Source organism: Streptomyces sp. MNU76 (assembly GCF_020982545.1).
Lineage (GTDB): Bacteria > Actinomycetota > Actinomycetes > Streptomycetales > Streptomycetaceae > Streptomyces.
This window is the reverse complement of the sequence record NZ_JAJKLK010000031.1, coordinates 341727-390714: the sequence shown is the minus strand read 5'-3', so window position 1 is coordinate 390714 and position 48988 is coordinate 341727. Positions and strand designations below refer to the sequence as shown.

The 48988-nt window shown below is 71.2% G+C and carries 39 protein-coding genes and 4 pseudogenes (1 of these 43 running past the window's edge); 20 read left to right on the top strand and 23 right to left on the bottom strand.

Going from position 1 to position 48988, the window contains the following annotated elements; all coding sequences use genetic code 11:
• Positions 1-211: 211 nt before the first annotated feature.
• A pseudogene (locus E4N62_RS47360) lies at positions 212-1777 on the top strand (IS1182 family transposase).
• 76 nt (positions 1778-1853) lie between these two features.
• Here E4N62_RS47360 and E4N62_RS47355 read toward each other — a convergent pair.
• The 7 genes from E4N62_RS47355 to E4N62_RS47325 form a co-directional block, all read right to left on the bottom strand.
• Positions 1854-2468: a transposase gene (locus E4N62_RS47355; protein ID WP_230224676.1), complete on the bottom strand. Its 615-nt coding sequence runs from the start codon at positions 2466-2468 to the stop codon at positions 1854-1856.
• Between the two features lie 50 nt (positions 2469-2518).
• On the bottom strand, positions 2519-2989 hold the full coding sequence (locus tag E4N62_RS47350) for a helix-turn-helix domain-containing protein (RefSeq protein WP_230211441.1): 471 nt from the start codon (positions 2987-2989) through the stop codon (positions 2519-2521).
• Between the two features lie 194 nt (positions 2990-3183).
• On the bottom strand, positions 3184-4458 hold the full coding sequence (locus tag E4N62_RS47345) for an IS701 family transposase (protein WP_230224674.1): 1275 nt from the start codon (positions 4456-4458) through the stop codon (positions 3184-3186).
• A gap of 240 nt (positions 4459-4698) precedes the next feature.
• Entirely contained in the window at positions 4699-6081 is a 1383-nt protein-coding gene (locus E4N62_RS47340) for a 2-oxo acid dehydrogenase subunit E2 (protein ID WP_230224672.1), read from the bottom strand.
• Positions 6078-7088, bottom strand: a complete 1011-nt coding sequence (locus E4N62_RS47335) for an alpha-ketoacid dehydrogenase subunit beta (RefSeq protein ID WP_230224671.1) — start codon at positions 7086-7088, stop codon at positions 6078-6080. The genes E4N62_RS47340 and E4N62_RS47335 overlap by 4 nt, the downstream gene beginning before the upstream one ends.
• 5 nt (positions 7089-7093) lie before the next feature.
• Positions 7094-8098 carry a thiamine pyrophosphate-dependent dehydrogenase E1 component subunit alpha gene (locus E4N62_RS47330; RefSeq protein WP_230224670.1) on the bottom strand — a complete coding sequence of 335 codons (1005 nt, stop codon included), beginning with the start codon at positions 8096-8098 and terminating at the stop codon, positions 7094-7096.
• A gap of 96 nt (positions 8099-8194) precedes the next feature.
• Entirely contained in the window at positions 8195-8650 is a 456-nt protein-coding gene (locus E4N62_RS47325) for a VOC family protein (RefSeq protein WP_230224669.1), read from the bottom strand.
• 155 nt (positions 8651-8805) lie between these two features.
• Here E4N62_RS47325 and E4N62_RS47320 point away from each other — a divergent pair, with 155 nt between their 5' ends.
• The 4 genes from E4N62_RS47320 to E4N62_RS47305 all read left to right on the top strand — a co-directional run bounded on the left by E4N62_RS47320 (position 8806) and on the right by E4N62_RS47305 (position 13128).
• Positions 8806-10128 (top strand): aromatic ring-hydroxylating dioxygenase subunit alpha, encoded by a 1323-nt coding sequence (locus E4N62_RS47320; protein ID WP_230224668.1) that lies wholly within the window; start codon positions 8806-8808, stop codon positions 10126-10128.
• Positions 10125-10949, top strand: coding sequence for an SDR family NAD(P)-dependent oxidoreductase (locus tag E4N62_RS47315; RefSeq protein WP_230224667.1), 825 nt, complete (start codon positions 10125-10127; stop codon positions 10947-10949). The genes E4N62_RS47320 and E4N62_RS47315 overlap by 4 nt, the downstream gene beginning before the upstream one ends.
• Positions 10950-11001: 52 nt before the next feature.
• Positions 11002-12738, top strand: coding sequence for a PEP-utilizing enzyme (locus tag E4N62_RS47310; protein ID WP_230224666.1), 1737 nt, complete (start codon positions 11002-11004; stop codon positions 12736-12738).
• Between the two features lie 75 nt (positions 12739-12813).
• Positions 12814-13128, top strand: a complete 315-nt coding sequence (locus E4N62_RS47305) for a putative quinol monooxygenase (protein ID WP_230224664.1) — start codon at positions 12814-12816, stop codon at positions 13126-13128.
• Positions 13129-13183: 55 nt separating this feature from the next.
• Here E4N62_RS47305 and E4N62_RS47300 read toward each other — a convergent pair whose 3' ends face one another.
• Genes E4N62_RS47300 through E4N62_RS47285 form a run of 4 tightly spaced genes read right to left on the bottom strand, consistent with a single transcriptional unit; the run spans position 13184 to position 16156 of the window.
• Positions 13184-14209, bottom strand: a complete 1026-nt coding sequence (locus E4N62_RS47300) for an NADP-dependent oxidoreductase (protein ID WP_230224662.1) — start codon at positions 14207-14209, stop codon at positions 13184-13186.
• Positions 14210-14212: 3 nt separating this feature from the next.
• Positions 14213-14428, bottom strand: a complete 216-nt coding sequence (locus E4N62_RS47295; RefSeq protein ID WP_184897032.1) for a transposase — start codon at positions 14426-14428, stop codon at positions 14213-14215.
• 7 nt (positions 14429-14435) lie between these two features.
• Complete coding sequence (locus tag E4N62_RS47290) at positions 14436-14762, bottom strand: 2Fe-2S iron-sulfur cluster-binding protein (protein ID WP_230224660.1); 327 nt, start codon at positions 14760-14762, stop codon at positions 14436-14438.
• Positions 14747-16156, bottom strand: coding sequence for an SRPBCC family protein (locus E4N62_RS47285; protein ID WP_230224658.1), 1410 nt, complete (start codon positions 16154-16156; stop codon positions 14747-14749). Before E4N62_RS47285 ends, E4N62_RS47290 begins: the two co-directional genes overlap by 16 nt.
• A gap of 369 nt (positions 16157-16525) precedes the next feature.
• Between E4N62_RS47285 and E4N62_RS47280 the strand changes: the two genes are divergently transcribed.
• The 7 genes and pseudogenes from E4N62_RS47280 (at position 16526) to E4N62_RS47250 (ending at position 22706) form a co-directional block, all read left to right on the top strand.
• Positions 16526-17668 carry a substrate-binding domain-containing protein gene (locus tag E4N62_RS47280; protein ID WP_230224656.1) on the top strand — a complete coding sequence of 381 codons (1143 nt, stop codon included), beginning with the start codon at positions 16526-16528 and terminating at the stop codon, positions 17666-17668.
• Complete coding sequence (locus E4N62_RS47275; RefSeq protein ID WP_230224653.1) at positions 17653-19176, top strand: sugar ABC transporter ATP-binding protein; 1524 nt, start codon at positions 17653-17655, stop codon at positions 19174-19176. The genes E4N62_RS47280 and E4N62_RS47275 overlap by 16 nt, the downstream gene beginning before the upstream one ends.
• Before the next feature lies 1 nt (position 19177).
• A complete protein-coding gene (locus tag E4N62_RS47270) occupies positions 19178-19903 on the top strand; it encodes an ABC transporter permease (RefSeq protein WP_230224651.1) in 726 nt (241 codons plus the stop codon).
• Positions 19888-20274 carry a hypothetical protein gene (locus E4N62_RS47265; RefSeq protein WP_230224649.1) on the top strand — a complete coding sequence of 129 codons (387 nt, stop codon included), beginning with the start codon at positions 19888-19890 and terminating at the stop codon, positions 20272-20274. The genes E4N62_RS47270 and E4N62_RS47265 overlap by 16 nt, the downstream gene beginning before the upstream one ends.
• Positions 20271-20528 (top strand): annotated as a pseudogene (locus E4N62_RS47260) (alcohol dehydrogenase catalytic domain-containing protein); the annotation flags it as partial. The gene E4N62_RS47265 and the pseudogene E4N62_RS47260, both read left to right, overlap by 4 nt.
• Positions 20529-20544: 16 nt before the next feature.
• Positions 20545-21645 (top strand): ABC transporter permease, encoded by a 1101-nt coding sequence (locus E4N62_RS47255; protein ID WP_230224647.1) that lies wholly within the window; start codon positions 20545-20547, stop codon positions 21643-21645.
• A complete protein-coding gene (locus E4N62_RS47250; protein ID WP_230224645.1) occupies positions 21642-22706 on the top strand; it encodes an NAD(P)-dependent alcohol dehydrogenase in 1065 nt (354 codons plus the stop codon). The genes E4N62_RS47255 and E4N62_RS47250 overlap by 4 nt, the downstream gene beginning before the upstream one ends.
• A 13-nt stretch (positions 22707-22719) precedes the next feature.
• Here the strand turns inward: E4N62_RS47250 and E4N62_RS47245 are convergent, their stop codons facing one another.
• The 3 genes from E4N62_RS47245 to E4N62_RS47235 form a co-directional block, all read right to left on the bottom strand.
• Positions 22720-23613: a ThuA domain-containing protein gene (locus tag E4N62_RS47245; protein WP_230224643.1), complete on the bottom strand. Its 894-nt coding sequence runs from the start codon at positions 23611-23613 to the stop codon at positions 22720-22722.
• Between the two features lie 3 nt (positions 23614-23616).
• On the bottom strand, positions 23617-24381 hold the full coding sequence (locus E4N62_RS47240; protein WP_230224641.1) for an SDR family NAD(P)-dependent oxidoreductase: 765 nt from the start codon (positions 24379-24381) through the stop codon (positions 23617-23619).
• An 81-nt stretch (positions 24382-24462) separates the two neighbouring features.
• Positions 24463-25701: an acyl-CoA dehydrogenase family protein gene (locus tag E4N62_RS47235; protein ID WP_230224640.1), complete on the bottom strand. Its 1239-nt coding sequence runs from the start codon at positions 25699-25701 to the stop codon at positions 24463-24465.
• 195 nt (positions 25702-25896) lie between these two features.
• Between E4N62_RS47235 and E4N62_RS47230 the strand changes: the two genes are divergently transcribed.
• The 6 genes from E4N62_RS47230 to E4N62_RS47205 all read left to right on the top strand — a co-directional run bounded on the left by E4N62_RS47230 (position 25897) and on the right by E4N62_RS47205 (position 34616).
• The gene (locus E4N62_RS47230; protein WP_230224639.1) at positions 25897-27435 is read left to right on the top strand and encodes an AMP-binding protein; all 1539 of its coding nucleotides are present in this window, start codon (positions 25897-25899) and stop codon (positions 27433-27435) included.
• 89 nt (positions 27436-27524) lie between these two features.
• On the top strand, positions 27525-28139 hold the full coding sequence (locus tag E4N62_RS47225) for a histidine phosphatase family protein (RefSeq protein ID WP_230224638.1): 615 nt from the start codon (positions 27525-27527) through the stop codon (positions 28137-28139).
• Positions 28140-28161: 22 nt separating this feature from the next.
• Positions 28162-29352 (top strand): acetyl-CoA C-acyltransferase, encoded by a 1191-nt coding sequence (locus E4N62_RS47220; RefSeq protein WP_230224637.1) that lies wholly within the window; start codon positions 28162-28164, stop codon positions 29350-29352.
• A gap of 17 nt (positions 29353-29369) precedes the next feature.
• Positions 29370-30386, top strand: a complete 1017-nt coding sequence (locus E4N62_RS47215) for a PDR/VanB family oxidoreductase (RefSeq protein WP_230224636.1) — start codon at positions 29370-29372, stop codon at positions 30384-30386.
• A gap of 94 nt (positions 30387-30480) precedes the next feature.
• Positions 30481-33711: a fused isobutyryl-CoA mutase/GTPase IcmF gene (gene icmF, locus E4N62_RS47210; RefSeq protein WP_230224635.1), complete on the top strand. Its 3231-nt coding sequence runs from the start codon at positions 30481-30483 to the stop codon at positions 33709-33711.
• Positions 33712-33755: 44 nt separating this feature from the next.
• Positions 33756-34616, top strand: a complete 861-nt coding sequence (locus E4N62_RS47205; protein WP_230224634.1) for a 3-hydroxybutyryl-CoA dehydrogenase — start codon at positions 33756-33758, stop codon at positions 34614-34616.
• Positions 34617-34674: 58 nt separating this feature from the next.
• Here E4N62_RS47205 and E4N62_RS47200 read toward each other — a convergent pair whose 3' ends face one another.
• The 6 genes from E4N62_RS47200 to E4N62_RS47175 all read right to left on the bottom strand — a co-directional run bounded on the left by E4N62_RS47200 (position 34675) and on the right by E4N62_RS47175 (position 41447).
• Positions 34675-37215 carry a tryptophanase gene (locus E4N62_RS47200; protein ID WP_230224633.1) on the bottom strand — a complete coding sequence of 847 codons (2541 nt, stop codon included), beginning with the start codon at positions 37213-37215 and terminating at the stop codon, positions 34675-34677.
• A 334-nt stretch (positions 37216-37549) separates the two neighbouring features.
• Positions 37550-38770, bottom strand: coding sequence for a cytochrome P450 (locus tag E4N62_RS47195; RefSeq protein ID WP_230224632.1), 1221 nt, complete (start codon positions 38768-38770; stop codon positions 37550-37552).
• 131 nt (positions 38771-38901) lie between these two features.
• A complete protein-coding gene (locus E4N62_RS47190) occupies positions 38902-39495 on the bottom strand; it encodes an ATP/GTP-binding protein (RefSeq protein WP_013005331.1) in 594 nt (197 codons plus the stop codon).
• Positions 39470-39847 carry a DUF742 domain-containing protein gene (locus E4N62_RS47185; RefSeq protein ID WP_184896998.1) on the bottom strand — a complete coding sequence of 126 codons (378 nt, stop codon included), beginning with the start codon at positions 39845-39847 and terminating at the stop codon, positions 39470-39472. The genes E4N62_RS47190 and E4N62_RS47185 overlap by 26 nt, the downstream gene beginning before the upstream one ends.
• Complete coding sequence (locus tag E4N62_RS47180) at positions 39844-40245, bottom strand: roadblock/LC7 domain-containing protein (RefSeq protein WP_086748649.1); 402 nt, start codon at positions 40243-40245, stop codon at positions 39844-39846. The genes E4N62_RS47185 and E4N62_RS47180 overlap by 4 nt, the downstream gene beginning before the upstream one ends.
• Positions 40242-41447 (bottom strand): sensor histidine kinase KdpD, encoded by a 1206-nt coding sequence (locus tag E4N62_RS47175; protein WP_230224631.1) that lies wholly within the window; start codon positions 41445-41447, stop codon positions 40242-40244. Before E4N62_RS47175 ends, E4N62_RS47180 begins: the two co-directional genes overlap by 4 nt.
• Before the next feature lie 530 nt (positions 41448-41977).
• Between E4N62_RS47175 and E4N62_RS47170 the strand changes: the two genes are divergently transcribed.
• Together E4N62_RS47170 and E4N62_RS47165 are read left to right on the top strand one after the other, a co-directional pair.
• Complete coding sequence (locus E4N62_RS47170) at positions 41978-43474, top strand: FAD-binding protein (RefSeq protein WP_230224630.1); 1497 nt, start codon at positions 41978-41980, stop codon at positions 43472-43474.
• 201 nt (positions 43475-43675) lie between these two features.
• Complete coding sequence (locus E4N62_RS47165) at positions 43676-44947, top strand: PP2C family protein-serine/threonine phosphatase (RefSeq protein ID WP_230224628.1); 1272 nt, start codon at positions 43676-43678, stop codon at positions 44945-44947.
• A 52-nt stretch (positions 44948-44999) separates the two neighbouring features.
• Here the strand turns inward: E4N62_RS47165 and E4N62_RS47160 are convergent, their stop codons facing one another.
• The 3 genes and pseudogenes from E4N62_RS47160 to E4N62_RS47150 all read right to left on the bottom strand — a co-directional run.
• Complete coding sequence (locus E4N62_RS47160) at positions 45000-46169, bottom strand: substrate-binding domain-containing protein (RefSeq protein WP_230224626.1); 1170 nt, start codon at positions 46167-46169, stop codon at positions 45000-45002.
• A 491-nt stretch (positions 46170-46660) separates the two neighbouring features.
• Positions 46661-47695: pseudogene (locus E4N62_RS47155) on the bottom strand (ABC transporter permease); the annotation flags it as partial.
• 45 nt (positions 47696-47740) lie between these two features.
• Positions 47741-48988, bottom strand: a pseudogene (locus E4N62_RS47150) (sugar ABC transporter ATP-binding protein) (it continues 313 nt past the right edge of the window).

The window sequence follows — 48988 nt, the reverse complement described above, 5'->3', positions numbered from 1 at the left end:
CACCCTCACGGCCTTCGTCGTGGTCACGCACCTTGGTCGGAGCACAGATCAGACGAAGGCCGCCCCACGTCCGGCGAACCCCAGGTGAGCGACCCAGTTCGAGACACCGTTGGAGACCGAAAGAAAGAACAAGCCTAGAAGGCTCATGAAGATCTTTGTTTTGGCCCTGCCGCGTCAGCGGCAGCCAGACCTGTCTTGTGGCGATGGGCGAGTGGGTCGGCGAGACCGTCGGGCCGGACGTGGGGAAACCTGCCGGGATCTGATCCCGGCCGGGAGCGTGTTCGCGTTCCTGGCCGAGCATCGCGGCGAGTTGTTCCCGGCTGAGATGTTCGCGGACATGTACCCGTCGGTGAACGGACGGCCGAGCATGCCGCCACAAATCCTGGCCGCCGCGATCACCTTGCAGGCCCTGCACGGGCTGTCGGACTTCGAGACGGTCCAGGAACTGCGGTGCGACCTGCGCTGGAAGGCCGCATGCGGCCTGGGACTTCACGACATGGCATTCGACCCGTCGCTGCTGGCCTACTTCGCCGCCGGCTGTCCCGCTCCGCCCGCCCGAACCGGATCTTCGACGCCGCGCGAGGTCGTGAAAGCCACCGGCGTCCTCAAGGGCAAGCACCGCCGGGCACTGGACTCCACCGTGCTGGACGACGCGGTCGCCACCCAGGACACCGTCACCCAGATCATCGCCGCCGTCCGCGCGGTGATCCGCGAGGTCCCCGGCGCCGACGCAGTCGCCGCTGCCCAGTGCACCGCGCACGACTACACCGACCCCGGCAAGCCCCGCATCGCCTGGAACGACGAGCAGGCCCGCGCCGAACTGGTCGACGCCCTGGTCACAGACGCGCTGCGGCTGCTGGGCCACCTGCCCGAACAGCAACTCGGAGAAAGCCGCGAACGCGGTGGGCATTCTGGCCCTGGTCGTTGGCCAGGACGTCGAGCCCGCCGAGGACTCCGACGGCCGCGACGGACGCTGGCGCATCACCGGGGCACCGCCCCCAACCGGATGGTCTCCACCACCGATCCAGAAGCCCGGCACGTCCACAAGACGCGCAGCCACCAGCAGGACGGCTTCAAGGCCCACCTGGCCATCGAGCCCGAGACCGGCTTATACACCGCGGTCGCCCTGCGGCCCGGCTCCGGAGCCGAACACCACGAGGCCGCCGTCGGTCTGGACCTGCTTGCCGACGAGGACAACCCGCTGGACGTCTTCGGCGACACCGCCTACTCCACCGGCGATGTCCGCCAGACCCTCCACGAGGCCGGGCACCAGCTGTTCCTCAAACCCGCCCCTGCTGCGGCCTGCCGTCCCCGGCGGCTTCCCTCGACGACTTCGCCATCGACACCGAAACGGCCGTCGTGACCTGCCCGGCCGGACACACCGTCGCCCTGTCCGACCCCGGCGGGCAGCACCACCAACGCAAAGCCTCTTTCGGGGACCTATGCGCCGGATGCCACCTGCGCGAGCGGTGCACCAAAGCCAGGGCCGGACGCATCCTGACCATCCGGCCCCACCACAACCTCCAGACAGCCGCTCGCCGCCAGGCCGCCACCGACCCCGGCTGGCAGGCCGACTACCGCCGCTGGCGGCCCCCCGGTCGAACGCGCCGTCGCCTGGCTCGTCCACCACGGCAACCGGCGCCTGCGCTACCGCGGCACCATCAAGAACGACACCTGGCTCCACACCCGAGCCGCCGCCCTCAACCTCCGCCGACTGATCAACCTCGGACTCACCCACACCAGTGGCACCTGGCACATCGCACCGGCCACTACATGACCACAGGGGTTGTCCGGCCTGGCGGCCGGACAACCCTCACCAAGATCTTCATCGAACTTCTAGTAGACTGTCGCGGCTAGTTTTTGGGATAGAGGTGGCGCAGTTTGATGCGTGCGTCGTGGGTGGTGAACTGCCAGTTCACCTGACGCTGGTCGGTGTTGGTGGCGTTCTGCCAGGCTGAGAGTTCGGTGTTGAGGGTGTCGAGGTCGCTGATCCGGCGGTCGAGGCATTGCCGGGTCAGTGCGGAGAGTTCGATCTCGGCGATGTTGAGCCATGACCCGTGCTTGGGCGTGTGGTGGATCTCGAGGCGTTGGGCCAGGGCGAATGCCTCTTCGGTTCGAACGCCTCGTACAACGAGGCGATGTTGTGGGTGTTGAGGTTGTCCATCACCAGCACCACGGTCTCGGCGTCGGGGTAGTCCACGCTCAGTAACTGTTTGACCTGGCCACCAGTCGATCCGGGTCCGCCGGGACAGTGCCTGAACGCGACGCCACCCGCGCAGGGTTCGACCCACACGAAGATCGAGGACGTGCCGCAGCGGATGTACTCGCTGTCCTGGCGGGCGTCGTGACCAGGGCGGGCGGGCCGGGTCGCGGGCATCGCCGAGGAGCTGGTAGGGCTTCTCGTCCATGCACACCACCGGACGTGCCGGGTCGTAGGGCCGGGCATAGACGGCCAGCACGTCTTCCATCCGGGCCGCGAACTCCGCGTTCGCCCGGGGTGGGATGGTCCAGCACTTTCTCAGGTGAGGGCGCAGTTCCGTTTTTTTAAGACCCGCCCGATGGTGGAGTGGTCCAGATCGGGGATGTCCTCGGCCAGCGCGACATGTTTCTCCAGCAGCCGCAGCGACCACCGGGTATGGCCCTGGGGTGGCTGTGAGCACGCCATCGCGATCAGCCGGGCTTCGACCTCGCCGGTCACCGGCGAGGGCACCGGTGGGAGGTCGCGCTTCTTCCGCGCGATCGTGGCGTGCACATCGCCACCGGTCTCGGCGAAACGCTTGGCGACCAGCCGTAACGTCTCACCGGAGACGCCGAGCCGGGCCGCGATCACCGCCTTGGGATCCACGTCTCCCACCGAGGTGTCCAGTGCTAGCAGTACACGCGCACGCATGATCATCGAGGCCCCACGAACACCCGTGGTGGTCACCCGGACCAACTCCTCACGATCCTGCGGTGTCAACCTGACCGGCCGCTTCTTCTGTGAACCCATGACGACAGTCCTGTCCGGCAAAAGGGAAGGAGGAACCCACCAGACACCAGCCTCCCAACCAGACACGCCACAACTAAGCAGCGACGCACTACTAGTAGGGCTCCGTTAGGTTGCTCTGGCTCTTGGGTTCTGGCTGGTGGTGGATGTTCTGGGCAGCGGGCGGTGGCAGGTGGTGCAGGTGCCGGTCCAGCAGTTCAGCAGGTCCTGGATGGCGTCGAGGATCTGGTAGAGGGTGAGTCCGCTGTATCGGCTTTTGGGGACAGGCGCTGTTCGGTGAGGAAGGCGTGGGCGGCGGTGACCAGGGTGACGTGGTGGTGCCAGCCGTTCCAGGAGCGGCCCTCGAAGTGGTCCAGGCCGAGGCCGTGCTTGAGTTCCCGGTAATCGTGCTCGATGCGCCAGCGGATCTTGGACAGGCGGACCAGTTCGGTGATCGGTGTGTCGGCGGGCAGGTTGGACAGCCAGTAGTCGGTGGGTGCTTCGGCGTCCTGGGGCCATTCGACCAGCAGCGTCACCTCGGGCAGGACACCGTCCCAGTGGCCGTGCTCGGCAGTGGCGGCGGCTTGGGCCAGACGGCGGGCCCTCACCCCCGGCCGCACCCGCAGCGCCAGAAAGCGTGAGTGCATCGGCCCGCGGGAGCCTTCACGCCAGGTCACCTCGGTGAACGCCTGCCGTCCGTGCTCCTGAGCCAGCGCTGCCACCGAGGACGGCTTGTCCCGGTAGCGGGGCTGCGGCCTGCGACCGTTCCCGGACCAGGCCGGGGCGGTGGGCCGCACGTCGTGCGGGTGGACCGTCACGTCCGAACGGACCGCCACGACATAGCCGATGCCCCGCTCGCTCAGACCGTCGCGGAAGTCGGCGTTCTGCCCGTAGCCGGCGTCGGCCACCACCACCGGCGGCACCAGACCCCACCCGGCCAGCTCATCGAGGATGTCCAGGGCCAGACGCCACTTCTCCCGGTGCCCGACCTCCTGCGGTATCCCGGTCTTCTGCCGCCGCACCGCATCGTCCGCCCACTCCTCGGGCACGAACATCCGCCACTGCAGCGGACAGGACGCCGTGTCGGAGACCGCGTGCACACTCACCGCGACCTGGCAGTTGGCCCGCTTGCCCAGCGCCCCGCAGTACTGGCGCGCGACCGCCACCGACATCTTCCCGTCCTTGGGGAACGACACGTCATCGACCGCCCACGCCTCCGGGCCGATTCTCGGCACCATCCGCTGGGCGATCCGCCGCCGCACCGGCACCGGATCCCACGTCGACTGGTTCACGAACTGCTGCAGGTTCTGCTCGTTGCCGTCCGGCAGCCGTTCCGCCATCGGCTGGATCGACTTCCGCCGTCCGTCCAGCATCAATCCCCGCAGGTAGCAGTCGCCCTTCGCCCGCTGATCCTTACGCGGCACCGACGCGAACACGTCAGCCACGAATAACGCCAACGTCGCCCGAGCCCGGTTCACTTCATGTGCGTCCACACCTTCAGCGTTCCCCCAAACAGGACCGACAGACAGACGTAACGGAGCCCTACTAGGGGATGTTTCGAAAGTCCCGCACAGCACCCACGGCGCCCGGCACGCACTCTCGCCGCACCGGCCGAAACCCCAAGTACGTCCAGTACGAGGGCTTTCGTCCGGCACGCCGAGAGCACGCACCGGACACCGCGGGCACCGCACAGGACTTTCGAAACACCCCCTAGGCGGCCTCTCGGCCTCGGATCACACCAGCAGGCGCAGGGGCCTGCGCAGCAACTCACCGACCGTGCGCAGGTACTCGGCGGCGGGTGCCCCGTCGACGGCACGGTGGTCGAAGGTCAGGCTCAGGGTGAGCACCCGTGTCCGCAGGGGCCGGTCGTCCGCCCACTCGACGCCGTCCCTGAGTCTGCCGACCCCGAGGATCGCGACATTGCCGGGGTTGATCACGGGGGTGAAGAAGTCGACGCCGTATCCGCCGAGCGAGGTGACGGTGAAGGTGGCTCCTTCCAGTTGTGCGGGAGAGATCCGGCCCTCGCGCGCGGCCTGGGCCAGGGATCTCGACCGGCGGGCGATCTCGGGCAGCGGCAGCGTCACCGCGTCCTCGATCACGGGGACCATCAGGCCGCCCGGGACGGCCACGGCGAAGCCCAGGTGGATGCCGTCGAGCAGATGGACGCCGTCCTCCCGCACCGTCGCGTTGAGCAGCGGGTGCTCGCGCAGGGCGAGGGCGGCGGCCTTCAGCAGGAAGTCGTTGACGCTGGGCACCGGCGGTTCGCTGTCGGTCCACTCCTGCTTGAGCTGGTCCCGCAGGGACACCACGGCGTCCATCCGCACCTCGTAGCCGTGCGTCAGTTGTGCCATCTCCTGGAGGCTGGCGTGCATCCTGCGGGCGATGGTGCCGCGCATTCCGGTGAGTGGGAGGACGTCGCCGGGGCGGGGAGCCGCGTCCCGGCGGCGGGGCGGCGGGGCGACGGCGTCGAGGTCGGCTCGGCGTACCCGGCCGCCGGGCCCGGTGCCGCTGACGTCGCAGAGGTCGATGCCCCGCTCCTTCGCCAGCTTGCGGACCAGCGGCGAGGAGGCGATGCCGTCCGCCGGGGCCGGGGTGACGAGGTCGTCGCCGGGGAGGGCGGCGAGGAGGTCCTCCACGTCCTCGGACACGATCCGGCCGCCCGGCCCGGTGCCGCGTACGGCGGAGAGGTCGACGCCGGCGGCCGCGGCGATCCGCCGGGCGTTCGGCGAGGCCGGCAGCCGGTCACCGGCACCGTCGGTGGAGGGCGACACGGCAGCGGGTCCGGCAGCGGGAGCGGCCACGGCGGCCGGCTCCGAGCCGGTCCCGGACCCGGCGGGCATCGGCGCACCCGCCGGGTCCGGTGGCTGCTCGCCCTCGGCCAGCAGCCAGCCGATGAGGGCCCCGGCCGGGACGGTGGCGCCCGCCGGGACCACCGGGTGGAACAGTCCCCCGGCTTCCGCCTCGACGTCCACGTCGACCTTGTCGGTGGCCAGCCGCAGCAGCGCCTCGCCCTCCGCGACGGCCGTGCCGGCGGGCACCAGCCATTCGTCGATCGTGCCCTCCTGCATGGTCAGGCCGATCTTCGGGAGCAGAACCTCGACCGCCACGTCGGTCACGACCTTTCGAGGAGGCGCCGGCAGCCCTGGGCGATGCGGGCGCGATCGGGCACGTACGCCTTCTCCAGGACCGGCGAGAAGGGCACCGGGGAGAAGGGGGCTCCGATGCGCAGGACCGGCGCGTCCAAGTGGTCGAAGACCACGTCCTGGATCTGGGCGGCGATCTCCGCACCGAGGCCGCCGAAAGTGACGGCCTCATGGACCACCAGGACGCGGTTGGTGCGGCGGACGGAGGCGAACATCGTCTCGGTGTCCAGCGGCTGCACGGTGCGGGGGTCGATCACTTCGATCTCCACGCCCTCGGTGGCGAGTTCGTCGGCGGCCGCGAGGGCCTCGCCCACCATGCGGCCGAGAGCGATCACGGTGACGTCGGAGCCCTGCCGCGCGGTGTGCGCCCGGCCCAGCGGGATGCCGTAGATCTCCTCGGGCACCTCGCTCGTGCTGCCGAGCAGGACCTTGTTGAGCATGACGACGACCGGGTTGTCGTCCCGGATGGCCGAGACGGTGAGGCCCTTGGCGGTGTACGCGTCGCACGGCATCACCACCTTGAGGCCGGGCACGTGGGCGAGCCAGGCCTCCAGGCTCTGGCTGTGCTGGGCCGCGGCGCCGAGGCCCGCCCCGGAGGCGGTGGTGATGGTGAGCGGTACGGACGGCGCGCCGCCGAACATGTACTTCATCTTGGCCGCCTGGTTGACGATCTGGTCGAGGCAGACACCGATGAAGTCCATGAACATCAGGTCGACGACGGGGCGCAGCCCCCGGGCGGCGGCTCCTACGCCGAGGCCGACCAGGGCGGCTTCGGAGATGGGGGTGTCGATCATGCGGCGGGGGCCGAACTCGTCGAGCAGGTTGTCGAACATGCGGAAGACTCCGCCGTATCCGGCCACGTCCTCGCCGGCGACGAAGACGTTGTCGTCCTCGCGCATGGCCTGTGCGAGACCTTCGTTGAAGGCCTTGACGTAGGTGAGTTTCCGCGTGGCGGGGGCCGGTGCTTCGGTGGTGGTCATGGCGGTCATCCCGAGTAGACGTTGAGCAGCAGGTCGGCGGGGTCGGGCAGCGGGCTCGCCTCGGCGTACGCGATGGCCTCGGCGATCTCCTCACGCGTGCGCCGCCGTACGTCGTCCAGCTCCGCTCGCGTCGCGGTGCCGTCGGCGACGGCCCGGGCCTCGATGAGGTCGATGGGGTCGCGGGCCTTCCACTCGGCGACCTCCTCGTCCGAGCGGTAGGGATGACGCAGGCCCTTGACGCCCTGGTGGTCGAAGTAGCGGTAGGTCTTGGCCTCGATCATCATCGGGCCCTCGCCGGCCCGGGCCCGTGCGACGGCCTCGGTCGCGGCGCGGTGCACGGCGACCGCGTCCATGCCGTCGACGATCACGCTGGGGATGCCGTAGGCGGCGGCCCGGTCGGCGACGTCGGTGAGGAGCATGTGCCCGGACTGGGGGGTGAATTCCGCGTAACCGTTGTTCTCGCAGACGAAGACCACGGGCAGGCCGAGGATCGCGGCCATGTTGGCGCCCTCGTGGAAGGCGCCGATGTTGGTGGCTCCGTCGCCGAAGAAGGTGACGGCGACGCTGTCCTCGCCCTTGTACCGGGCGGCGAAGGCGGCGCCCACGGCGATCGGGACGCCCGCCCCGACGATGCCGTTGGCGCCGAGCATGCCGCGGGCGAGGTCGTTGATGTGCATGCTCCCGCCGCGGCCGAGGCACGCGCCGGTGACCCGGCCGTACAGCTCGGCGTACATCTCGCGGAATCCGACGCCCTTGGCCACGGCGTGCCCGTGGCCCCGGTGGGTGGAGGTGATCTGGTCGTCGTCGCGCAGGGCCGCCATCACGCCGGCCGCCACGGCCTCCTGGCCGACATACAGGTGCAGGAAACCGGGCAGCTTGCCCGCTTCCATGAGCTTTCCCGCCTCGGTCTCGAAGAGCCTGATGCGCACCATGCGTTCGTGCAGATCCTTGATCACCTGCGCGCTGACCTGCGTGGATTTCTTCGATGCCGTTGATGCTCGTTGAGCCATCGTCCGCCCCTTCGCCCGAGGGAGGTTGCCAAGCAATCGGACTTACTTATGCCGGTCTACAGTAACCAGCACGGGGCACCTTACTGAACACCTTCTCTAATTACTATGGCCCTGCCCCGCGATGTCGGCCCGCTCGTCCACCACCTCCACGACGTTGCCCTCCGGATCCGCCCAGAAGCTGATCCGCCGACCCCGCGCCCGGACGACGACAGGGTCCGACAGCGGCCTGGCACCCGCGACCGGCAGAGCCGCCACCACGGCGTCCATGTCGTCGAGATGGAAGGTCAGGTACGACAGCCCCAGACGCCCGGCCGGCAGCACCTCCGCACCGGCCGAGACCGGCGCCGACCGGGGAAGGATCAACTTGACGCACCCCCCGGAGGGCACCCGCAGCCAGACGACAGCCAGCTCGCCGCCGAGCCCGGCCGGGACCCCGACGGACTCCGGCACACGGGAGCGGCGCTCGGCCCGACAGCCGAACACCTCGCCGTAGAAGCGCTCCATCAGCTCCAGGTCCCGCACCACCACGCCCACCTCGAACGGCAGGGTCATGACCATCGCACCCACCCCCACGGTCCACCGAGCGGCCACTTCGCCACTTTCTATTGACAGAGCACACTAAGTCCTGTTGTCGTTTCGGACACAGCCCAGCTGTCGCACTCCGAAGCCGGCCACCGGCTCACGGCTGGGAGGATTGTGAGGACATCGTGGTCCAGACCAGTTCGCCGGAGATACGGGAGACAGACACCGACCGCGGGTCGCGGGCCTCGGCCACGGCCTCGGCGGCTCCCGCCTCCCCCTCGGCCCCCGAATACGCGTCGTGGATCAGCCAGGACCGGTCCACCGACGCCGCATCCGTGGCGATGCGGCGGGAAGCGGCCGAACTCGTCGAGCGTGTGATGGCGCACTACCGCGGCAACACGACGCACGAGACGGACGGCCAGTGGACGGAGCCCGTGGCCAACTACCTCGACGCCGACCGCTGGCAGCGCGAGATGGACGCCGTCCACCGCAGCGTCCCGCTGCCGCTCGCCATGTCCTGCGAGCTTCCGGGGCCGAACACGTACAAGGCGATCGACGTGCTCGGCATCCCCGTGCTGATCACACGGGACCGGCAGGGCACGGTGCACGCGATGATCAACGCCTGCCGGCACCGGGGCGCCAAACTCCTCGAACCCGGCTGCGGAGTGTCCAGGCGGCTCACCTGCCCCTACCACTCCTGGTCGTACGATCTGGCCGGGGAACTGCGGGGCGTGTACGCCGAGAAGACCTTCGGCGAGGTTCCGCGCGAAGGCCGCAGCCTGGTCCGGCTCCCGGCCGGGGAACACGCGGGCATCGTCTTCGTCTCGCTGGACCCGGCGGCCGAACCCGACCTGGACGCCTGGCTGGGCGATCTCCGGCCACTGCTGGAGGGCCTCAGGCTGGCGGAGTGCCACCACTACTCCACCTCCGAGCTGACCAGCCCCAACTGGAAGGTCACGCTCGACGGGTACCTGGAGACGTACCACTTCGCCTCGCTGCACCCCAAGACGGTGTTCGAGACGAACCTCTCGAACATGATGGCCCACGACACCTGGGGCCCCCACCAGCGCATCGCACCGGCCCTGCGCCCCATCGCGCAGGCGGTCGAGCTGCCGCCGGACCGGCGTGACCCCGGGGAATGCGTCGGACCCATCTACTGGCTCTTCCCGGGCCTCGCCATCGCCGGCGGCTGGCGCCAGAAGATCGCAGTATCCCTGGTGCTCCCCCGCACGGCGACCGAGTCGGTGACCCAGCAGATCATCCTGCTGCGGGAACCGGCGGTCACCGAGGAGGAACGCCAGGCCGCCGACCGGTTCGGCGCGTGGTTCCACGAGGTGGTCCGCGACGAGGACTACGCGACCACCTACGGAGTCCAGCAGGGGCTCAAGGCCCTCGACGGGACCGATTTCGTCTTCGGACGCAACGAGCCCGGACTCCAGCACTTCCACCGCACCATTCACCGACACCTGGACACAGGGGCCACAGCAGCCTCAAGAGCCACCAGGTGACGAACCAACAACACTCGCGGGAGAACACCATGGTGGCTACGGGCAGCCTCGACGGACGTGTCGCGGTGATCACGGGCAGCACGCGCAGCATCGGCCGCGCCATCGCCGAACGGTTCCTGGCCGACGGCGCGACGGTCGTCGTCAGCGGCCGCAGCGAGCTCAAGGGCAAGCAGGCCCTGGAGGAGATGGCCGCCGGGGACCGGGCCGTCTTCCACCCCTGCGACGCCAATAGCCAGGAGGACATCGAGGCCCTCGCCGACTTCGCCGCGGAGCGCTTCGGCAGACTCGACATCTGGGTCAACAACGCCGGCGGCACCTCGGGCTTCGCCCCGGTCCACCAGCTCAGCGACGAGGCCTGGCACGACGCCCTCAACCTGAACCTCAACGCCTACTTCTACGGCACCCGCCGCGCCCTGCCGAAGATGCTGGCGGGCGGCTGGGGCCGGATCATCAACATCTCGTCGGTCGAGGGCAAGCAGGCCAACAAGCCCGCGATCAGCCACTACATCACCAACAAGCACGCCATCCACGGACTGACCAAGGCGACGGCCTTCGAATACGGCACCCAGGGCATCACCTGCAACGCCATCTGCCCCGGCGCCGTCGACACCGACCTCATGCGGGCCGCCGGCCCGGCCGCGGCGGAGGCCGAGGGCATCACCTACGAGGTCTGGCTGAACCGCTTCGCCGAGCACGCGGCCACCAAGCAGATCACCACCGTGGAGCAGATCGCGGCCGTCGCCTCGCTGCTCGCCGGCGAGGCCGGGGCGGGTATCACCGGCACGCTGATCAGCGTCGACGGCGGAACGGCGCAGTGGTGAGCGCGGGACGGACAGGGACAGGCGCGGGTACGGACAGCGGGAGACCTCGGCGATGAAGAGCTGGATCACGGACTGGCAGCGCAGTGAGCGGCTGCCGCACTACACCCGGGCCAACGCCGGCGAGACGCTGCCGGACCCCGCGAGCCCCCTGGGCTGGACCCTCGTCTGGGGGCGCGGCCTGCAGGGCTGGCGCCGCGGTTTCGTCGGGTTCGGCATCTACCGCGAGGAGGAGGTCACCGGTGACCGCCCGCCGTTCGTCGGCATGTTCGGCGGCCACTTCTACCTCAACCTGTCCCACATGCGGCTGTTCGGCATCCGCATGGGACAGACGGCGGACCAGATCGACACGGCCTTCGTCGGTCAGCGCTCCGACACGCCGGTGTACGTGCCGCACCCGGACGACCGGGACGAGGAGCTGACCGCCAAGGCGGGCGCGACGCTGCAGCGGATGCTCGGCCAGGCCGGGTTCCCCGAGGCCGACGCCGACCGGGAACGGCTGCGCGCCCTGCGTCGCTCGCGACCCGATCCGACGCGACTGTCCGACGCCGAACTGGTGGCGCACGCACGGTCGTTGCTGGACGAGGTGGAGACGACGTTCCAGCGGCACGTCGAGTCGTCGCTGCCGGCGTCCGTCGGACCGGCGATCCTCGGCCCGCTGTGCGCGAGCGTGGACCGTCCCGGCGCCATGCTCGACCTGATCGGTGGTCTCGGCGACGTCGACTCCGCCTCGCCCTCGACCGGGCTGTGGACCCTCTCGCGTCAGGTGGCGGCCTCTGCCGAGCTGAGCGCGCTGTTCGACCGGGGACCGGCCGCGGTGGAGCAGGCGCTCGACGGGGCGACCGGCGACGTGAAGGCGTTCCGTGACGCCTTCGAGGAGTTCCTGGCCGAGTCCGGCGACCGGGGCCCCAACGAGTGGGACATCCACGCGCTGTCCTGGGAGGCGGCGCCCGTGCAGGTGCTGGCCCTGGTCGACCGGATCCGGCACAGCCCCGACGACGACTCCCCGGCCGCCCGCCGCAAGCGTCTGTCCGAGGGGCGGGAGAGGACGGCGCGGGAGATCCGGACCGCGCTGCCCGAGGACGCGCGGCCCATGTTCGACGCCGGCATGCACGCCTCCCAGGTGTGGATCCCGGCCCGCGAGCGGACCAAGGCGAACTGCGTCACCGTCGTCAACGAGATCCGCATGACCGTACGGGAGCTCGGTCGCCGCGGCGTCGAAGCGGGGCTCTTCGCCCGGCCCGAGGACGTGATGATGCTGCTGGACACCGAACTCGACGACTACGTCGCCGCCCCCGAGTCCTTCGGCCCCGTGATCGCGCGCCGGCTGGAGGAGTACGCGGGCCTGCACGAGCTGGAACCGCCGTTCTTCGTCGCCGACGACGCGCAGACCGAGATCGACACCTGGGCGCGCCGCGCCGAGGAGCGCACCCCGGCGGCCGTCGAGGGCGATGTCCTCGGGGGTGTGGGCGGCAGCCACGGCACCTACACCGGAACGGTGCGGGTGGTCACCGACCCGGCCTCGTGCGAGGCGCTGGAGCCCGGCGAGGTGCTGGTCGCACCGATCACGGACGCGGCCTGGACCCCGCTGTTCCTGGTCGCCGGGGCGGCCGTCGTGGACGTGGGCGCGCTCAACAGCCACGCCGTGGTGGTCTGCCGTGAGCTGGGCATCCCGGCGGTGATCTCCGTGGAGGGCGGGACGCGGAAGCTGCGGGACGGCATGGTCGTCACGGTCGACGGCGACCGCGGCACGGTCACCGTGGACGGTGTCCCCGCCTCGCCCGGCAGCTGATCACTCCGCGGGCCCGTCGCCTCCGCCCTGCGGACGCGACGGGCCCGCGGGCACGACCGCGAAAGGAGACGGCCCGTGGCCGAGGAGATCATCGTCGCCGGCTGGATGGACTACGAGCCCGGCGACCGCGACGAGATGCTGCGGCATCTCGTCGCACTGGGCCGGCGGACCCGCGAGGAGGAGCCGGGCTGTCTCGACTACGCCATGACGGCGGACCCCGCCGACGAGCGGCGCATCCGGGTGTACGAGCGGTGGGTCTCGCAACAGGCCCTCGACGCCCACTTCGGCACCGCGCACATCAAGGAGTTCAGGGCCGCCTCGGCCGGACTGACCCGGGTGGGGGTCTCGTTGGAGGCCCACACGGTCGCCGAGACCCGCCCGATGCGCTGAACGGCCCGACGCACTGAACGGCGCCCCCTTCCGGGGGCGCCGTTGTCCTGTCCGGTCAGTCCCCCAGCCGTACCAGCATCTTGCCGACGTTGCCACCGTCCAGCAGGGACAGCAGCGCCCCCGGGGCGTTCTCCAGGCCGTCCACGACCGTCTCGCGCGCGGTGATCCGGCCCTCGGCGAGCCAGCCCGCGACCCGCCGCTCGAACTCCGGCCGCAGGTCGTCGTGGTCGCGGACGATGAAACCGCGCAGGGTCAGCCGCTTGAGGACCGCCTGGATCAGCTGGTTGATGTCCGCGGACAGCCGGTCGCCGCCGAACTGCGACATCATGCCGCACAGCGCGACCCGGCCGCCGGTGCGCAGGGCGTGCAGCGCGGCGGCGAGCTGTTCGCCGCCGACGTTGTCGAAGTAGACGTCGATGCCGTCGGGCGCCAGCCGGGCCAGTGCGTCGCGCACCGGCTCGGCACGGTAGTCCGCGGCCGCGTCGTAGCCGAACTCCTTCACCAGCAGGGCGCACTTGTCCGGTCCTCCGGCGGTCCCGATGACGCGGTCCGCGCCCAGCAGGCGCGCGAACTGACCCGCGGCGGTGCCGACCGCGCCGGCCGCCGCCGACACGAGGACGGTGTCGCCCGGACGCAGCCGCGCGATCCGGGTCAGGCCGACGTACGCGGTGAAGCCGGTCTGGCCGAGCAGGCCCAACCAGGTGGGCAGCGGGGCGAGTTCCGGGTCGATGCGGCCGGCGCCGTCCACGGCCCTCGCGTCGAGCACCGCCCGCTCCCGCCAGCCGAGCTGGTGGCGTACGTAGGTGCCGGGCGGCACGGAGGCGCAGCGGCTCTCCTCCACGACGCCGAGGGCACGGCCGTCGAGCGGGGCGCCCGGGGTGAAGTTGTGCGTGTAGTGCTTCTCGGTGCTCTCCAGGCGGCCGCGCATGGACGGGTCGACGCTCATGTAGAGGTTGCGCACGAGCAGCTGTCCCTCCTCCAGGGGCGGCAGCGGGCGTTCCTCGACGGCGAAGTCACCGGGAAGCGGCTCACCGACCGGTCGGCGCACCAGGCAGACCACCCGGGTGGTGCGGGGCGTCACGGGTCAGGCCTCGGGCTGCGGCGGTGTGCGCCGCTGGGCGAGACGGCCGACCCAGCCGGCCATCTGGAGGTCGGCGTGGCGCAGTTCGCCCGACTGCCACCGGGCCTGGAAGTCGAAGACTCCCTGTGCCCCCGTCCGGGGGTCGGTCACCTCGACCAGCCCGTCCTCGGTGAGCCGGTACACATGCCCGGTGAGTGGGTGGATCACTTGCTTGGACATGAGGGCCTCACTCCTGCACTCGGCGGCGCACGCCGCTCTTGGTCACGGTCACCGGCCCCTCGACCAGGAGCCGGCAGGCGAGTCTGGTCGAGCCGTCCACCGGCCGGCGCAGGGACTCGATGCCCTCGCGCTCCAGCGGGCCCACGGGGGAACAGTTCTCGGCGCCCTCGTCGACCCGGACGAAACAGAGGCGGCAGGTCCCCTTGCCGCCGCAGACGGTGGGCCAGCGGTAGCCGAGGCGCCGGGCGGCGGTGAACAGGTCCTCGCCGTCGAGGACTTCGAGCTCGACGCCGGAGGGTCTGACCGACACCCGGTGGGTCACTTCTCCATCCACCGGTCGAGGGTCCGGTTGAAGTGGCGGATGCGGCTCTCCTGGTAGTTGGACAGGGTGATGCCCGGCTTGCGCATGGCCTTCAGGCCCTGCTGGACGTAGGGCAGGTTCTCGCAGTCCTGGTCGAAGACGGGGCCGAGCACGCCGAGTTCGGGGATGTCGGCGAAGAGCATGTCCTCCGGCACCCAGCGGATCTTCGCCGGTGGCGGCAGCTCGCCGGGCTGTTTCGGGGACGACATGAAGATGATCTCGGCGGTGCAGGAGTCGGGGTCGAGGCCGTTGGGCCGGAACCGGTAGATGATGTTCGACTTGGCGCCGCCCCAGGGGTTGAAGTTGGGGAACAGCAAGTAGTTGATGGCGTCCAGCAGTTCGGTGTCGGGGGTGTTCGAGAAGTCCTGCCGCGAGGTGGCCGCCAGTTGGGCGCGCATCCGTTCGGCGAGGACCTTGCGGGCGGTGCCGCCGGGCGGGATCGCCGGCAGTTCGTCGCCCTCCTGCCGCACCAGGTCACGGCCCTGGGCGGCGGAGTAGAACGCGCGGGAGTCGTAGAAGGTCTCCAGGACGTCCTCCTCCGTGACGGAGTCCGCCACGTGCGGGCTGGGCGCGCCCTGGATGTTGATCATCCGGCTCCAGTTCGGCTGGTCCGCCATGACGTCGTACTGCGAGTTGGCGTCGGCGAGCCACGGCAGCATCTGCGGGTGGGTGGCGATCACATGGAAGGACTCGATGAACGCGTCCTGGGCGACCTTCCAGTTGCAGGGCAGCACCTTGCCGATGTGCAGCGACTTGTAGCGGTTCTCCAGGGGCCAGATGTAGTAGTCGTCGAAGGTGCCGCGGTAGCTGTCGAAGGACTCGGCGCAGGGGTCCATGTTGATGAAGACGAAGCCGCGCCAGGTGGCCACCCGGGCCTCCGGGAGGGCGAACTTCTCCGGGCTGACGTGCGGGAAGTCCCAGGCGCACGGCGGGGTCCGCATCGTGCCGTCGAGGTTCCAGGTGAAGCCGTGGAACGAGCAGCGGAACTCGCCGACGTTGCCGCCCGCGGTGCGCAGTTTGCGTCCGCGGTGCAGGCAGACGTTGACGAAGGCGCGGATCTCCTCGGGCGCCGTGCGGACGACGATGAGCGAGTCGTCGCCGATCTCGTAGACCTCGTGGTCGCCGACCTCGGGAATCTCGCTCTCCAGGCAGGCGAACTGCCACACGCGCCGCCAGACCTGCCGCATCTCCCGCTCGGCCCATGCGCGGGAGGTGAAGCGGGCGGTGTCGATGTCCTCGCTGCCGAGGTGGTCGTTCCGCTCGAACCTGAGGGCGGGGGGAACGGGGCGGCTGTCCTGGTCGAGGTAGTCCTGGACGCTGGGCCCGGGGCACCGCGCGGTGCCCAGCTCCGATGTTTCGTCCATCATCTCTCCTCCGGCAGAAACTTTAGAGTGAGTGTAGTTACGGGTGACGGCGTGGAGCAACACTCGTACCGAGGGACGGACTCTTACGATTTCCTCGCCCACCACGACATTCACCGCTGGTACCGGAATTTCTTAGGGCGGCCCTCTCCCCAAGGCCGCTGGGACATGTCACACTCCGACCCACTTGAGGCTGTAGTACCTCAAAAGTTTCTCCGTTGCTGGACGGCCCTTGCCGTCCCGGCCCCAGCGCCGCGGCGTCCTCGCCCCGGGGCGACACAGAATCGATCCGCCTGACCGGAGCCCGACCGCCGCGTACGCGGGAGCGACGTGGGTCGCGGCAGCGCAGGCGACATCTCTCGGGAGTACTCGACGATGAGTTCCAGACCCCGTCGCGCGGTCCGCCGCGCCTCCACCGCAAGCCTCTGCGCCGCCTCACTGCTCGCCCTGGCGGCGTGCGGCGGCGGCAGCACACCCGCCGCCGACTCCACGCAGGCGGCCGCGCCGGACTCGCCCGGCCTGACGGCGGCCCGCGAGGCCCTGGCGAAGTACTCCGAGCGCCCGACCGCGATCTCCGTGACCCAGCCCGTCGGCAAGAAGATCCCCAAGGGCAAGAAGATCGACTTCATTCTCTGCGGCGTCCAGTCCTGCAAGGACCTCGCCGACTTCTTCACCGAGGCCGCCGAGGAACTCGGCTGGGAGGTGAAGCAGATCGCCACCCAGGGCACCCCGGAGTCCGTCCAGGCCGCCTACGAACAGGCCCTGCGCGACAAGCCGGACGCCGTCGTCGCCTCCGGTTTCCCCCGCGCCGTCTACGCCAAGCAGCTGGCCCGGCTGAAGGCCGCCGAGATCCCCGTCGTCCAGTCGAACGCCGACGACCTGCTGGGGGACGGCATCTCCCTGCTCAAGAACGGGCCGGACGACGTCGGCGTCCAGGGCGAGATGCTCGCCTCCTGGGTGGTGTCGAACAGTGACGCCGAGGCGAACACCGTCTACTTCGACCTTCCGGCGTACACGATCCTGAAGCCCGTCAAGGACTCCTTCGCCGCCAAGTACAAGAAGTGGTGCGACGGTTGCGGGTTGGACAACGTCGATGTGCCGATCACCGCCGTGGGCAAGGACATGCCGGACCGCGTGGTGTCGTACCTCCGGTCGCACCCGAAGGTGACCCACGTCGTGTTCTCCCTGGGCCTTCTGAACGTGGGTGTGCCGACCGCGCTGAAGACCGCCGGGATCACGGGCAAGCACATCGTCGTCAACGTCGGTGACGCGCAGAACTACCAGTACATCCAGAGCGGTCTCACCGACGGCGCGATGGCGCTCAACTCCCACGAGACGGCCTGGCTCCAGGCCGACGCGCTGGCACGTCACTTCACGGGCCAGCCCATGGACGTGGACCAGCAGGCCGCACTGCCCAACATGCTCGTCACCAAGGACAACCTGCCCTCGGCCGACGGCGACTTCCCCATCGTCGAGGACTACCAGGCGCAGTTCAAGGCGCTGTGGGGGCTGAGTTGACCGGCCCGGTGCTCCGGGTGGCCGCCCTGTCGAAGAGATTCGGCGGCACCCAGGCACTCCAGGACGTCGACCTGGAGGTCTCGCCGGGCGAGATCCACGCCCTGATCGGGCCCAACGGCTCCGGCAAGTCCACCCTCATCAAGATCCTCGCCGGCTACCACCACGCGGAGCCCGGCGCCGTGGCCGAACTCGACGGTGAGCCCTTCGACCTCGGCCAGGTCTCGGCATCCCGGCACGACCGGCTCCGCTTCGTCCACCAGGAGCTGGGGCTGGTGGGCGAGTTGAGCGCCATCGACAACCTCGCGCTCCGGCACGGCTTCGCCCGCACCGCCCTCGGCAACATCCGCTGGCCGGAGATGGAGCGGCGCACACGTGCCCTCGTGGAACGGTTCGGCCTCGGTATCGACGTGCGCCGGCCGCTGGCGACGGCGACCCCGGTCCAGCGCACGGTGGTGGCCATCGCCGCCGCGTTGCAGGGCTGGGAGGGCCGGCGCGGTGTCCTGGTCCTCGACGAGCCGACCGCCGTGCTGCCGCCCGGCGAGGTGGCCCGCCTGTTCGACATCGTGCGGGAGGTCCGCGACGCGGGCGCCGGCGTCCTGTACGTCTCGCACCGGATGGACGAGATCTTCGCGCTGGCCGACCGGGTCACCGTGATCCGCGGCGGACGCCGGATCGCCACCCGCCCGGTCACCGGGCTCACCCCGCGTGCGCTGGCGGAGCTGATGGCGGGCGAGGAGATGGAGACCGACCACCGTCCCCCGCCCCCTTCGAGCCGCGCCGACCCGGTGCTGGAGGTCAGGGACCTGTGGGCCGGGCCCCTGCGGGGCGTCGGCTTCGACCTGGCCGGCGGCGAGCGGCTGGGCATCACGGGCCTGGCCGGCTCCGGCCACGAGATCGTGCCGTACGCGGTGTGCGGGGCCCATCCCGGGCGGGTGAGCGGCAGGCTGCGGCTGCCCCGGCGCTCCGAGCGGTGGACCCGGGCGCGCGACGCCGACGGTCTGGGCCTTCCCCTGGTTCCCGCGGACCGGGCGGGCGAGGGCGTGATCGGCGACTTCTCGGTCGGCGAGAACCTCACCCTGCCGCTCCTGGGCCGGTTGCGCGCCCGTTCCGGCCGGCTGCGCCGACGCCGCGAGTCCGCCCTGGTGGAGGAGTGGATCCGGCGGGTCGGTGTCCGGACGGCAGGCCGCGGGGCGCGGATCATCACGCTGAGCGGCGGCAACCAGCAGAAGGTCGTGATGGCCCGCTGCCTGGCACAGCGCCCGCCGGTGCTGGCGCTGTGCGAACCCACGGCGGGCGTGGACATCGCCACCCGTCTGCAGCTGTACGACCTGATAGAGCGGCAGGCCGACGAGGGCATGGGCGTCATCGTGTCCTCCACCGACACCCAGGACCTGCTCGCGCTGTGCACCCGTGTCCTGGTGGTGCGGGACGGCCGGATCGCGCGGGAGATCAGCGGCCGGGACATCACCGAGTCCGCGCTCGTGCACGCCATGGAAGGAACCGAGTGACATGACGTCCACCCCGACCCGGACGGCGGGGCTCCCGCCGTCCGCACCGGAGAGATCCAGGGTGTCCGCACCGGGGACAGCGGTCCGACGGGCGGTGGTCGCCCTGTCGTTCCGGAACATCGGCGCCGTGTACGTGTGGCTGGTCATCGTCGTGCTCTTCTCCGTATGGGCGCCGGACACGTTCCCGACCGCCATCACGGTCAAGCAGGTACTGAACGGCAACGCCGTGGCGGGCCTGGTGGCGCTCAGCGTCGTACCGCCGCTGACCGCACGGGTCTTCGACCTCTCGGTCGCCTACACCATGTCGCTCACCAGCGTGCTGACCGCCTATCTGATGGTCTCCGCCGGGCTCGGTCCCGGCACGGCGATCGCCCTGGCGATGACCGCCGCACTGCTGATCGGTGTCGTCAACGGCATCGTGGTGGTGGCCCTGCGCGTCGACTCGTTCATCGCCACCCTGGCCACCGGAGCGCTGATCCAGTCCCTGATCACCATGGTGACCAATGACAGCTCGATCACCGGTGTGCAGTTGCTCGCCGAGCCTTTCGCGAGCATCGCCCAGCTCGACGCGGGCGGTATCACGCTGCCGGTGCTGTACCTGCTGCTCGCCGCCGTCGCCATCTGGTTCCTGCTGGAACACACCGCCACCGGGCGCCGGTTGTACGCGACCGGTTTCAACGCGGACGCCGCCCGGCTGCAGGGTGCGCACGGGTGGCTGCGCTTTTGACCCTGGTGGCCTCCGCGCTGCTCTCCGGTTTCGCCGGGGTCGTCTTCGCCTCCTCGGTCGGCTCCGGATCGCCCACCGCGGGCACCCCGTATCTGCTGGCGGCGTACGCGGCCGCGTTCGTCGGGGCGACGCAGTTGCGGGCGGGCCGCTTCAACGCCTGGGGCACGGTCCTCGCCGTCCTGCTGCTCGGCACCGGCATCACCGGGCTCGGGCTCGCCACCAGCGCGCAGTGGGCCGCGAGCCTGTTCACCGGGTCGGTCCTCATCGTGGCGCTGGTCCTCACCGGTGGCAGGGTCGCCCTGCCCGCCGTGCTGCGCCGCCGGACGGGGACCCGTCCGGCGGAAACCACCATCGAGGAGGTCCGACGATGAAAGCCGTTCAGTACCGACGGGTGGGGCACGCCCCCGAGGTGGCAGAGGTTCCGGTGCCCGAACCCGGGCCGGGCCAGGTGCTGCTGAAGGTGACGGCGGCGGGGCTGTGCCACTCCGACCTGGCGGTGATGGGCTGGCCCGAGGAGCAGTTCCCCTACGCGCTGCCGATGACACTCGGTCACGAGGGTGTCGGGACGGTGGCGGCGGTGGGCGCCGGAGTCACCGCCGTGGTGGAGGGCGAGGCGGTGGCGGTGTAAGGAACCGAGTGACATGACGTCCACCCCGACCCGGACGGCGGGGCTCCCGCCGTCCGCACCGGAGAGATCCAGGGTGTCCGCACCGGGGACAGCGGTCCGACGGGCGGTGGTCGCCCTGTCGTTCCGGAACATCGGCGCCGTGTACGTGTGGCTGGTCATCGTCGTGCTCTTCTCCGTATGGGCGCCGGACACGTTCCCGACCGCCATCACGGTCAAGCAGGTACTGAACGGCAACGCCGTGGCGGGCCTGGTGGCGCTCAGCGTCGTACCGCCGCTGACCGCACGGGTCTTCGACCTCTCGGTCGCCTACACCATGTCGCTCACCAGCGTGCTGACCGCCTATCTGATGGTCTCCGCCGGGCTCGGTCCCGGCACGGCGATCGCCCTGGCGATGACCGCCGCACTGCTGATCGGTGTCGTCAACGGCATCGTGGTGGTGGCCCTGCGCGTCGACTCGTTCATCGCCACCCTGGCCACCGGAGCGCTGATCCAGTCCCTGATCACCATGGTGACCAATGACAGCTCGATCACCGGTGTGCAGTTGCTCGCCGAGCCTTTCGCGAGCATCGCCCAGCTCGACGCGGGCGGTATCACGCTGCCGGTGCTGTACCTGCTGCTCGCCGCCGTCGCCATCTGGTTCCTGCTGGAACACACCGCCACCGGGCGCCGGTTGTACGCGACCGGTTTCAACGCGGACGCCGCCCGGCTGCAGGGGGTGCGCACGGGCCGGCTGCGCTTTTTGACCCTGGTGGCCTCCGCGCTGCTCTCCGGTTTCGCCGGGGTCGTCTTCGCCTCCTCGGTCGGCTCCGGATCGCCCACCGCGGGCACCCCGTATCTGCTGGCGGCGTACGCGGCCGCGTTCGTCGGGGCGACGCAGTTGCGGGCGGGCCGCTTCAACGCCTGGGGCACGGTCCTCGCCGTCCTGCTGCTCGGCACCGGCATCACCGGGCTCGGGCTCGCCACCAGCGCGCAGTGGGCCGCGAGCCTGTTCACCGGGTCGGTCCTCATCGTGGCGCTGGTCCTCACCGGTGGCAGGGTCGCCCTGCCCGCCGTGCTGCGCCGCCGGACGGGGACCCGTCCGGCGGAAACCACCATCGAGGAGGTCCGACGATGAAAGCCGTTCAGTACCGACGGGTGGGGCACGCCCCCGAGGTGGCAGAGGTTCCGGTGCCCGAACCCGGGCCGGGCCAGGTGCTGCTGAAGGTGACGGCGGCGGGGCTGTGCCACTCCGACCTGGCGGTGATGGGCTGGCCCGAGGAGCAGTTCCCCTACGCGCTGCCGATGACACTCGGTCACGAGGGTGTCGGGACGGTGGCGGCGGTGGGCGCCGGAGTCACCGCCGTGGTGGAGGGCGAGGCGGTGGCGGTGTACGGGCCGTGGGGCTGCGGGCGCTGTCACAAGTGCGCCGAGGGCAAGGAGAACTGCTGCGCGTACGCCGCCGGGCTCGGCATCCTGCCGCCGGGGCTCGGCCGGCCCGGTGCCCTGGCGGAGTACATGCTGGTGGACTCGGCCCGCCACCTGGTTCCGCTGGACGGGGTCGACCCCGTCCAGGCCGCGCCGCTCACCGACGCCGGGCTGACCCCGTATCACGCGATCCGCAGATCACTGCCGAAGCTGCTCCCCGGCAGCACGGCGGTGGTGATCGGCGTGGGCGGTCTGGGCCACCTCGCCGTGCAGCTGTTGCGCGCCCTGACGCCGGCCCGCGTGGTCGCCCTCGACATGGGCGAGGCGAAGCTGGAGCTGGCACGCGAGGTCGGGGCCCATGAGGTGCTGCTCTCCGACGGCGAGGCGGCCGAGCGGCTGCGGGAACTCACCGGCGGTACGGGAGCGGAGGTCGTCCTGGACTTCGTGGGAGCCGAGGCGACCCTGGCGGTGGCCGCCGCGTCGGTGGCGCTGGAGGGCGATGTCACCGTCGTCGGCCTCGGCGGCGGCACGCTGGCCGTCGGGTTCGGCGGCGGGCTGCCGTTCGAGGTGACAGCCGCCTTCCCCTACTGGGGCAGCCGGACGGAACTCATGGAGGTCCTCGACCTCGCGCGGCAGGGTGTCGTGTCCGCCCACGTCGAGACCTTCACGCTGGAGCAGGCGCCCGAGGCGTACGAGCGTCTGCACGCGGGGGAGATCGGCGGCCGCGCGGTGGTACTGCCGCACGGCCCACTGAGCCCGTCCGGCGTGTGAGGACATGGCCCGTTCAGGGCCGGAGCGGGGGTCCGGGGGCGCAGCCCCGGGACGGGAACGGGTGGGGCGGCGGGGGCGAAATCCTCCGGCCGCCCCCGCCGCGCTCAACCGCCTGGCCGCGCTCAACCGTCCGCCGCCCCCACGCACCCACCGTCCGCTCGACGCACCGCCGCAGCACCGTCAGGAACTCCGGTGTATGCCAGGGGCCCCGGTCCACGCGCCCCGTGTCGTCCACCCCGAGGTCCTGCACGTCGTAGCGCCCCCGGCAGTGACCGAGGGTGAAGTAGCAGACCTCGCCTGCCCCGTGCCGCTTGAGATACAGCACCGGTCGGGGCGCGTCGTCCAGGGCCGCCGAGTCGCCCTCGGCGAAACCGCGGCACGGTCCCGTGTACTCGGCGTGCAGCAGTACGTCCAGCTCCCCGTGCAGTTCGCACACGTACAGCTCGTCGGTGACCGTGAACGGCCCGATCCCGGCGACCAGCGGATGGTCGGGCCGGGTCACCCGCACCTGGTACGGCTCGATCGGCGGATGGGCCAGGAACTGGCTGCCGAGCACCTGCGCCAGTTCGCCGAGGAGCCGTGGTGTGGTGAACACACGCGGCCCGCCGCCCGTCGACGGCTCGATCACCGCGTTGGTGCCGTGCAGGGCGAGCCAGCGCCCGCCCCGTTCGACGAACCGCGCCAGGGCGGCCCGCTGAGCCGGGCGGGGCCGGACGTCGCAGGTGTAGGTGACCAGCAGGTCGGCCTCGTCGAGGGCGGCCTCGCAGCCGTAGTCCTGGTACACCGTGGTGCGCACGCGCGGATGCTCACCGAGCAGTTCCAGCAGCCGCAGGCGCGCGTGGTCGAAGTCGTGCCATCGGCCGCCGCAGACCAGTACGGCGTCCAGGCGACCCGCCGGGCCCGCCACGGCTCAGTACTGGACGCGGGTGAGCAGCCCGCCGTCCACCACGAGGTTGACCCCGACGCAGAAGGAGCCGCTCCGCCCGAGCAGGAAGGCCACTGCCGCGGCCACGTCCTCCGCGGTGCCGTAACGGCCGATCGGCAGCTTGGCGAGTACCTCCTCGTAGACCTCGGGGCGGCTGGTGCGGATGGTCTCCCAGGCGCCGCCGGGGAAGTCGATGGGGCCGGGCGAGACGGTGTTGACGCGGATGCCCTTCGGAGCGAGGGCGTGCGCGAGGGCCGAGGCGTGCTGGACGACGGCGGCCTTGAGCGCGGAGTAGGAGTTCGCTCCGGCCGGACGCGCGGTGTCGGAGGCGTTGGTGGTGCCGATGGCCACGACCGCGGCCCGGTCGGAGGCCTCCAGGTGCGGCAGGGCCGCCTCGACGAGTCCCGCGAACGGGATCAGGTCGCCGCGCAGGCTGGCCTCCCACGACTCGGGGCCCTTCACGTTGCCCGCCGACACGTTGGACACCAGCAGGTCCAGGCCGCCGAGTTCGGCGGCGGACCGCTCCACGAAGTCCGCGAGGGCCGCCGGGTCGGTGACATCCACCGCTTCCGCGAACACGGTGGCCCCCTCGGCCCGCAGCTCGGCGGCGGCCTTGGCCAGCCCCTCCTCACCGCGGGCGCACAGCGCCAGCGAGCATCCCTCGGCCGCCAGGGTGGCTGCCACAGCCCGGCCGATCCCCCGGCTCGCCCCGGTCACCAGCGCCTTCGCGCCCGTCAGTCCCAGATCCATCGATGTCACTCCTTCGTGATTGGCAGAACCTTCGTGATTGCCAGAACGCGGCCCGGTCCCGCAGGCACCAGGACCGGCCCCTCAGTCACCGGGCAGCTGCGAGAAGGGCGCCCGGTCCGCCCGCGGCTCCGGCGGCAGCTTCAGCACGCGCTCGCCGATCAGGTTGCGCTGGATCTGGTCGGTGCCTCCGGCCAGCCGGTAGCCGGGGGCACCGAGGAGATGCTGGGTCCAGGCGAAGGTGCCCGGTTCCCCGGTGTCGGCGCTGATCCGTGCTCCCATCAGCTCGGCGGCGACCTGTCCCGTGCGGGTCATGAGCTCGGATGCCATGAGTTTGGTCAACGACGCCTCCGGGCCCGGCCGGCCGCCGGCGGCGCTCGTCCTGGCGACCCGCTCGACGGTGGCCGCTCTCAGGGCGGTACGTATGTACAGGTCGGCGAGGCGCTGGCGAACCAGCGGGTCCCCGGTGCGGCCGAGGGAGCGGGCAAGGGCGAGGACGTCCGGAAAAGTGCCGCCCTTGCGGCGGTTGCCGCTGCCGGAGGCGGTCCGCTCATGGGCAAGAGTGGCGGTGGCGACCTCCCAGCCCTGGCCCGGGCGCCCTATCCGGAGCCGGTCCGGGACGCGTACGCCGGTCAGGAAGACCTCGTTGAAGGAGGCGCCGCCACTCATCTGACGGATGGGACGCACCTCCACACCGGGCGCGTCCATCGGGACCAGGAAGGCGGTGATGCCGGCCTGCTTGACGACGTCCGGGTCGGTGCGGGCGAGCAGCAGACCGTAGTCGGCGAACTGGGCGCCCGAGGTCCACACCTTCTGCCCGTCGACCACCCAGTCGTCGCCTTCCTGCCGGGCGCGGGTGCGCAGGGCGGCGAGATCGGATCCGGCGGCGGGCTCGCTGAAGAGCTGGCAGGCCAGCAGGTCGGTGCGCAGGAACGCGCGTGCGTAGTGGTCGCGTTGCCCGGCCGTGCCGAACAGGGAGACGGCCATCGCGACCAGGCGCACGGTGACGCTGATCAGCTCGGTGGACGGCGGCACGTCGAAGGCGGACTCCTCCTGGGCGAAGGCCGCCACGTGGGCGGCGGTCAGGCCCGCGCCACCCTTGTCCGTGGGGAGGGTCAGCGCCTGGTAGCCGGCGTCGAAGCGGGCCCGCTGGTAGGCGCGGCAGCGTTCCAGCAGCAGGCGTTCCTCGTCCTCCGGGAGGTTGTGGAACACGGCCAGGTCGGCGGCCGCCCCGGCGGACTGCGGCGTCCGGGCCGGTTCGAGCACGGTGGCCAGCCACTGCCGGACCTGTGTGCGCCATGCGTCCGGATCAGGCTGTGACATGGCTCCTCCTCGGGCACTTACCAGACGAAAGATTGAGTAAGAGGGAGCGGAGCGCGCGTCGCACGCACCTTTGGAACGTGCGGTAATGGCTCCTTCTGGGACCAGAGTGTTCCGCACTTTCTTGATAAACGCTACAGTCTCGGCATCCGTCCTCCCCTCGAATCGGGAGAGGACCGAGGAGCCGCCGGAGGAGCCATGTCGCTGCTGCCACTCGACCGTCGCGCCCAGGAGACACCGGACGAGCCCGCCCTCGCGGACGACCTGAACGTGCTGTGCTGGTCCGCACTCGCCGACCAGGTCGCGCGAGCGGCGGCACGGCTGCTGGAGTTCGCGCCCGGCCCCGACGACCGGATCGCCGTCCTCGGCGACAACGCGATCCCCACGCTGGTGGCCCATCTCGCCGGCCTGCGGGCCGGGGTCGGGACCGTGGCCACGTCCCGGAACCTCACGTCGGGGGAGCTCGTCGACCAGATCATCGACGCGGGCGTGACCGGCATCATCGCCGGACCCGCCGGCGCGGGCGCCGCCCTCGACGCGGCCCGGGAACTGGGCCTGCCGCTGGTGACGCACGGGACCACGGCGATCGGGCACGCCTTCGACTGGGACCTGTGGCTGGCGGCCGCACCCGCCGGACGCACCCTTCCCACGGACCGGCCCGCACGTCCTCCGCTCGTCTACACCTCGGGCACCACCGGTCGGGCGCGCGGCACCGAGGTGCGCTGGGTGAGCGGCCCGGTCGCCGACTCCTCCGCCTATCTCGCCGCGATGTCCGCCCGGCCCGGGTTCCCTCCGGGACCGCACCTGGTGTGCGGCCCCCTGCAGCACAACGCGCCGCTGACCTCGCTGCGGCACCTGGCGGCGGGGCAGCCGGTGGTCGTCCTGGGCAGGTTCGGCGCGGAGGCGTTTCTCCACAGGGTGCGGGGGTGGCGGGTCTCCTCGACGGTGATGGTGCCCACCCACTTCCAACGGCTGCTGGCCCTTCCGGACGAGGTCCGCGCCCGGTACGACGTCTCCAGCCTCCGGCAGGTCTCCCACACCGGCTCCGCGTGTCCACCGGACGTGAAGCGAGCCATGATCGACTGGTTCGGTCCGGTGCTGACGGAGTCGTACGGTGCCAGCGAGGCGGGAACCGTGGCCCGCATCAGCAGCGCCGAGTGGCTGGCCCACCCGGGATCCGTCGGACGCGTGCGGCCCCCGTTCGAGGTGCTGGTCACCGGTGACGACGGCCGGGAACTGCCGCCCGGCGAGCACGGGCTGCTCGCCTTCCGTGCGCCCGAGGAGCAGGGCGTCCGCTACCACGCGGACCCGGACAAGACCAGGTCCGCCTACCTCTCCCCCGGTGTCTTCACACTCGGCGACATCGGCTTCGTCGACGCGGACGGCTACATCTTCATCACCGACCGCGCCGCGGACGTCGTGGTCTCCGGCGGGGTCAACCTCTACCCGGCGGAGAGCGAGGCCGTGCTGCGGCAGCACCCGGCGGTCGCCGAGGCCGCGGTCATCGGCGTGCCCGACCCGGACTTCGGTGAGTCCCTGCGGGCCCTGGTCGTGGCGGCGGCCGACCAGCCGCCGCCCGCCGAGCTGGACCTGTTCTGCCGCGCACGCCTCGCCGCCTACAAGTGCCCGAAGACCTACGAGTTCGTGCCCGAGCTCGTGCGCAACGCGATGGGCAAGCTCGACAAACGCGCGATGCGCCGCCCCTACTGGGGCTCGGAACGGACCATCGCCGGCTGAGCACGCCTGCTGAGCGCCCCGGCACGGTCGTACTTCCCGCCCTCCCCGCCTCCCGGCCTGTCCGCCTTCCCTCGCTCGAAGGATCACCCATGACCGAACTCCTCCTCGTCCGGCACGGCCTCCCGTTGGCGGGCGTGTTCGACCCGGGGCTGTCGCCGGAGGGCACGGCCCAGGCCGAGCGCGTCGCCGCCTGGCTGGCGCACGAGCACATCGACGCCCTCTACTCCAGCCCGTTCCGGCGTGCCCGCGAGACCGTGGCGCCCCTGGAACGGCTCACCGGGATGACCGCCACCGTCCTGGACGACCTGCGGGAATGGGACACCGACGTCTCGCACCCCTACACGCCGCCCGAGCAGATACAGCGGGACGACCCCCGGTCGGTGGCGCTCGCCGAGGGACGGTACGAGGACTTCGTGCCGGACCTGGACTGGGACGCCTTCCGCGCGCGTGCCGTACGCGCCATGGACACCGTCCTCGACGCGCAGCCCGGCGAGCGGGTCGCGGCCGTGTGCCACGGCGGAATCATCAACACGTATCTCGCGACGATGCTCGGCCTGCCCACGATGTTCTGGTTCCACCCCGGCTACACCTCGATCAGCCGGGTGCGGCGGATGCCGGGCGGGAGGCTCGTCCTGCACTCGGTGAACGAGACGGCCCACCTGATCACCGAGCGCGCCGTCGACGCGGCCGCCGGATCCCGCTGAATCACCCAAGGAGGTCCCGGCCATGCCCGGATCCGTCATCGTCGCCGGAACGAGGACACCCATCGGCAAGCTGATGGGCACCCTGAGCCACCTGTCAGCGGTCGACCTCGGCGCCCACGCCATCGGCGCGGCCCTGGCCGCCGCCCATCTGGATCCGGCGGCCGTCGAGGCGGTCGTCATGGGCCATGTCGTGCAGGCCGGGGCCGGCCCCAACCCGGCCCGGCAGGCCGCGGTCCGCGCCGGCATCCCGTTCTCCGTCCCCGCGAGCACCGTCAACAAGCTCTGTCTGTCCGGTCTGCACGCCATCGCCCTGGCCGATCTCATGATCACTTCCGGACGTCATGAGGTCGTCGTCGCCGGCGGCATGGAGTCCATGTCCGGCGCCCCGCACCTGCTGCGCGGAGCCCGCACCGGCTGGAGACACGGTTCGACCGCGGCGGAGGACGCCCTCGACCGCGACGCCCTCGTCTGCGCCTTCGACGGCGTCTCCATGGGTGCGGCCACCGAGCGCCACCAGCAGCCGTTCGCCCTGACCCGCGAGGAGCAGGACGAGTACAGCGCGCGGTCCCACCGAAGAGCCGCCCTCGCCCAGGAGTCGGGCGCGTTGTCCGAGGAGATCACCCCGGTCGTCGTGGCCGGACGCCGGGGAGAGACGGTGGTGGACACCGACGAGGGCGTACGGCCCGGAACCACCACCGAGGGGCTCGGACGCCTGCGGCCGGCCTTCTCCGGCGCGGGCACCATCACCGCGGGCAACTCGTCCCAGCTCTCCGACGGCGCCGCCGCCGTCGTCGTGATGAGCGCGGAACGCGCCCGGTGGGAGGGCCTGACGCCACTCGCCGAGATCGGCGCCTACGGCACGGTCGCGGGCCCGGATCCCTCGCTCCTGGTCCAGCCGGCCGGCGCGGTCCGCGACGCCCTGTCCCGGGACGGTCGGCTGAAGGCCGCCGACCTGGACCTGTTCGAGATCAACGAGGCGTTCGCGGGAGTGGCCCTGGCGTCGCTGCGGGAGCTGGACATCCCCCTGGACAAGGTGAACGTGGGCGGCGGAGCGATCGCGCTCGGGCACCCGGTCGGCATGACCGGGGCCCGGCTGGTGCTGACTCTCGCGGCGCAACTGCGCAGGCGCGGAGGCGGCAGCGGAGCGGCGGCCCTGTGCGGGGGCGGCGGCCAGGGCGACGCGCTGTTGCTGCACGTACCGACACCCGCCTGAGCCCCGGAGCCGACCCCATGAACGACCCACTGCCCCCGATCGACACGACCCTCGTCGTGGCGAGCCGCACCATCGCCGCCGACGGCGTGGTCTGCCTCACCCTTCGCCGCCCCGACGGCGGTCCGCTGGCCTCCTGGACGCCGGGCGCCCATATCGACGTATTCCTGAACAGCGGAAACAGCGAGAACGGCGAGTTCAGCAAGCGCGGTGACGGTGACGGCCACGGCGGTCTGATCCGTCAGTACTCCCTGTGCGGACACCCGGCCGAACGCGGGGCGTGGCAGATCGCCGTGCTGCGCGAGCCGCGGGGCCGCGGCGGCTCCGCGTACATCCACGACCACCTGCGGGAAGGCGACTCCGTGCGGGTCCGCGGACCACGGAACAACTTCCCGCTGCGGCCCGCCGCACGCCATCTGTTCATCGCCGGCGGCGTCGGCATCACGCCCATCCTCCCCATGGTCGAGGCCGCGGAGGCCGCGGGGGCCGACTGGCGTCTGCTGTACGGCGGCCGTACCCGCACCTCGATGGCGTTCCTGGACCGCCTCGCCCCGTACGGGGACCGCGTCCTCATCCGTCCGCAGGACGAATACGGTCTGCTGGATCTCGCCGCCCACCTCGGCGAGCCCGAGGAGAACACCCTCGTGCACGCCTGCGGTCCCGAGCCCCTGCTGCGGGCGGTGCGGGAGCGGTGCGCGGGCTGGCCGCCCGGCGCACTGGGCGTCGAACGGTTCGCCCCGTCGGCACCGGCGGACGAAGCCGCCCCGGCCGCGGCGTTCGAGCTGGAACTCGCCCGTTCCGGGCTCACCCTCATCGTGCCCCCGGACCGCTCGGTGCTCGAAACCCTGGAGGAGGCCGGCGTCGCGGTCGACTTCTCCTGCCGGGAAGGCACCTGCGGCACGTGCGAGACCGACGTGCTCGACGGCACGCCCGACCACCGCGACGCGCTGCTGACCGAGGAGGAGCGGGCCGCCGGGGACACCATGTTCATCTGCGTCTCCCGCTCGTGCGGGCCCCGGCTCGTCCTCGATCTGTGACAGCGATCACCTCCGGCATTTTACTAGGACGTCCTAGTATTTCTTCGTACCGTTCCTCGTCCTGCCGCACCCCACCCTGCCCGGGAAGGCCCTCATGAGCGATCAGCATCGACCTGTGCACCCCGTCCGCCTGGTCACCGCTTCGGCTCTGTTCGACGGGCACGACGCCTCGATCAACATCATGCGGCGGATCTTCCAGTCCCAGGGCGCCGAGGTGATCCACCTCGGACACAACCGGTCGGTGCGCGAGGTCGTGGACGCGGCACTGGAGGAGGACGCGCACGGTGTGGCGGTCTCCTCCTACCAGGGCGGGCACGTCGAGTACTTCGAGTACCTGGTCGAGTCGCTGCGTGCGCAGGGGGCGGGGCACATCCGGGTGGTGGGCGGCGGAGGCGGTGTCATCGTGCCCGCCGAGATCGCCCGCCTGCGCGGGAGCGGGGTGACCATCTTCTCCCCGGAGGACGGGCAGCGGATGGGCCTGGCCGGGATGGTCAACTCGGTGGTGCGGGACTGCGACTTCGACCTCTGGGACGACCGGCCGGCCGACGCGGCCGCCGTGCTCGCCGGTGACCGGTTCGCGATCGCCCGCGCCATCACCGGCGCCGAACTGGGCAAGCTGCCGCCCGACTTCCTGGAGCGGGTGCGAGCCGCCGCCGGGTCCCGGGTCGTACCGGTGCTGGGCATCACCGGTACCGGCGGCTCGGGCAAGTCCTCACTGACCGACGAGTTGGTGCGCCGCTTCCGCGTCGACCAGCGGGACAAGCTGCGGACCGCGGTGATCGCGGTCGACCCGACCCGTCGCCGTGGCGGCGGCGCGCTGCTCGGCGACCGGATCCGGATGAACTCCCTGGACGGGGACCGGGTGTTCTTCCGGAGCCTGGCCACCCGCGGCAGCCACGAGCTGCCCGAGCACCTGTCCGACGTGATCGACGTCGTGAAGGCCGCCGGGTTCGACCTGGTGATCGTCGAGACGCCGGGCATCGGCCAGGGCGACGCGGCGATCGTGCCGTTCGTGGACACCTCGCTCTACGTGATGACACCGGAGTTCGGTGCCGCCTCGCAGCTGGAGAAGATCGACATGCTCGACTTCGCCGACGTCGTGGCGATCAACAAGTTCGAGCGGCGCGGCGCCAAGGACGCCCTGCGCGATGTCGGCCGCCAGCTGGTCCGCAACCGGGAGGCGTTCGACAAGCGGCCCGAGGACATGCCGGTGTACGGCACCTCGGCGGCGACCTTCAACGACGACGGCGTCACCGCCCTCTACCAGCACCTGCGGACCGAGCTGGCCGGGAAGGGGTTGCCGCTGTCCGAGGGCGCGTTGGCACCGGTCGACGTGCGCCACTCCTCGGGCATCCGCCAGGTGGTTCCGGCCGACCGGGTGCGCTATCTCGCCGAGATCACCGACACCGTCCGCACGTACCACGCGGACACCGGGAAGCTGGCCGCGGCGGCCCGGCGGGTGCAGCGACTGGAGGCGGTCGAGGCCGAGCTCGTCGAGGCGGGCTGCGACGCGGGGAACGTCCGGGCGCTGCTCGACGACGCCGTCAAGCGGCTCCCGCACGACGTCAGGGAGCAGATCGGCGCCTGGCCCGCCGTCATCGCCTCCTACTCCGGCGACGAGCAGGTGGTGAAGGTCCGGGACAAGGAGATCCGCACCCGGCTGACCCGCGAGTCCCTGTCGGGGAACAAGGTCCCTCGCATCGCCCTGCCCCGGTACACCGACCACGGCGAACTGGTGCGGTTCTGGCGCCGGGAGAACCTGCCGGGCCACTTCCCCTTCACGGCCGGGGTGTTCCCCTTCAAGCGCGACGGCGAGGACCCGGCGCGGATGTTCGCCGGCGAGGGCGATCCGTTCCGCACCAACCGCCGGTTCAAGCTGCTCTCCGAGGGGCAGCCGGCCACCCGGCTGTCGACCGCCTTCGACTCGGTGACGCTCTACGGCCGCGACCCGGACGAACGTCCCGACATCTACGGCAAGGTCGGCACCTCCGGTGTGTCGGTGGCCACGCTGGACGACATGAAGGCCCTCTACGACGGCTTCGACCTCGTCGCTCCGACCACCTCGGTCTCCATGACCATCAACGGACCCGCGCCGACCATCCTGGCGTTCTTCCTCAACACCGTCGTCGACCAGCAGACCGACAGGTTCCGCGCCGCCGAGGGCCGCGATCCGTCGCCGGACGAGGCGGCCGAACTGCGCGCGCACGCGCTGGCGAACGTCCGCGGCACGGTACAGGCCGACATCCTCAAGGAGGACCAGGGCCAGAACACCTGCCTGTTCTCCACCGAGTTCTCGCTGCGGATGATGGCCGACATCCAGGAGTGGTTCATCACGAACCGGGTCCGCAACTTCTACTCGGTGTCGATCTCCGGCTACCACATCGCCGAAGCCGGGGCGAACCCCATCAGCCAGCTGGCGTTCACCCTGGCCAACGGGTTCACCTACGTCGAGGCCTACCTCGCCCGCGGCATGCACGTCGACGACTTCGCCCCGAACCTGTCGTTCTTCTTCTCCAACGGCATGGACCCCGAGTACTCCGTCCTCGGCCGGGTCGCCCGCCGTGTCTGGGCCGTCGCGATGAGGGACAAGTACGGGGCCAACGAGCGCTCCCAGAAGCTGAAGTACCACGTGCAGACCTCCGGCCGCTCCTTGCACGCCCAGGAGATGAACTTCAACGACATCCGCACGACGCTGCAGGCGCTCATCGCGATCTACGACAACTGCAACAGCCTGCACACCAACGCCTACGACGAGGCGGTCACCACCCCCACCGAGGACTCGGTCCGCAGGGCCCTGGCCATCCAGCTGATCATCAACCGGGAGTGGGGCCTGGCCATGAACGAGAACCCGCTGCAGGGGTCGTTCGTCATCGACGAGCTCACCGACCTGGTCGAGGAAGCCGTACTCGTGGAGTTCGAGCGGATCAGCGAGCGCGGCGGTGTCCTCGGTGCCATGGAGACCGGCTACCAGAGGGGCCGTATCCAGGACGAGTCGATGCTCTACGAGCAGCGCAAGCACGACGGCAGCCTGCCCGTCATCGGCGTCAACACCTTCCGCAACGCCCACGCCGACACGGCCGGGCCGGGTGCCATCGAGCTGGCGCGCGCGACCGAGGACGAGAAGCAGTCCCAGCTGCGACGCGTGCGCACCTGTCAGTCCCGCCATCGCGACGACGCCCACACGGCCCTGACCGCTCTCAAGGACGCGGCCATGGACGGCCGCAACGTCTTCGCCGTCCTCATGGACGCCGCCAGGGTCTGCTCACTCCAGCAGATCACCGAGGCTTTCTTCGAGGTCGGCGGCCAGTACCGCCGCAACGTGTGATCCAGCCCGTGGACCGCGTAGCGGCTCATCAGAGAGGACCTCAGATGGATCCCGTCACCCGGCTCGGCGTCGTGGGCTGCGGCCTCATGGGCTCCGGCATCGCCGAAATCGCCGCCCGCCGCGGCATCGACGTCCGTGTGGCCGAGGCCACACCGGACGCGGTTGTGGCAGGCCGCCGCCGACTCACCGCGTCCCTGGACCGAGGCGTACGGCGGGGCAAGCTCGGCGAGGAGCAGCGTGAGCAGGCCCTCGCCCGGCTCTCCTTCACCCATGACCTCGGCGACCTGGCCGACCGTCAGTTCGTCGTCGAGGCCGTCGCCGAGAACCGCGACATCAAGGCCGACGTCCTGCGCGCCCTGGACAAAGTGGTCGAGGACCCCACGGCGGTCCTGGCCACCAACACCTCCTCGATCCCCGTCGTCGATCTCGCCGTCGTCACCCAGCGACCCGCGCAGGTCATCGGCATGCACTTCTTCAACCCCGTGCCCGTACAGCGGTTGGTCGAGCTCATCCCCGCCCTCACCACAGGCGCGGACACCGTGCGGCGCACCCGCGGCCTGGCCGAGCAGTTGGGGAAACAGGCCATCCAGGCGCCCGACCGCTCCGGCTTCGTGGTCAACGCCCTCCTGGTGCCGTACCTGCTCAGCGCGGTACGGATGGTGGAGTCGGGTGCCGCGCGGCCGGAGGACATCGACCGGGGCATGGAACTCGGATGCGCCCACCCCATGGGGCCGTTGCGCCTGCTCGACCTCATCGGCCTCGACACGGCGCAGTCCGTCGCGGAATCGATGTACGAGGAGTTCAAGGAGCCGCTGTACGCGCCTCCGGCCCTCCTGCGCCGCATGGTGGCCGCCGGCCACCTCGGCCGCAAGAGCGGACGCGGTTTCCACATCTACGACGCCTGACGCCTGGTGGCCCGACGAATGGTCGCCCCGCACGGGCGCGGGGCGACCATTCGTCGGCTCAGCCGGTCACCGGCTGCAGTTTGGCGCGGAAGTGCCGCAGGATCGGGGACTGCTCGACGATGCGGTAGCCGTGGACGGACTCGCTCTCCTTGGCGATGCGTTCCAGGGTCCTGCCGACGTGGTCGTAGTGGCTGCGGGTGTAGACCCGGCGCGGGAGCGCGAGCCGGACCAGTTCGTACGGGGCGCTCTTGATGGGGTTGCCGTCCTCGTCCTCCTCGCCGAGGTAGAGGGAACCGAGCTCGGCCGAGCGGATGCCGCCTTCGAGGTAGAGGCGGCAGGCGAGAGCGTGACCCGGGTAGTGGTGGGGCGGTATGTGCGGGAGCAGACGGCCCGCGTTGAGGTAGAGGGCGTGCAGGCCCGGGGGTTCGAGCAGGTCGACGCCCGCCGCGCGGACGCGGTCGGCGAGATGGGAGGCGACGTCGGCGCGCTCGGCGAGGTAGGCGGGCTCGGTGACCTCCAGCAGGCCGGTGGCCATCATGTCGAGGTCGCGGCCGGCGAGACCTCCGTAGGTGGCGAAGCCCTCGGTGGCGATGAGGAGACGTTCGCACTTCTCGGCGAGTTCGGGGTCGTTGAGCCCGATGAAGCCGCCGATGTGGACGATGCCGTCCTTCTTGGCACTCATCACACAGCCGTCGGCGAGACGGAACGCTTCTTCGGCGACCTGGCGCGGGGTGTGCCCTCGGTAGGCCTCCTCGTGACGGGTCACCAGCCAGGCGTTCTCGGCGAACCTGGCGGCGTCCAGGATCATCGGGACGCCGTGCCGACGGCAGATCTCGGCGGTCTGTTTCAGGTTCTCCATGGAGACCGGCTGGCCTCCGCCGCCGTTGTTGGTGATCGTCATGATCACCACTCGGACCCGGGAACCGTCCGGGCCCTCCAGCGTCCGCCGGAGTCTGTCCAGGTCGATGTTGCCCTTGAAGGACACTTCGCTGTCCAGGTCACGGGCCTCCGCGCACGGGATGTCATGGGCCTGACACCCGGAAAGCTCGACGTTGGCCCGGGTCGTGTCGAAGTGGGTGTTGGCCAGGACGATGCCGCCCGGCTCCAGGAGGGTGTTGAACAGGATGCGTTCGGCGGCGCGCCCCTGATGTGCGGGCAGGATGTGCTGGTAGCCGGTCAGTTCCGTCACGGTCTCGTGGAAGCGGTAGAAGGAGCGCGAGCCCGCGTACGACTCGTCGCCCTCCATGCCCGCGGCCAGCTGAGCGGCCGAGATGGCGCCGGTGCCCGAGTCGCTGAGCAGGTCGATGGTCACCTCCTCGGCGCGCAGGTCGAAGAGGTTGTAGTGCACCCGTTCCAGCGCCGCCTCGCGCTGTTCCCGCGTGGTGAGCGCGATGGGCTCGACGACCTTGATGCGGTAGGGCTCCATAGGGGTTCTTGCTCCTGACGTGGTGCTGAATGGTTCGTGATCGTTGTACGGGCGGCCGTTCGGCGGGCGGACGGCGTAGGCCTCCGAGGAGATGTACGCGGTCACCCGGGCCGGTTTGCGCTGCTCGTGGGCGAGGGCCACGTACGCGACGAGCCCCACCCCGTCCGTCAGCGGGCGTCCGGTGACGGCGGCCAGCGGCCGGTCGAGCGCGCCGGGGTCGATCCCGTGGCGGCCGAGGACGGCCCCGGCCCGGCGCAGTGCCTCCGCGTCGTCGCGGGCGTAGTCCCTGACCGGGACATGGAGGGTGAAGCCGGTGGGCCCTCCGGTCGTCCGGGTGAAGGAATGGCAGGACAGGACGGGCCGCCGGTCGAACCGGGCCTCCGGCCGGGCCCGGTAGCCGTCCCTTCCCTCCTCGAAGCCGCCCGCCGTGCGCAGGAACTCCTCCAACGTCGTACGGTCGGGGCCGGATTCCATCCGGCACAGCCCGCCGACGTCCCTCACCGCCAGGTCGCGGTGAGCGGTGTAGATCTTCACGCGGGGGGCCGCCCAGTCCCCCAGGTCGAGCGCGAAGAACGGGTAGCCGTCGGCCGGCGGCAGCACGTCGAAGGCGTGCCGGTGGCCCAGCCGGTCCAGGGCCGTCCGCACCGTCTCGGCGGCCCGTTCCTCGCCGGACGCCGACGGGTTCAGATACACCTTGATCTTGGGGATGCCACCGGGACGCAGCTCCAGCGCGATCCACAGCGCCAGGAGGCCCTGCGGGTCGGTGGGGAGGAACAGGTCCTCCAGCACGTCGAGTTGGTCGGTGGCGAAACCCCAGCGCCGTGCCATCGCACGGACGGCGCGCAGACCTTCGAGGCCGTTGTCCCGCAGACCGCCGGCCCCGCATCCCGGTTCCAGCAGCACCCTGATCGCCGGGTGCGCGTCCGGCGTGAGGGAGAGCGAGAACTCCACCGGGGTGGAGTCGTCGGACAGGAAACTGAGGGACGGGGGCGGCAGGTTCAGGGGCCGTTCGGCCACCGCCCCCAGCGAATCGGTCAGTAGACGCGCGTAGTTCCGCGCGTCGCCGCTGCCGAGCCCCGACGCCTCGCACAGCCGCAGCAGTTGGCCGGACACCAGAGCGCCGAGCGTCCGGTTCCCGGGGGCGTCCCCGGAGCCGGATCCGAGGGGGCTCACCACGTCTCCCGCCGCTGCTCGGAGTACGCGGGCGCGGCCGTTGTCCCCCGGCGGCGGAGGGTGTGCGGAGACACAGAAAGATACCCGCCGGCCTGGGCGGGTATCTCGTGTCGCGGCGACTGGTGGCGGGTCACGCCCCTGGTCTCCGCGCGGTGTAAGTCGATGTCTCGCAGGGAGCGGCGGATCAGATCCGGATGTCGAGCAGAAGCGGCGTCGATGGATATGTGGTCCACGACACCTCCCTTTGTTCAATGGTCACCACGAATGCCGCCGCGTTACTACCCCTTTGGTTGAACACTCATGCAGTACCAGCCGTCGCAGACTGTTGTCTGCGTCACCCCTTCAACCACTGCAGGAAGGAGCCCCACACGCCACGCTCCGCCTTGCGGCCCGCCGGGGCGTTCTCCTCGTGCGCGGACGGTTCCGTCGCGCGGGGCGGGACCGGGCGCTGGACGACCTGCGGGGTGAAGCGGCAGGGAAGCGCGGCCAGTGCGCGGTGGAAGGGGCCCGGACGCCAGGTCAGGCTGTCCTCGGGGACCGCCAGCTCGATGTCGTGCAGGCGGTTCAGCAGGTTCTCGATAGCCACCATGGTGACGAGCCGGGCGAGTTCCTTGGAGGGGCAGGCGTGCGGGCCGGCGCTCCAGGACAGGTGGGCCCGCCTGCCGCCGGTCTGACCGGCCGCCACGAGTGCCGGGTCGGTGTTGGCGGCCGTCATGCTGACCAGGACGAGATCGCCCGCCCGCAGCTCGGTACCGCCGAACTCCATGTCGGCCGCGGGGTAGTGCGGCGCGTAGTTCGCCATGGGCGGGTTCTCCCACAGCGTGTCGTCGATGGCCTCCTCGATCAGCCCGCCGTCGGCGTACCGGTCGTGCAGGAGCAGCCGGTGCAGGGTGTTGCCGATGAGGTTGCGCAGCGGCTCGGCGCCCGCACCGAGGAGCAGGATCAGCTGGTGGACCAGCTCCTCGTCGGTCAGGCGCGCCTCGTGCCGCATCAGATACGAGGTGACGTCGTCGGCCGGCCGGGCACGCTTGAGGGCCACCAGCTCGAACACGGCCTGGCCCAGCACCTGGTTGGCCTTCTCGGCGTTGACGCCCTCGAAGACTCCGGAGATGCCGAAGACGACCCGGTCGCCGATGTCCGCCGGGCAGCCGAAGAGCTCGTTGAACACGAGCAGCGGCAACTGCTTGACGTAGTCGTTCATCAGGTCGATGGAGCCGCGGCCGGAGACCTGGGAGAGGAGGTAGTCGGAGGCCCGCTTGGTCATGTCGCTGATCCGGCGGGAGTCGACCTTGGCCAGGCTGTCGGTGATCGCCTGCCGGAGCCGCGCGTGCTCGGCGCCGTCGGTGAACATCGCGTTGGGACGGTAGCCCAGCATCGGGACGACAGGGCTTTCCGGGCCGACCTTGCCCTCGGCGACGTCTCGCCAACGGCGTGCGTCCTTGCGGAAGTTGCCGGGGTCCTGCAGCAGCTTCAGCGCGGCGGCGTGGTCGGTGACGAGGGTCGCGTCGACGCCGGGCGCGATCTCGACGGGCGCGCTCGGTCCGTAGTGCCGCATGTACGCGTAGTACGCCTGCGGATCGGCCGCGTACTCCGGTCCGTACAGCGGGATGCGCCGTCCGCTGTCGTGGGCCGGGCAGCCGGGCGGGGTGAGGGAAGGGTGGGGTCGGGGTCATGTCTGCTCTGCTCCTATCGGGCGCGGTCCATCAAGTAGCGGACGAGCGTGATCAGAGCCTCGGCCGACGACCGTTCGTCCCGCGCGTCGCAGGTGACGATGGGGGTGTCGTCGAGGAGATCAAGCGCTTCGCGCAGCGCCCTCGCGTCACGTATCGACGTACCGTCGAAATGGTTGACCGCGATCGCGTAGTCGAGTCCGTACTGCTCGATCAGGTCGATCACGGCGAAGGAGTCGGCCAGCCGCTCGGGGTCGACCAGCACCAGCGCCCCGAGGGCGCCGCGTGCCATGTCCTCCCACATCTGTACGAAGCGCTGCTGGCCGGGTGTGCCGAAGAGATACAGCACGACACGGTCGCTGACGGTGAGGCGGCCGAAGTCCATGGCGACCGTGGTGGTGGTCTTGCCCTGGACGCCCTTGAGGTCGTCGATCGCCTCGCCCGCCTGGGTCATCGTCTCCTCGGTGGAGAGCGGCGAGATCTCGGAGATCGACCCGATGAACGTGGTCTTGCCCACCGCGAAGTGCCCGACGACCAGGATCTTCACGGCGGTCTGCGTCTCTCCGCCCGGGACGTACGCCCGTTCATCCAAACTTGGACTGGAGACCATTGAGCACCTCCTCGAGAATCTTCAGGTTGGCGACGGGAGCACGGGTCTCCGGCGGACGGGTGACGAGATAGCCGGCCTCGGAGAGCGCGGCCAGCAGGATCTTCACGACTCCCACCGGCAGTTGGATGTGCCCCGCGATCTCGGCGACGGAGAGGTAACCTCCGACACACATACGCAGCAGGTCCTGCTCCTCGGGCGAGAGGCGCGCGGGTCGCTGCTGCTGGTCGGCGACCGCCGTGACCAGCGTGATCAGGGAGAACTGACTCTCGCCGGGGAGGCTGCGGCCACCGGTGATGACATACGGCCGTACTAACTCGGCGGCCTCGTGCTCATGCCTGTCGGAATCGGTCATGGCCCTACCACGCTGCTCTCCCTGGGCGGAGCGGTCATGACCTTGCCCAGCTGTCCGACGAGCTGCTGCATCCGGAAGGTGATGTCGGCCATGTCGACGTCGGAGGAGGCCGACACCGCGAGGTAGGCGCCGTCCCCGGCCGAGATCAGGAAGATCCAGCCGCCGTCGAACTCGACCAGGGTCTGCTGCCAGCGCAGATCCGAGCGGGAGCAGAAGAACGCGAGTGACCGGCTCAGCGACTGCATACCGCTCATCGCGGCGGCGGCCTTGTCCGCGTCGTCCTTGTCCACTCCCTTCGAACGGGCCCTCAGCAACCCGTCGGAGGAGACCAGAACCGCGTGGAGAGCTCCGGGGATCTCCAGGGCGCTGTCAAGCATCCATGAAAGATCGTTGTTCATTGGACCTCGTGCCCTTCGCTGCTTGCGTCATGGGGGCCGCTCGACCGCTCCCCCGCCTCCGGGTGAGTGGCGCGACCGGCGTCCGTGCCCTGCTTGAAGGCGGCCATGATCGCTGCCGTGTCCTCGCTGCGGCGCCGCGGAGCCGGGGCGGCGGACGGGCCGTTGGAGACCAGGGCCATCGGCCGCTTGCGACGCCGCTTGGGCAGACCGTCCTCGGTCGTGCCCACGGGCAGCGAGGACTCGGAGGCGGTGTCGTACACGGACGGCCCGACCTCCACGGGGGCCGGGACCTCCCGCGGCGGGGCCGAATCCACCGGCACCGCAGGCTGCTTGGGCTCCGGCATCGCGGTGAGCAGCTCGTCGGGCAGCAGCACGACCGCCCGCACACCTCCGTAGGGGGAGGTGGAGTCCACCGACACCGTGAAGCCGAACCGCTCGCAGAGCACACCGATCACCGCGAAGCCGAACTGCGGAGGGTTGCCGAGCCCCGAGACACCCGTGACGCGCTCGCTCGTCAGGAGCCTCTCGGCCCTCGCCTTCTCCTCCTCGTTCATGCCGACACCGGCGTCGTCCACGATGATGCAGACGCCCTTGGGCACGGAGCGGACGTTGATCTCGACGACGGTGTCCGGGCTGGAGTAGCTGGTCGCGTTGTCGAGGAGCTCCGCGAGGGCCAGCGCCACCGGTTCGACGGCCCGGCTGGTGACGCCGAAGTCGACCTTGGACAGGATGTGGGCCCGCTGGAAGTGGCGGATCCTGCCCTGGGCGCTGCGGACCACGTCGTAGACCGAGGCCACGTCGCGGTGGCGGCCGAGCCAGCCCTCGCACAGCACGGCGATGGACTGGGCACGCCGGCCGAACTGCGCGTTCATGTGGTCGATCTCCAGGAGGTCCTGGAGCATGACGGAGTCGCCGTACTTGCGCTGCAGCCCGGAGATGATGCGCTGCTGCTCCGCGGCGAGACCCTGCAGGGTCCGCATCGCCGACTTCAGGGCCGTCCTCGTCTCACCTTCGGCTTCCTGCTGGGCCGCGCGGACGGAATCCGAGTATTGGCTCTCCAATTCACCGTAGTGATTTCTGAGCCCTGCGATCTCCTGCCGTAATGCTCGCGCCGCCCGTCGCTGACGAATGATCAGGGCGACGGCGGCAAGGGTTACGACAATGAGTGCCCAGAGCGCCGGATTTTGTATGTATTGCGTCATGAGACCCTCTTCAGGCGGCCGATGGCCAGCTACTGAATTTCCGTCAATTCACACAGACCGAAGGCCAGCCACTCCGGGGTTGCCACCCAGGCCTCCACGAATGGCGAGAGGTGCTCCTTTTGCACCTATCCGTCCGTTCGGTAAGTGCGGTGATCGTATCATCACTCGACCTGGTGACGGATCGTCAACCTGCGCAATCCCTGAGCTGGTTGAGCCGCGCGACGCTCACACGAGTAAGGCCGAATAGGGCTTTCTGCCGCGCCTGGCGCCAAATCCACTTCTGCGAGCGCTCCCACCGCCCCGCCGAGCGCCTCCGGCTCGCCGATCCCATCGCGCGAGGGGCCTGCGAGAAGTCATGATGAGCCGTAAGCGGATTGTCAGGGGGGATCGCTCTTGGTGATGACGATCACGGAGGGTCAGCACGCCGGTTCGGTCGAGCACCGGTCGCGCACCGACTCCCACCCCCGGCAGGACGACAGACCCGGCGCGGCGTGCCGACGATCCGCCGCGTCGACATCACGGAGGCTGTCATGACAGAAAGACCCACCGGTTCCGTCGGCAGACGGCAGTTCCTGGCCAGGTTCGGAGCCGGAACCCTGGCACTCGTGGCCGGTTTCGATCTGCTCACCCGGCAGTGGGTGACCGAGGCCGCGGCAGCGGACGGCGCGTCCTTCGCCGCGGCCCCGTCCCTCGACGGGACGCTCGTCTTCGACGCGGCGTCGCTCGCGGCGAACGCGCACGACCAGGGCAACATCGTGTTCCGGACACCGTGCGCGGTGCTGCGGCCCGGATCGGTGCGCGACATCAGGAAGATGGTCGGTTTCTGTGCCGATCACGGCATCCCGGTCGCCCCGGCCGGCGCCCACCACGCGATGTTCGGCCAACCGCTCGTGAGCGGGGGCCTGGTCGTCGAGATGCGGTCACTGGACACGATCCACTCGATCGGCCCGGACGGCGCCGACGTCGACGCCGGTGTGCTGTGGAAGGACCTGATCGAGGCCGCGTACGAGCAGGGCCTCACCCCGGCGTCGATCACCAGCTACACCAAAGCGACGATCGGCGGGACCCTGTCCATGGGCGGCATCGGGATGATGTCGTCCTACCGGGTCGGCGCGCAGGTCGATCACGCCCGGCGGCTCCAGGTGGTCACGGGCGACGGCCGGGCGAGGTGGTGCACCGACGCGCAGAACAGCGACCTGTTCGAGGCGGCACTCGCCGGACTCGGACAGTGCGGCGTCATCACCCGCGCCACCGTCGGCCTGGTGCCGGCCAAGCGGCTGGCCCGCACCTACCGGATCGGCTACCCGGACATCCCGACCTTCTTCCGCGACATCCGAGTCCTCGCGAACCGGGGCGAGTTCGACTCGCTCGGCAGCATTCCGCAGCCCGGCACGGCGCAGCCCCTGGTCCTGTGGGCCACCGTCTTCCACAATCCCGGCGAGACCCCCGACGCGTCCCACCTCCTGCGCGGGCTCAGCCCCGCCGCGGCCTTGGCCGCCTTCGAGGACTACACCTATCTCGAGTACATATCCCTGGTCACCGACATGTACGACGCGTTCGCGGCGAACCTGGACTGGGACGCGAAGGTCAAGCCCTGGTCGGACCTCTTCCTGCCGGACGATGCCGTCGAGGAGTACGTCGCGTCGGTGTTCCCGTCGCTGACCGCCGAAGACCTCGGCCCGACCGGCTTCGGCCTCGTCTTCCCGATGCTGCGCGCGAGCTACGGCCGACCGCTGCTGCGGCTGCCCGACGACACCGGCGGCCCCTGGGTCTGGCTGGTCAGCGTGCTCACCGACGCCGCCCGGTCCGGCCCCGACCCGGACTTCGCCTCCCGGATGACGGACCGCAACTACCGCTTCTACCAGGACGCGGCGGCCGTCGGCGGAGTGCGCTACCCGCACGGCGCGTGCGCGTTCACGGCGGCCGACTGGCGGGCGCACTACGGCGCGGACTGGGAGCGGTTCGCGTCGTGGAAGACCCGCTTCGACCCGCAGGGCGTCCTGACTCCCGGCCCAGGCATCTTCTGAACGGGTCGGTCCGGCCCGATCCGCCGCCCGGGGAGGCGAGCGGATCGGGCCGGTCCGCGGCGCTCACCACTCTTTCGTGGGACACCCACGTGGCGGATCGGGAAGGTTCCGGTACGTGTGCCGCGGACCGGCGGGTCCGGCGGCCGGTTCGCGCCTATCGTGGAACGACACACCGACGCTCGGCGCCAAGGCAGGCTGGACATGAGGGAACCGCATATCGACTATGCGGAGGTCTTCCGGGCCCTGCCCGGCATGGTGGCGCTGCTCACGCCCGATCTGGTGTACGCCGACGCCAACGACGACTTCCTGCGGCTGGCCGGCCGCAGCCGCGAGCAGCTGCTCGGGCGCTACATCTTCGACGTCTTCCCCGAGAACCCGAACGAACCGGCCGCCGCCGGCATGCGGGAGACGGAGGCGTCGATGCTGCGCACCGTGGCCACCGGGGAGCGCGACACGATGGCGCTGCTCCGCTACGACATCGAGGACCCGCAGCGGCCCGGCCTCTGGCAGGAGCACTACTGGAGCCCCGTCAACGCCCCTGTCCTGGGCGCCGACGGCAAGGTGGTCCTGATCGTGCACCGCGTGGAGGAGGTCACCGAACTCATCCGCGCCCGGGGCGGCGCCGGCGATGCCGGTCGGGGCGGTTCCCCCGGTCCGGGTGAGGACGGCCGGGCCCGGGTGCTGGAGGCCGAGCTCTACACCCGCGCCCGCGAACTGCAGGAGGTCAACGAACGTCTGCGCACGGCGCACGCCCATGAGCGCGAGGTGGCGCTGGCGCTGCAGGCGGCGATGCTGCCCCCGCCCGGCCCCATCGGGTCGCACGACGCCGCCGTGCGCTACCGGCCCGCCATCGGCGCGCTGAACGTGTGCGGCGACTGGTACGACCTGGTCGGGCTGGACGGGCTGGACGGCGAGGGTCTCGCGGTGGCCGTCGGTGACGTCGTCGGCCACGGTCTGGCCGCCGCCTGCGCCATGGGGCAGTTGCGCAGCGCCCTGAGCGGGGCCACGCGTGTCGCGGACGGTCCGGCCCAGGCCCTGGAGGCCCTCGACCGTTACGCCCGCTCCGTCGACGGCGCCGAGTCGACCACCGTCGTGACGACCTTCATCGACTGGACCGACCACACCATCACCTACAGCTGCGCGGGCCATCCGCCGCCCGCGCTGGTGCGTCCCGACGGCACCGTCACCTTCCTCGACGGCGCCACCGACCCGCCGCTCGCCGCCCGCCCCGTCCAGGTCCCGCGGCCCCAGGCCCGCACGTCCTTCGTCGAGGGCTCCACCCTGGTGCTGTACACGGACGGACTGATCGAGCGCCGTACGGAGAGCATCGACAGCGGTCTGGAACGCCTCGCGGCCTCCCTGGCCCACCACCGCGAGAAGGACCCGGAGACGCTGGCCGACGCCCTGCTGGCGGATCTGCTGCCGCCGGCCGGCAACACCGACGACACCGCGCTGATCGTCCTGCGGCTGTGACCGGCGGGCCACCGCGGGCCGCCCGGGGCCCTGCCGTCGGATCCCCGCGGCGTCACCTGCCCCAGATCTCGCGGTACCCCTCCCGGTAGCCCGACGGGTTCCAGCTCGTGGCGCCGTCACTGTTGTCGGCCGTGCTGATGTGGACGGGCGCCACATAGCCGCTGGCAGGGCTGCCGGAGAAGGCGCGGTTGAACTCGTCGACGATCTGCCAGCCCTGCAGGGTGAGCGGTTCGGGGACGGTGGCCGCCTGGTACTGGTCGCTGTCGACGCGCTGGAAGGCGGAGGGGTCGCCGTCCCCGGCACCGATGTTGAACGGCGGGCCCGAGCCGTCCTTGCCGGCCGCGCGGAAGGCGGGGGCCGCGTCGGCGAAGTACAGGTCGTTGATGGCGACCGAGTGGGTCCAGCGGTCCTGGAACCGGGAGAGCAGCGAGGAGACCTCGCGGGGCGTGCGGCTGCTGGCGTCGGGGATCGGGATGTTCACGTAGGCCAGGAGGTCCACGCCCGCGCAGGTGGCCAGTTCCTTCCTGATCAGCTCCGACTTGTTCTTGGCGAAGGGGATGGAGGCGTCGGTGAAGATCACGGCCCCCGCTTCGCCGTTCGAGGTCGCGATGACCCAGCGGGCGCTGATCCGCGCGACGTCCTCGACCCGGGTGGTGATGTTGGTGAAGAGAGCGGGGCGTTCGCTGGGGCCCGGGGCGGCGACCGCGTGCCAGCCGATGAGCGGGATGCCGGCCTGCTCGGCCCGCGTGATCTGCTGCGAGGTCGAGGTGGGGTCGAAGCCGCCGATGACGATGCCGGAGGGGCGGAGCGCCACGGCCTCGCTCATCGCGGCCTGGATGCCGGCGGGCGTGCCTCCGCCGTCGATCACCCGCAGGTCCCAGCCGACGACCCGCGCGGCCTCCCGTACACCCTCGGCGGCGCCCGCGACTCCCGGGTTGGTCATGGTCTGGGCGACGTAGACGAGGGTTCTGCCGGTCACGGCCCTGGGCCCGGTGGTCGGGCCGTTCCAGGGGACGTCGTCGCGCTCCGCCCGTTCGACGGCGGCCTCGGCCCGCGCCTGCACCGCGGGGCAGCCGCTCGTGCCGGTGGCGGGGGGCTCCGGGTCGCCGGACGATCCGCGTTCGCAGCCGCCGAGCACGGCGGTGGCCGCCGCGGTCAGCAGGGCGGCCGCCGTACGACGGGCCCGGAGGGTACCGGAGCGGGCCTTGCGGTTGTGGTGCACGGGGACTCCTCGCGGAGGGACGAGCGGGGAACGCTGCCGGGGTCTGCGGCCGGGGTGATCCGGGGCCTGGACGGTCCGGGCCCCGGTCAGGGGCGGTCCGGGGCCGGGGTCAGGGGCGGTCCGGGGCCGGGGTCAGGGGCGGTCCGCACCCCGCGGCCTGGCTGAGGCCGGAGCCCGGGTCCTTGGTCGACGTCCGCGGGCTCTGTGCCTCGGTCGTCTCGACCTCCGGTCGGCGACGGGCCCGCCCGGGCACGCCCGGCCGACAGCGGGGCGGTGGCCGGGACGCGGCGCGGGCCGAGAGCTTGGCAGGGGACCAGAGCCCCGGGACCTCGGTCGCGGTCCGCGCCCCGGACCTCGGCCGGGGAGTCCTGACCTCCGATCGGCGACGGCATGCCGCCGCGCACGCCCGGCCGGCGGCGGTGCGAGGGCGGGGCGCGGAGCGGGAGCGGGAGCGGAGGGAGTTCATCGGCCCCGTCCTTCGGGGTGCCGTCCGGAGGCGGTGCCGGCGGCGCTTCCGGTGGTGCGGCGGGGGCGGTGCGGGACGTGAAGGCGCCGGTGCGCAGTCGGCGGCGGGCGGTGTAACCGGCCAGGCCGACGGCGAGGAGCAGGGTGCCGCCGTGGAAGAGCGGCACCGTCCAGAAGTCGGCGCCCATCTGGGCGATGCCGGTGAGGCCGACCGCGAGGACGGCGACGGCCACGAGGGTCCCGAGGGCGTTGGGACGGCCCGGTCTGATCGCGGTGGAGCCGAGGAGGGCTCCGACGAAGGCGGGCAGCAGATAGTCGAGGCCGACGCTCGGATTGCCGATCTGCTGCTGGGCCGCGAGGAGCACCCCCGCGAAGCCGACGATCAGGCCGGACGTGGCGAAGGCGCAGACGGTGTAGGTGCGGACGGGGATGCCGACGAGGTCGGCGGCGCGCGGGTTGGAGCCGACGACGTACAGGTACCGCCCGATCGGCAGCCGCTCCAGCACCAGCCAGAGGGCGACCGTGAGCGCCAGCACGTAGAAGGCGGGGACCGGAAGCCCGAGGAAGGTGGAGGTGTAGAGGTCGGTGAAGGCGGGCGGCAGGCCCTGGGGGCCCGGGACGATCCGGCCGCCGTCGGTGATCCAGCCGGTGACGGCGTACATCATGCTGCCGGTGCCGAGGGTGGCGATGAAGGAGTCGATCCGGCCGAACTCGACGATGACGCCGTTGAGGACGCCCGCGACCGTCCCTCCGACGACCACGGCGAGGCAGGCGAGCGGCCAGGGCCAGTCGGCCTCGACGACGAGGTACAGCACCATGACGTGCGCCAGTCCGAGGCCGTAGCCGATGGAGAGGTCGAACGCGCCGGTCACGATGGGAACCATGGCGGCGAGCGCGAGGACGGCCGGGATCGACTGGGTGGAGAGGATCGCGTCGAGGGTGTCCAGGGTGGGGAAGGTGCGCGGCAGGGTCAGCGAGAAGACCAGGACGAGCAGGACGGTCAGGCCGAGGAGACCGTAGGCGCCGACGAGGTGCCCGCCGGGGCCGCCTCGGGCGCCCAGCCGGTGCGAGCGCGCGGGCGCGGGGCGGGCGGGGGCGGCGGGCGGTCACGGGTGCGTCGCGGTGCCGGAGGGGCATGGCCGAGGCCGCCCGGGTCAGGCCCGCGACGGTGAGGGCGGGGCCGCTCAGCTCGGCGGTCGCCGCTCCCCGGACGAAGACCAGGGCGCGCCCGCACACGCCCGCCACCTCCTCGAAGTCGGTGGAGACGAGCAGGACCGCGAGGCCCCCGGCCCGTGCCTCGTCCAGGAGGCGGTGGATCGCGGCCTTGGCCCCGACGTCGACGCTCGCCGTGGGTTCCTCCAGGATCAGCAGGCGCAGCCCGGTCCGGAGCCAGCGGCCGATCATGACCTTCTGCTGGTTCCCGCCGGACAGGGTGGTGATGGTCGTCTCGCTGTCACGGGGGCGCACCGAGAACCGTTCGATCAGCGCGGCGGCCGCGGCGCGTTCCCTGCGGGGGGCGATCCAGCGGGGCGGGGGCCCGTCCCCCGCGCGGGGGTTGGCCAGGAGGTTCTCCCGTACGGTCAGTTCGGGCAGGCAGCCCTCCCGTTGCCGGTCGCCGGGGACGAGGGCGACACCGCGGGCGACGGCGTCGGTGACGGTTCGCGGCCGGTAGGGGCTGCCGTCGAGCAGGACCTGTCCGCCGAGGAGGGGGCGGGCCCCCGCGAGGGCTCGGCCGAGCTCCGTGTGTCCGGCGCCCGAGAGCCCGACCAGGGCCAGGGCCTCCCCGGCACGCAGCTCCAGGTCGACGGGTCCGGCGCCGGAGGTCCGTACGCCGTCGAGGGCGAGCACCACCGGGGCGGCGAGCGGTACCGGGGGGCGCCCGGGTGCCGGGCCGGGGCGTGGGCCCGCCGGTTCCTCACCGGTGATGTCGCGCACCAGCCGCAGCGGGCTGTGGCCCGCCGTCGCGCCCTGGCTGACGAGACGGCCGTCGCGCAGGACGGCGAAGGAGTCGGCGACCTCGTACACCTCGTCCAGGCGGTGGCTGACGTAGAGGATGCCGTGGCCTCGGTCGCGCAGGGCGCGCAGGACGCGGAAGAGGCGGGCGCAGTCCGTGGCGGGGAGGCGGGCGGTCGGCTCGTCGAGCACGATGAGCCCGGCCCGGGTGGCCAGGGCGCGGGCGATGGCGACCAGTGACCGTTCGGCGGGGCCGAGGCGGGCGACCGGCGTGTCGGGATCGACGGCGCCTCCGACGAGCGCCAAGGCCTCGGCGCAGCGGTCCCGGGTGCGCCGCCAGGAGATCAGTCCGGCGCGGCGCGCGTACCCGGTGCTCAGGGCGATGTTCTCGGCGACCGTCA

What these genes read in the sequence shown, in the direction of transcription:
- E4N62_RS47215 (WP_230224636.1), top strand. Translation starts at nt 29,370, where the DNA reads ATGAACGACCCACTGCCCCCGATCGACACGACCCTCGTCGTGGCGAGC.
- E4N62_RS47325 (WP_230224669.1), bottom strand. Translation starts at nt 8,650, where the DNA reads ATGACCCTGCCGTTCGAGGTGGGCGTGGTGGTGCGGGACCTGGAGCTG.
- E4N62_RS47170 (WP_230224630.1), top strand. Translation starts at nt 41,978, where the DNA reads ATGACAGAAAGACCCACCGGTTCCGTCGGCAGACGGCAGTTCCTGGCC.
- E4N62_RS47335 (WP_230224671.1), bottom strand. Translation starts at nt 7,088, where the DNA reads ATGACCACCACCGAAGCACCGGCCCCCGCCACGCGGAAACTCACCTAC.
- E4N62_RS47195 (WP_230224632.1), bottom strand. Translation starts at nt 38,770, where the DNA reads ATGCGGCACTACGGACCGAGCGCGCCCGTCGAGATCGCGCCCGGCGTC.
- E4N62_RS47180 (WP_086748649.1), bottom strand. Translation starts at nt 40,245, where the DNA reads ATGAACAACGATCTTTCATGGATGCTTGACAGCGCCCTGGAGATCCCC.
- E4N62_RS47185 (WP_184896998.1), bottom strand. Translation starts at nt 39,847, where the DNA reads ATGACCGATTCCGACAGGCATGAGCACGAGGCCGCCGAGTTAGTACGG.
- E4N62_RS47240 (WP_230224641.1), bottom strand. Translation starts at nt 24,381, where the DNA reads ATGGATCTGGGACTGACGGGCGCGAAGGCGCTGGTGACCGGGGCGAGC.
- E4N62_RS47280 (WP_230224656.1), top strand. Translation starts at nt 16,526, where the DNA reads ATGAGTTCCAGACCCCGTCGCGCGGTCCGCCGCGCCTCCACCGCAAGC.
- E4N62_RS47205 (WP_230224634.1), top strand. Translation starts at nt 33,756, where the DNA reads ATGGATCCCGTCACCCGGCTCGGCGTCGTGGGCTGCGGCCTCATGGGC.
- E4N62_RS47190 (WP_013005331.1), bottom strand. Translation starts at nt 39,495, where the DNA reads ATGGTCTCCAGTCCAAGTTTGGATGAACGGGCGTACGTCCCGGGCGGA.
- E4N62_RS47165 (WP_230224628.1), top strand. Translation starts at nt 43,676, where the DNA reads ATGAGGGAACCGCATATCGACTATGCGGAGGTCTTCCGGGCCCTGCCC.
- E4N62_RS47230 (WP_230224639.1), top strand. Translation starts at nt 25,897, where the DNA reads ATGTCGCTGCTGCCACTCGACCGTCGCGCCCAGGAGACACCGGACGAG.
- E4N62_RS47355 (WP_230224676.1), bottom strand. Translation starts at nt 2,468, where the DNA reads ATGGAAGACGTGCTGGCCGTCTATGCCCGGCCCTACGACCCGGCACGT.
- E4N62_RS47225 (WP_230224638.1), top strand. Translation starts at nt 27,525, where the DNA reads ATGACCGAACTCCTCCTCGTCCGGCACGGCCTCCCGTTGGCGGGCGTG.
- E4N62_RS47270 (WP_230224651.1), top strand. Translation starts at nt 19,178, where the DNA reads ATGACGTCCACCCCGACCCGGACGGCGGGGCTCCCGCCGTCCGCACCG.
- E4N62_RS47285 (WP_230224658.1), bottom strand. Translation starts at nt 16,156, where the DNA reads ATGATGGACGAAACATCGGAGCTGGGCACCGCGCGGTGCCCCGGGCCC.
- E4N62_RS47310 (WP_230224666.1), top strand. Translation starts at nt 11,002, where the DNA reads ATGAAGAGCTGGATCACGGACTGGCAGCGCAGTGAGCGGCTGCCGCAC.
- E4N62_RS47350 (WP_230211441.1), bottom strand. Translation starts at nt 2,989, where the DNA reads ATGGGTTCACAGAAGAAGCGGCCGGTCAGGTTGACACCGCAGGATCGT.
- E4N62_RS47255 (WP_230224647.1), top strand. Translation starts at nt 20,545, where the DNA reads ATGACGTCCACCCCGACCCGGACGGCGGGGCTCCCGCCGTCCGCACCG.
- E4N62_RS47235 (WP_230224640.1), bottom strand. Translation starts at nt 25,701, where the DNA reads ATGTCACAGCCTGATCCGGACGCATGGCGCACACAGGTCCGGCAGTGG.
- E4N62_RS47295 (WP_184897032.1), bottom strand. Translation starts at nt 14,428, where the DNA reads ATGTCCAAGCAAGTGATCCACCCACTCACCGGGCATGTGTACCGGCTC.
- E4N62_RS47330 (WP_230224670.1), bottom strand. Translation starts at nt 8,098, where the DNA reads ATGGCTCAACGAGCATCAACGGCATCGAAGAAATCCACGCAGGTCAGC.
- E4N62_RS47220 (WP_230224637.1), top strand. Translation starts at nt 28,162, where the DNA reads ATGCCCGGATCCGTCATCGTCGCCGGAACGAGGACACCCATCGGCAAG.
- E4N62_RS47250 (WP_230224645.1), top strand. Translation starts at nt 21,642, where the DNA reads ATGAAAGCCGTTCAGTACCGACGGGTGGGGCACGCCCCCGAGGTGGCA.
- E4N62_RS47175 (WP_230224631.1), bottom strand. Translation starts at nt 41,447, where the DNA reads ATGACGCAATACATACAAAATCCGGCGCTCTGGGCACTCATTGTCGTA.
- icmF (WP_230224635.1), top strand. Translation starts at nt 30,481, where the DNA reads ATGAGCGATCAGCATCGACCTGTGCACCCCGTCCGCCTGGTCACCGCT.